The 51348-nt window shown below is 71.4% G+C and carries 51 protein-coding genes and 1 pseudogene (1 of these 52 only partly in view); 28 read left to right on the forward strand and 24 right to left on the reverse strand.

The window, feature by feature from the left end:
* Positions 1 to 1192, reverse strand: the 5' portion of a protein-coding gene (locus VFZ92_RS18080; RefSeq protein ID WP_330877117.1) for an XRE family transcriptional regulator. Its footprint begins 1553 nt before the window's first position; only the first 1192 of its 2745 coding nucleotides appear in the window; the start codon lies at positions 1190 to 1192; the stop codon falls past the left edge of the window.
* A 263-nt stretch (positions 1193 to 1455) separates the two neighbouring features.
* On the opposite strand from VFZ92_RS18080, the gene VFZ92_RS18085 reads away from it, so the two are divergent.
* From VFZ92_RS18085 to VFZ92_RS18095, 3 genes are all read left to right on the forward strand, one after another.
* Complete coding sequence (locus VFZ92_RS18085) at positions 1456 to 2340, forward strand: terpene synthase family protein (protein WP_330877118.1); 885 nt, start codon at positions 1456 to 1458, stop codon at positions 2338 to 2340.
* A gap of 84 nt (positions 2341 to 2424) precedes the next feature.
* Positions 2425 to 3609: an esterase-like activity of phytase family protein gene (locus VFZ92_RS18090; RefSeq protein WP_330877119.1), complete on the forward strand. Its 1185-nt coding sequence runs from the start codon at positions 2425 to 2427 to the stop codon at positions 3607 to 3609.
* 71 nt (positions 3610 to 3680) lie between these two features.
* Positions 3681 to 3911, forward strand: a complete 231-nt coding sequence (locus VFZ92_RS18095; protein ID WP_330877120.1) for a hypothetical protein — start codon at positions 3681 to 3683, stop codon at positions 3909 to 3911.
* Here VFZ92_RS18095 and VFZ92_RS18100 read toward each other — a convergent pair whose 3' ends face one another.
* The 3 genes from VFZ92_RS18100 to VFZ92_RS18110 form a co-directional block, all read right to left on the reverse strand.
* A complete protein-coding gene (locus VFZ92_RS18100) occupies positions 3912 to 4409 on the reverse strand; it encodes a DUF4232 domain-containing protein (RefSeq protein WP_330877121.1) in 498 nt (165 codons plus the stop codon).
* A gap of 145 nt (positions 4410 to 4554) precedes the next feature.
* On the reverse strand, positions 4555 to 5079 hold the full coding sequence (locus tag VFZ92_RS18105) for a hypothetical protein (RefSeq protein WP_330877122.1): 525 nt from the start codon (positions 5077 to 5079) through the stop codon (positions 4555 to 4557).
* Positions 5080 to 5149: 70 nt separating this feature from the next.
* Entirely contained in the window at positions 5150 to 6358 is a 1209-nt protein-coding gene (locus VFZ92_RS18110) for an ROK family transcriptional regulator (protein WP_330877123.1), read from the reverse strand.
* Positions 6359 to 6453: 95 nt separating this feature from the next.
* Between VFZ92_RS18110 and xylA the strand changes: the two genes are divergently transcribed.
* From xylA to VFZ92_RS18130, 4 genes are all read left to right on the forward strand, one after another.
* Positions 6454 to 7623 (forward strand): xylose isomerase, encoded by a 1170-nt coding sequence (gene xylA, locus VFZ92_RS18115; RefSeq protein WP_330877124.1) that lies wholly within the window; start codon positions 6454 to 6456, stop codon positions 7621 to 7623.
* Positions 7623 to 9020, forward strand: a complete 1398-nt coding sequence (xylB, locus tag VFZ92_RS18120) for a xylulokinase (RefSeq protein ID WP_330877125.1) — start codon at positions 7623 to 7625, stop codon at positions 9018 to 9020. The genes xylA and xylB overlap by 1 nt, the downstream gene beginning before the upstream one ends.
* Positions 9021 to 9127: 107 nt before the next feature.
* A complete protein-coding gene (locus VFZ92_RS18125; RefSeq protein ID WP_330877126.1) occupies positions 9128 to 9295 on the forward strand; it encodes a hypothetical protein in 168 nt (55 codons plus the stop codon).
* Between the two features lie 57 nt (positions 9296 to 9352).
* Positions 9353 to 10369: an NAD-dependent epimerase/dehydratase family protein gene (locus VFZ92_RS18130; protein WP_330877127.1), complete on the forward strand. Its 1017-nt coding sequence runs from the start codon at positions 9353 to 9355 to the stop codon at positions 10367 to 10369.
* Here the strand turns inward: VFZ92_RS18130 and VFZ92_RS18135 are convergent.
* Positions 10366 to 10602, reverse strand: a complete 237-nt coding sequence (locus tag VFZ92_RS18135) for a DUF6480 family protein (protein WP_330877128.1) — start codon at positions 10600 to 10602, stop codon at positions 10366 to 10368. The genes VFZ92_RS18130 and VFZ92_RS18135 overlap by 4 nt on opposite strands.
* Positions 10603 to 10700: 98 nt before the next feature.
* On the opposite strand from VFZ92_RS18135, the gene VFZ92_RS18140 reads away from it, so the two are divergent.
* The 5 genes from VFZ92_RS18140 (at position 10701) to VFZ92_RS18160 (ending at position 13422) form a co-directional block, all read left to right on the forward strand.
* On the forward strand, positions 10701 to 11282 hold the full coding sequence (locus VFZ92_RS18140; protein WP_330877129.1) for a nucleotidyltransferase family protein: 582 nt from the start codon (positions 10701 to 10703) through the stop codon (positions 11280 to 11282).
* Complete coding sequence (locus VFZ92_RS18145) at positions 11279 to 11527, forward strand: BON domain-containing protein (protein ID WP_330877130.1); 249 nt, start codon at positions 11279 to 11281, stop codon at positions 11525 to 11527. The genes VFZ92_RS18140 and VFZ92_RS18145 overlap by 4 nt, the downstream gene beginning before the upstream one ends.
* The gene (locus tag VFZ92_RS18150; RefSeq protein WP_330877131.1) at positions 11524 to 12261 is read left to right on the forward strand and encodes a metallophosphoesterase family protein; all 738 of its coding nucleotides are present in this window, start codon (positions 11524 to 11526) and stop codon (positions 12259 to 12261) included. Before VFZ92_RS18145 ends, VFZ92_RS18150 begins: the two co-directional genes overlap by 4 nt.
* A 9-nt stretch (positions 12262 to 12270) precedes the next feature.
* Entirely contained in the window at positions 12271 to 12843 is a 573-nt protein-coding gene (locus VFZ92_RS18155; protein WP_330877132.1) for a hypothetical protein, read from the forward strand.
* A gap of 78 nt (positions 12844 to 12921) precedes the next feature.
* A complete protein-coding gene (locus VFZ92_RS18160; protein ID WP_330877133.1) occupies positions 12922 to 13422 on the forward strand; it encodes a DUF6328 family protein in 501 nt (166 codons plus the stop codon).
* A 15-nt stretch (positions 13423 to 13437) separates the two neighbouring features.
* On the opposite strand, the gene VFZ92_RS18165 is transcribed toward VFZ92_RS18160, so the two are convergent.
* Positions 13438 to 14622, reverse strand: coding sequence for a zinc-dependent alcohol dehydrogenase (locus tag VFZ92_RS18165; RefSeq protein WP_330877134.1), 1185 nt, complete (start codon positions 14620 to 14622; stop codon positions 13438 to 13440).
* 227 nt (positions 14623 to 14849) lie between these two features.
* Between VFZ92_RS18165 and VFZ92_RS18170 the strand changes: the two genes are divergently transcribed.
* The gene (locus VFZ92_RS18170) at positions 14850 to 15203 is read left to right on the forward strand and encodes an STAS domain-containing protein (protein WP_330877135.1); all 354 of its coding nucleotides are present in this window, start codon (positions 14850 to 14852) and stop codon (positions 15201 to 15203) included.
* Positions 15204 to 15309: 106 nt separating this feature from the next.
* Here VFZ92_RS18170 and VFZ92_RS18175 read toward each other — a convergent pair.
* Positions 15310 to 15675: pseudogene (locus tag VFZ92_RS18175) on the reverse strand (winged helix-turn-helix domain-containing protein); the annotation flags it as partial.
* Between the two features lie 45 nt (positions 15676 to 15720).
* Positions 15721 to 16179 carry a MarR family winged helix-turn-helix transcriptional regulator gene (locus VFZ92_RS18180; protein WP_330877136.1) on the reverse strand — a complete coding sequence of 153 codons (459 nt, stop codon included), beginning with the start codon at positions 16177 to 16179 and terminating at the stop codon, positions 15721 to 15723.
* 122 nt (positions 16180 to 16301) lie between these two features.
* Between VFZ92_RS18180 and VFZ92_RS18185 the strand changes: the two genes are divergently transcribed.
* A complete protein-coding gene (locus tag VFZ92_RS18185) occupies positions 16302 to 17096 on the forward strand; it encodes an SDR family oxidoreductase (protein WP_330877137.1) in 795 nt (264 codons plus the stop codon).
* A 14-nt stretch (positions 17097 to 17110) separates the two neighbouring features.
* Positions 17111 to 17944 (forward strand): aldo/keto reductase, encoded by an 834-nt coding sequence (locus tag VFZ92_RS18190; protein ID WP_330877139.1) that lies wholly within the window; start codon positions 17111 to 17113, stop codon positions 17942 to 17944.
* A gap of 60 nt (positions 17945 to 18004) precedes the next feature.
* Here VFZ92_RS18190 and VFZ92_RS18195 read toward each other — a convergent pair whose 3' ends face one another.
* The 5 genes from VFZ92_RS18195 to VFZ92_RS18215 are packed head-to-tail and all read right to left on the reverse strand — an operon-like array spanning position 18005 to position 21531.
* On the reverse strand, positions 18005 to 18883 hold the full coding sequence (locus VFZ92_RS18195; protein WP_330877140.1) for a bifunctional 5,10-methylenetetrahydrofolate dehydrogenase/5,10-methenyltetrahydrofolate cyclohydrolase: 879 nt from the start codon (positions 18881 to 18883) through the stop codon (positions 18005 to 18007).
* Positions 18880 to 19449: a cyclodeaminase/cyclohydrolase family protein gene (locus VFZ92_RS18200; protein ID WP_330877141.1), complete on the reverse strand. Its 570-nt coding sequence runs from the start codon at positions 19447 to 19449 to the stop codon at positions 18880 to 18882. The genes VFZ92_RS18195 and VFZ92_RS18200 overlap by 4 nt, the downstream gene beginning before the upstream one ends.
* Positions 19449 to 20540: a PLP-dependent aminotransferase family protein gene (locus VFZ92_RS18205; RefSeq protein WP_330877142.1), complete on the reverse strand. Its 1092-nt coding sequence runs from the start codon at positions 20538 to 20540 to the stop codon at positions 19449 to 19451. The genes VFZ92_RS18200 and VFZ92_RS18205 overlap by 1 nt, the downstream gene beginning before the upstream one ends.
* 33 nt (positions 20541 to 20573) lie before the next feature.
* Positions 20574 to 20915, reverse strand: coding sequence for a hypothetical protein (locus tag VFZ92_RS18210; RefSeq protein ID WP_330877143.1), 342 nt, complete (start codon positions 20913 to 20915; stop codon positions 20574 to 20576).
* Positions 20916 to 20946: 31 nt separating this feature from the next.
* A complete protein-coding gene (locus VFZ92_RS18215) occupies positions 20947 to 21531 on the reverse strand; it encodes a sigma-70 family RNA polymerase sigma factor (protein ID WP_330877144.1) in 585 nt (194 codons plus the stop codon).
* Positions 21532 to 21696: 165 nt separating this feature from the next.
* Here VFZ92_RS18215 and VFZ92_RS18220 point away from each other — a divergent pair, with 165 nt between their 5' ends.
* The 4 genes from VFZ92_RS18220 (at position 21697) to VFZ92_RS18235 (ending at position 27493) form a co-directional block, all read left to right on the forward strand.
* The gene (locus tag VFZ92_RS18220) at positions 21697 to 22353 is read left to right on the forward strand and encodes an NADPH-dependent F420 reductase (protein WP_414719932.1); all 657 of its coding nucleotides are present in this window, start codon (positions 21697 to 21699) and stop codon (positions 22351 to 22353) included.
* A gap of 34 nt (positions 22354 to 22387) precedes the next feature.
* Positions 22388 to 23863: a recombinase family protein gene (locus tag VFZ92_RS18225; protein WP_330877145.1), complete on the forward strand. Its 1476-nt coding sequence runs from the start codon at positions 22388 to 22390 to the stop codon at positions 23861 to 23863.
* Between the two features lie 573 nt (positions 23864 to 24436).
* Positions 24437 to 26359 (forward strand): maleylacetate reductase and hydroxyquinol 1,2-dioxygenase domain-containing protein, encoded by a 1923-nt coding sequence (locus tag VFZ92_RS18230; protein WP_330877146.1) that lies wholly within the window; start codon positions 24437 to 24439, stop codon positions 26357 to 26359.
* Positions 26360 to 26506: 147 nt separating this feature from the next.
* Positions 26507 to 27493, forward strand: a complete 987-nt coding sequence (locus tag VFZ92_RS18235; protein ID WP_330877147.1) for a GDSL-type esterase/lipase family protein — start codon at positions 26507 to 26509, stop codon at positions 27491 to 27493.
* Positions 27494 to 27549: 56 nt separating this feature from the next.
* Here VFZ92_RS18235 and VFZ92_RS18240 read toward each other — a convergent pair whose 3' ends face one another.
* The 3 genes from VFZ92_RS18240 to VFZ92_RS18250 all read right to left on the reverse strand — a co-directional run bounded on the left by VFZ92_RS18240 (position 27550) and on the right by VFZ92_RS18250 (position 30777).
* On the reverse strand, positions 27550 to 29415 hold the full coding sequence (locus VFZ92_RS18240) for an ABC transporter ATP-binding protein (RefSeq protein ID WP_414719934.1): 1866 nt from the start codon (positions 29413 to 29415) through the stop codon (positions 27550 to 27552).
* A 119-nt stretch (positions 29416 to 29534) separates the two neighbouring features.
* Complete coding sequence (locus VFZ92_RS18245; RefSeq protein ID WP_106189155.1) at positions 29535 to 29738, reverse strand: cold-shock protein; 204 nt, start codon at positions 29736 to 29738, stop codon at positions 29535 to 29537.
* Between the two features lie 322 nt (positions 29739 to 30060).
* Positions 30061 to 30777: a PP2C family protein-serine/threonine phosphatase gene (locus VFZ92_RS18250; RefSeq protein ID WP_330877148.1), complete on the reverse strand. Its 717-nt coding sequence runs from the start codon at positions 30775 to 30777 to the stop codon at positions 30061 to 30063.
* 177 nt (positions 30778 to 30954) lie between these two features.
* Between VFZ92_RS18250 and VFZ92_RS18255 the strand changes: the two genes are divergently transcribed.
* Positions 30955 to 33453, forward strand: a complete 2499-nt coding sequence (locus VFZ92_RS18255; RefSeq protein WP_330877149.1) for a M14 family zinc carboxypeptidase — start codon at positions 30955 to 30957, stop codon at positions 33451 to 33453.
* 55 nt (positions 33454 to 33508) lie between these two features.
* Here the strand turns inward: VFZ92_RS18255 and VFZ92_RS18260 are convergent, their stop codons facing one another.
* Positions 33509 to 34039 (reverse strand): hypothetical protein, encoded by a 531-nt coding sequence (locus VFZ92_RS18260; RefSeq protein ID WP_330877150.1) that lies wholly within the window; start codon positions 34037 to 34039, stop codon positions 33509 to 33511.
* Between the two features lie 263 nt (positions 34040 to 34302).
* Between VFZ92_RS18260 and VFZ92_RS18265 the strand changes: the two genes are divergently transcribed.
* Both VFZ92_RS18265 and VFZ92_RS18270 read left to right on the forward strand, forming a co-directional pair.
* A complete protein-coding gene (locus tag VFZ92_RS18265; RefSeq protein WP_330877151.1) occupies positions 34303 to 35043 on the forward strand; it encodes a carbonic anhydrase family protein in 741 nt (246 codons plus the stop codon).
* An 88-nt stretch (positions 35044 to 35131) separates the two neighbouring features.
* A complete protein-coding gene (locus tag VFZ92_RS18270; protein WP_330877152.1) occupies positions 35132 to 36073 on the forward strand; it encodes an aminoglycoside phosphotransferase family protein in 942 nt (313 codons plus the stop codon).
* Between the two features lies 1 nt (position 36074).
* Here the strand turns inward: VFZ92_RS18270 and VFZ92_RS18275 are convergent, their stop codons facing one another.
* Positions 36075 to 36581 carry a DinB family protein gene (locus VFZ92_RS18275; protein WP_330877153.1) on the reverse strand — a complete coding sequence of 169 codons (507 nt, stop codon included), beginning with the start codon at positions 36579 to 36581 and terminating at the stop codon, positions 36075 to 36077.
* A gap of 168 nt (positions 36582 to 36749) precedes the next feature.
* On the opposite strand from VFZ92_RS18275, the gene VFZ92_RS18280 reads away from it, so the two are divergent.
* Complete coding sequence (locus tag VFZ92_RS18280; RefSeq protein WP_330877154.1) at positions 36750 to 37211, forward strand: MarR family winged helix-turn-helix transcriptional regulator; 462 nt, start codon at positions 36750 to 36752, stop codon at positions 37209 to 37211.
* A 55-nt stretch (positions 37212 to 37266) separates the two neighbouring features.
* Here the strand turns inward: VFZ92_RS18280 and VFZ92_RS18285 are convergent, their stop codons facing one another.
* The gene (locus VFZ92_RS18285) at positions 37267 to 38016 is read right to left on the reverse strand and encodes a VOC family protein (protein WP_330877155.1); all 750 of its coding nucleotides are present in this window, start codon (positions 38014 to 38016) and stop codon (positions 37267 to 37269) included.
* Positions 38017 to 38119: 103 nt separating this feature from the next.
* The gene (locus tag VFZ92_RS18290) at positions 38120 to 39064 is read right to left on the reverse strand and encodes a ribose-phosphate pyrophosphokinase (protein WP_330877156.1); all 945 of its coding nucleotides are present in this window, start codon (positions 39062 to 39064) and stop codon (positions 38120 to 38122) included.
* A gap of 87 nt (positions 39065 to 39151) precedes the next feature.
* Here VFZ92_RS18290 and VFZ92_RS18295 point away from each other — a divergent pair, with 87 nt between their 5' ends.
* Positions 39152 to 40045 carry a LysR family transcriptional regulator gene (locus VFZ92_RS18295; RefSeq protein ID WP_330877157.1) on the forward strand — a complete coding sequence of 298 codons (894 nt, stop codon included), beginning with the start codon at positions 39152 to 39154 and terminating at the stop codon, positions 40043 to 40045.
* Here the strand turns inward: VFZ92_RS18295 and VFZ92_RS18300 are convergent.
* Positions 40035 to 41255 (reverse strand): MFS transporter, encoded by a 1221-nt coding sequence (locus VFZ92_RS18300; RefSeq protein ID WP_330877158.1) that lies wholly within the window; start codon positions 41253 to 41255, stop codon positions 40035 to 40037. The two genes, VFZ92_RS18295 and VFZ92_RS18300, sit on opposite strands and share 11 nt — an antisense overlap.
* Positions 41256 to 41480: 225 nt before the next feature.
* Between VFZ92_RS18300 and VFZ92_RS18305 the strand changes: the two genes are divergently transcribed.
* Positions 41481 to 41927 (forward strand): MarR family winged helix-turn-helix transcriptional regulator, encoded by a 447-nt coding sequence (locus VFZ92_RS18305; protein WP_330877159.1) that lies wholly within the window; start codon positions 41481 to 41483, stop codon positions 41925 to 41927.
* 655 nt (positions 41928 to 42582) lie between these two features.
* The gene (locus VFZ92_RS18310) at positions 42583 to 43716 is read left to right on the forward strand and encodes a nucleotide pyrophosphatase/phosphodiesterase family protein (RefSeq protein ID WP_330877160.1); all 1134 of its coding nucleotides are present in this window, start codon (positions 42583 to 42585) and stop codon (positions 43714 to 43716) included.
* Here VFZ92_RS18310 and VFZ92_RS18315 read toward each other — a convergent pair.
* Positions 43713 to 44693, reverse strand: a complete 981-nt coding sequence (locus VFZ92_RS18315; protein ID WP_330877161.1) for an asparaginase — start codon at positions 44691 to 44693, stop codon at positions 43713 to 43715. The genes VFZ92_RS18310 and VFZ92_RS18315 overlap by 4 nt on opposite strands.
* Positions 44694 to 45120: 427 nt before the next feature.
* Positions 45121 to 45912 carry a TetR/AcrR family transcriptional regulator gene (locus VFZ92_RS18320; RefSeq protein WP_330877162.1) on the reverse strand — a complete coding sequence of 264 codons (792 nt, stop codon included), beginning with the start codon at positions 45910 to 45912 and terminating at the stop codon, positions 45121 to 45123.
* Between the two features lie 164 nt (positions 45913 to 46076).
* Here VFZ92_RS18320 and VFZ92_RS18325 point away from each other — a divergent pair, with 164 nt between their 5' ends.
* Both VFZ92_RS18325 and VFZ92_RS18330 read left to right on the forward strand, forming a co-directional pair.
* Positions 46077 to 48350, forward strand: coding sequence for an excinuclease ABC subunit UvrA (locus VFZ92_RS18325; RefSeq protein ID WP_330877163.1), 2274 nt, complete (start codon positions 46077 to 46079; stop codon positions 48348 to 48350).
* A 16-nt stretch (positions 48351 to 48366) separates the two neighbouring features.
* Positions 48367 to 49224 (forward strand): siderophore-interacting protein, encoded by an 858-nt coding sequence (locus VFZ92_RS18330; protein WP_330877164.1) that lies wholly within the window; start codon positions 48367 to 48369, stop codon positions 49222 to 49224.
* 313 nt (positions 49225 to 49537) lie between these two features.
* Here VFZ92_RS18330 and VFZ92_RS18335 read toward each other — a convergent pair whose 3' ends face one another.
* Positions 49538 to 50143, reverse strand: a complete 606-nt coding sequence (locus VFZ92_RS18335) for a YigZ family protein (protein WP_330877165.1) — start codon at positions 50141 to 50143, stop codon at positions 49538 to 49540.
* Between the last annotated feature and the right edge of the window lie 1205 nt (positions 50144 to 51348).

Below are 51348 nucleotides of genomic sequence, written 5' to 3' on the forward strand. Positions count from 1 at the left end.
GCGCCAGGCGGTCCAGCACGACCTGCGTGTCCACGTCGTCGGTGTCCAGCTCGCCGCGGGCGAGCCTGCGCTTGGTGTCCTCGGTGCGGTCGCCCAGCGCGGTGAGCCGCAGGAAGACCTGCCGCGCGAGCGCCCGCTGGTCGGTCTCCAGCGCCGTGTACGTCCGTTCGGCGGTCTGCGCGAGCGCGTGCTGGATGCCGCCCGCGGCCTCGTACCCGGCCAGGGTGAGGGTGGTCCCGCGTCTTCGCCGCCACGTCTCCAGCAGCGCGTGCGACACCAGCGGCAGCACGCCGGGCTGACCGGTCGCGTCCGCCACCAGGCGCGTGACCAGCGCCGTCTCGACCGTGCAGCCGACCTTGGCGGCGGGCCGCATGATCGCCTGGCGCAGCTCCTCCGCCGACATCGGCCCCAGCAGCAGCTGCGCGTCCCGCAGCGCCTCCACCAGCCCGGTGTGCTGGGCGCAGTGCCCGTAGAAGTCGGCGCGGACGCCGATCACGACCTGGCAGCGCGTCCGCGACGCGTCCAGCAGGGCCTCGATGAACGCGGTGCGCGCCGCCGTGTCCTGGCAGAGGGTGAAGACCTCCTCGAACTGGTCGACCACCAGCACCAGCGCGTCCACCTCGGCGCCGATGACCCGGTCCAGCACGTCCGGGCTCAGGTCCAGCTCGGCCGGGGTGACCACGACGGAGGAGGTGCACTCCAGCGCGCCCTCGGCGATCCGCGGCACCAGCCCGGCCCGCAGCAGCGACGACTTGCCCGCGCCCGACGCGCCGAACACGCCCACCAGCCGCCGGTCGGACATCCGGTCGACCAGGTCGTCCAGGAACCGCTCGCGGCCGAAGAAGCGGTCCGCGTCCTCGGGCTGGAACGCCGCCAGTCCCGCGTAGGGCGGGGTGCCGCCGTCGGACGGCGGGGTCTCCGACGGCGCGACCTCGGCCGCGACCTCGCGCCACCGGCTCTCCCACACCCCTGGGTCGCCGTCGCACGCCTGCACGTAGGCCAGGGTCACGGCCAGGCTCGGCAGCTTCCGCCCGCCCGCGGCGTCCGAGAGCGTCGTGGCCGAGTAGTGCGCGCGGGTCCCCAGCTGGCGGTAGGTGCGCCCGCCCGCCTGGTCCCGGAGGGTCCGCAGGTCGGCCGCGAACCTCAGCAGAGGAGTGTCACCGTCGTCGAGCGGGCGTTCCCCACGCGGCACCCTGCCACCTCCTCGTCCCGCCCCGATTGTCCTGAGCTGCTCCTGGGACGTCCAGTGGGCTCGTCCCGGCCACGCGGGGCTAGGGGCCTCTAGGGGTTGTCCGTGGTTGTGAAACGTCGTTATTTTTCCGGTGTGGCCGGTCGCTGTCGCCCGGCCCTGGAGAACAGCTAACGGAGGTGGGTTGAGCCATGGGCGTAGGCGCATTCACACTCAGCGGACTCGATGTGCCGGAACCACGTGCGGCGACAACGCCACCGTTCGTGATGTGCGCGTTCGACACCGAGTCGAACGCCGCGGACCACCTGGTGTCCGACCACTCGGTCGGCTGGGCGGTGTCGCTGGGACTGCTCCCACCGCACGGGATGGCCGAGTTGGCCGGGATGGACCTCGGGTACCTCGTGGGCTACGGGTTCCCGAACGCCGACTACGAGCAGCTGCGGCTGGTGGGCGACTGGGCGGTGCTCCAGGCGGTGCTCCAGGACGAGCACCTGGCCGCCGAGGACCTCGACCTCCTGCTCGCCGTCCTGCGCGCCGAACCGGTGCCTCCGGGAGACCCGAGAGCCGACGCGATGGCGGACCTGCGGACCAGGCTGCTGGCGCTGGGCGGGCCGGAGTGGCTGGAGTCGTTCGCGGACGAGGTGGCCCGGATGTTCGACGGGTTCACCCGCGAGGCGCTCGACGACCACCACGGCCGGGTCCCCAGCCCCGAGGCGCACGCCGCCCTGCGGGAGCTGACCGTCGGCCTGCACCCGATGTTCCGGTTCGGCGGACCGGTCGACGGGATCGACCTGCCGCCGAAGGTCCGCGAGCACTCCGCGCTGCGCGAACTCGCCTCCACCGCCTGTCGGATCGTCGGCTACGCGCGCGACCTCTACACCCACCGCGCCGAGATCGCCCGCGGCGGTGTGCACAACCTGGTGCTGGTGACCATGCGGTCCCAGTCGGTCGTGCTGGACCAGGCGGTGGACCGCGCGGTCGAGATCCACGACGACGAGGTCCGCGACTTCGTCCGGAAGGCCGCCGACCTGCCGTCGTTCGGCGGACAGGTCGACGAGCAGGTCCGCGGGTACGTGGGGCTGCTGCGCCGCTGGATCGGCGGCCACCGCAAGTGGGCGGAGTACACCGGCAGGTACCGCGATCCCGGCTGAGCGTTGGCGATCCGTTCACCTCGGCCGCCTACGGTGCGCCCACGCGCGGCCGGAGGAGGGCGCGCCGGAGAGGACGGAACACCCATGCGGAGACCACTCGTGCTCGGGGCGGCCCTGCTCGTGGCGGTGGCGGGCGTCGTCCCCGGCGCCTCCGCGTCCGGTCCGCACGACTTCGGACGCGCCACCCTCACGGGGTTCGCCTCGCTGCCCGCCGAGACGTTCGTGCCGGGCAGCGAACCCTCGGGCGCCGCCCTGGGCGGCACGCCGTCCAACGGGATCGTGCCCCCGTTCGCCGACCAGCCCGTGCAGGGCTTCAGCGGTGTCGTCCGCAACGACGACGGCACGTTCGAGGTGCTGTCGGACAACGGTTACGGCAGCAGGGCCACCAGCGCCGACTTCCTGCTGCGGATCCACCGCATCGCGCCGGACTTCGCCTCCGGCGGCGTCGACGTGCTCGGCGGCGTGACGCTGACCGACCCGCGCGGGCTCGTGCCGTTCCCGCTGACCCGGCCCGACCGGGTGCTCACCGGCGCCGACTTCGACGTCGAGTCGATCACGCGGGTCGCGGACGGCGGTTACTGGCTCGGCGACGAGTTCGGCCCGTACCTGCTGCACGTCGACCGCGCGGGCAGGCTGCTGGCCGCGCCCGTGCCGCTGCCCGGCGTGTTCGCGCCGGAGAACCCCGCCGGACCACCGAACCTGGGTGGCAGCAAGGGTTTCGAGGGCTTGGCGCAGTCGCCCGACGGCAGGTTCCTGTACCCGCTGCTGGAGGGGACGGTCACCGGCGACGTGCCGGGGACGCTGCGGCTCAGCGAGTTCGACCTCGCCCGCGGCGCCTACACCGGGCAGGGCCACCGCTACCGGCTCGGCTCGCCCGACCTCGCCATCGGCGACCTGGTCGCGGTGGACCGCGACCGCTTCCTGGTCCTGGAACGCGACGGAGCCCAGGGCGCGGACGCGCTGGTGAAGCGGATCTACCTGGCCGACCGGCGCGACCGCGACCGCGACGGCTACCTGGACAAGACCCTCGTCGCCGACCTGCTGGACATCGCCAACCCGCGTCGGGTCGGCGGGTTCGGCGAGACGTTCCGGTTCCCGTTCACCACCATCGAGGACGTGGTGGTCCTGGACGACAGCACGCTGGGGGTGTTGAACGACAACAACTTCCCGTTCTCGTCGGGGCGCACGCCGGGCGAGGCCGACGACAACGAGTTCATCACCATCAGGCTCGCCGAGCGGCTGCACGCCGACCCGCGCGTCCTGCGCTGACGAGGGAGCGCCTCTCCCACGACGGGAGGGCGCTTCCCCGACCCGGTCATGCCCCACCGCCCTCCTCGGGGGTGAGCGCCACGGCCAGGTCGGCGGACGCGCAGGCCGCGGGCCCGGCGGCGGACGCGGCGGTGGAGCCCGCGGGTGCGGTGGTGGCCGTGGACGGGCCGGGCGACCGGGCCGAGACCGAGGCCGGGGCGCTCGACGGCGTCCCCCCGCCCTGGCTCGTGCAGGCGCTGAGCAGGGCGGCCGAGACCGCCAGGGTGATCTCGCCGGTGGTGCTCACGACGGGCCTCCCGTGATCAGTTCTCGCCGATGACCGGGCTCAGCCGGACCTCGGCCCCGCTGACGGGCACCGACGGCCACGGCGACTTCTCGGACACGTCCTCGGCGGACGACGGCAGCGAGAACGCGACGGCCGACACCGGGTTGGCCTGCTCCCCGGTGCGCTCGACCAGGTAGGAGACGGCCGAGCCGCCGGGGGTGGTGGTCACCGGGACCGCGGTCGCGCCCGGCTGGGGCGTGGCGGAGACTCCCGGCGCGGTGTCGCCGTCGGAACCGAAGAACACGACGTCCGCGGGCACGCCCGCGAGCGTGCAGCGCGTGGTCTGCCCGGCCGCCGTGCAGCGGATGACGGAGGCGGAGTGCCCCGCCGCGTGCTCGGGGCTCCTGCTGACCGCGACGTCGACGTCAGCCGCGCCGCGCTCCGGGGCGTCGCCGGGCACCGCGCTCGCCACCCCGGCGAGCACGGCGGTGGACGCGACCGCGAGGACGGCACCGGTGCTGATCGACTTGCGCATGGCGCTTCCCCTCTCGTTGGTCCACGTCCCCCGTGCACCGGGGAACGTGTTCTCCGGGGATGTGCCCGAGCGCTACCTCCCCCACACCTTTCTCGAACATCGTCACAACCGGCCGACTCCGGGCCGGAAAAGCGGTCGGAAATGCTCAGCGCGCCCGCACGCCGTCGAGCAGCCGCCGGACGGCCTGCCCGCCGCCGCCGCGGACCTGCACGACGAGCACCACGCTCCTGTCCGCCGCGTCGGTCAGGACGGACTCGTCGACGCCGCGGCCGGGGCAGCGGTCCCACCGCCGCACCACCCCCGACCAGTGCGGTGACCCGACCCGCGACTCCGCCGCCGCGCCGCACCCCGCGTGCTCGCCGGACCAGCTCCGCGCGTCCGGGGCGTCGACGCGCCCGATGAACAGCCCCGGACCGTCCCCCGCGAGGTCGTGGAGGCGGCCCAGGTCCGGCGCCGCTTCCAGCGCGGGCCGCCGCACGCCGTCCGCGCCGGGCGTCCAGCCGCCCGTCCTGACCTGCCTGGCCCACGTGGCGGGCACGGTGGCGCTCACGCCGTCGGGAGCGGCGACGGTGGTCTCCGAGCCGCCGGGGCCGTCCGCGCTCACCGCGGCGAGCACGAGCGCCACGGGAACGGCCGCGGCGGCCACCGCCCGCGCCCGGCGTTCGCCCACGGCGTGCCGCAGCGCCGCGCAGAACGCGTCCGCCGCGTGCGCGCCCAGCTCGACCCCGGCTGAGCCGGTCCTACGCCAGCACGGCGGTGACGTAGGGATCGGGGTCGGCCAGGATCGCGCGGACGGCCGAGCCCGCCGCCCCGTGCACCGCGGCCTCCGAGCCCAGCGTGGACGCGATCACCTCGATCGGCGACCACTCCGAGCTGACCACCCGCTGCGTCAGCTCCGCCCGCAGCGGATCGCACAGCCACGGCGCGAGGCGGGCGTACGTGCCGCCCAGCACCACGGTCGGCAGGTCCAGCAGGTTGACCACGCCGGACAGCGCGACGCCGAGCGACTTCGCCGCGGACCGGGTGGCGGCCAGAGCCTTCCGGTCGCGGTTCGCGAGGCGCTCCAGCAGGTCGGTGACCAGCTCCTCCGGCTCGCGGTCGTCGAGCACGCCCGCCTGGCGCAGGATCTCCTCCTGGCCTGCCACGCGCTCCAGGCAGCCTCGCGAGCCGCACGGGCACGCGGGGCCGCGCGGGTCGACCATGATGTGGCCGATCTCCCCGCCGAACCCGAACACGCCCTCGAACAGGCCGCCGTCGACCACGATGCCCGCGCCGATGCCGATCTCGCCGGACACGTGCACGAAGTCGCGCGGTCCCGTGCCCTGCCACAGCTCGGCGAGCGCGGCGAAGTTCGCCTCGTTGCCGACGATCACCGGGATCTCGTCGAGCCCGGCCCGCCTGCTCAGCTCGCCGCGCACGTCGACCTCCCGCCAGCCCAGGTTCGGCGCGACCCGCAGGATGCCGGTGGCGGACTCGACCAGACCGGGCACGGCGACGCCCATGCCGCCGACCCGCACGCCCATCCGCTCGGCCTCGGCCAGCGCGGTCCTGACCGCCTTGGCGACGCGGGACAGCACGCGGGCGGGGGAGGGGGTGCGGTTGTCCGCCGAGTGGAGCCAGCGCGCGCGGACCTCGCCGGTCAGGTCGATCAGGCACGTGGCGAGGTAGTCGACGCCGATCTCCACGCCGAGGCCGTGCGGGCCGTCGGGCGCGAGGTAGAGGGCGGTGCCCCGCCTGCCGGGGCCGGGGCGGACGGCCGCCGCGCCCTCCACGACGAGGTTCGCGCCGATCATCCGGTCCACCAGGCTGGAGACGGTGGCCTTCGTGAGGCCCGTCCGCGCGGCGATCTCGGCGCGCGAGTGGCCGGACGGATCCGCGATGGCGTTGAGGACCAGGGCGCTGTTGTGCCTGCGAACGGTGTGCTGTCCGGCCGGCTGCGGTGAGGACACCGGGGGATGGTAGCCGTTCCACCACCGGGTGAAGGCGTTGACCTGCCGACGAACGCGCTATAAGTTTAGGCATCAAACTTATAGGAGGAGGACCCGTGGCAACGAAGCCCACTCGCGAGGACCGGTTCAGCTTCGGGCTGTGGACGGTCGGCTGGCGAGCACAGGACCCGTTCGGCGAGGCGACCCGCCCGGCGCTCGACCCGGTGCACGCGGTGCACAAGCTGTCCGAGCTGGGCGCGTGGGGCATCACCTTCCACGACGACGACCTCATCGCGTTCGGCACCGAGAGCGGCGAGCGCGACAAGCGGATCTCGTTGTTCAAGGACGCGCTCGACGAGACCGGCCTGACCGTGCCGATGGTGACCACGAACCTGTTCACCCACCCGGTGTTCAAGGACGGCGGCTTCACCAGCAACGACCGCGGCGTGCGCCGGTACGCGCTGCGCAAGGTGCTGCGCAACCTCGACCTGGCCGCCGAGCTGGGCGCGAAGACGTTCGTCCTCTGGGGCGGCCGCGAGGGCTCCGAGACCGACGCCGCGAAGGACGTCCGGTTCGCGCTCGACCGGTACCGCGAGGCGCTCGACACCCTCGCGCAGTACTCGATCGACAAGGGCTACGGCATCCGCTTCGCGCTGGAGCCCAAGCCGAACGAGCCCCGCGGCGACATCCTGCTGCCCACGATCGGCCACGCGCTGGCGTTCATCTCCACGCTGGAGCACCACGAGCTGGTCGGCGTGAACCCCGAGGTCGGCCACGAGCAGATGGCGGGCCTGAACTTCGTCCACGGCATCTCGCAGGCGCTGTGGCAGAAGAAGCTGTTCCACATCGACCTCAACGGCCAGCGCGGTCCGCGCTTCGACCAGGACCTGATCTTCGGCCACGGCGACGTGCTGTCCGCGTTCTTCCTCGTCGACCTGCTGGAGAACGGCGGCTACGACGGCCCCCGGCACTTCGACTACAAGCCGCTGCGCACCGAGGACTCCGACGGCGTGTGGTCCAGCGCCGCCGCGAACATGCGCACCTACCTGCTGCTCAAGGAGCGCGCCGCGGCCTTCCGCGCCGACCCCGAGGTGCAGGAGGCGCTGGCCGCCGCGAAGGTCGCCGAGCTGGGCGAGTCGACCCTCGCCGCCGGGGAGACGACCGAGGCGTTCCTGGCCGACCGGTCCGCGTTCGAGGACTACGACGTGGACGCGGCCGGTGCGCAGGGCTACGGTTTCGTCCACCTGTCGCAGTTGGCGCTCGAACACCTCCTGGGAGCTCGCTGATGGTGCTGGTCGCCGGGATCGACTCGTCCACCCAGTCCTGCAAGGTCGTCGTCCGCGACGCCGAGACGGGTGCCCTCGTCCGCGAGGGCAGGGCTTCACACCCCTCGGGCACCGAGGTCGACCCGGCGGCCTGGTGGGCCGCGCTGGGGCGGGCCGTCGACGCCGCGGGCGGTCTGGACGACGTCGCGGGTGTGTCGGTGGCCGCCCAGCAGCACGGCATGGTGTGCCTGGACGCCGACGGGAACGTGGTCCGTCCGGCACTGCTGTGGAACGACACCCGGTCGGCCGCCGCCGCGGCGGCGCTGACCGAGGAGCTGGGCGGGCCGGAGAAGTGGGCGCAGGCGGTCGGCAGCGTGCCGGTCGCGGCGCTCACCGTGACGAAGCTGCGCTGGCTGGCCGAGCACGAGCCGGAGAACGCGGCCCGCGTGGCCGCGGTGTGCCTGCCGCACGACTGGCTGACGTGGCGGCTCGCGGGCGCTCCCGGCCTGGACGCGCTGGTCACCGACCGGAGCGACGCCAGCGGCACCGGCTACTGGTCGCCGTCCACCGGGGAGTACCGGCTCGACCTGCTCGACCTCGCCCTGGGCCACCGCCCGCTGCTGCCCCGCGTGCTCGGTCCCGCCGACCACGCCGGGACCACGGCGGCGGGCGCCGTGCTCGGGGTGGGTGCGGGCGACAACGCGGGCGCCGCGCTGGGCGTGCAGGTCGGGCCGGGTGACGTCATCGTCTCCATCGGCACGTCCGGCACGGCCTTCGCCCGGTCACCGCACCCGTCGGCGGACGTGTCCGGTCTGGTCAACGGGTTCGCCGACGCGGAGGGGACGTTCCTGCCGCTGGTGTGCACGCTGAACGCCTCCAGGGTCCTGGACGCCACGGCGCGGGTGCTCGGTGTCGACCTCGCCGAGCTGTCCGGGCTGGCGCTGTCGGTGCCGTCGGCCGACGGGCTGGTCCTGGTGCCCTACCTCGAAGGGGAGCGGACGCCGAACAAGCCCGACTCGACCGGGGCGCTGCACGGGCTCCGGTTGGACACGGCCACCCCCGCGCACTTCGCGCGGGCGGCCGTGGAGGGGATGCTGTGCAGCCTGGCCGACGCCGTCGACGCGCTCACCGCGGTGGGCACGCCGATGAGCAGGGTGCTGCTGATCGGCGGCGGCGCCCAGTCACCCGCGGTGCGGGAGACCGCGCCCGCCGTGTTCGGCTGCCCGGTGCTCGTGCCCGAGCCCGGCGAGTACGTGGCCGACGGAGCGGCCCGGCAGGCCGCGTGGGCGGTCAGCGGGGAGCCGGCCCCTCCGCACTGGGGGGAGTCGCTGCGCACCACCGGCTTCGAGGCCCCCGCCACGCCCGGCGTCCGGGCCGCGTACGCGGCTGCCAGGGAATTGACGGTGTCGCGCGGTTGACGGTGGGTACCCCCTCGACATGAACCGCCGCACCGGAACGCCCCCGCCCCGACCTCCCGTCGGTGCGGGGGCGTTCCGCGTGAGCGGACGAGTGGAGATGGGGAACCGTGGAAACCAAGCGAACGAGCCCGGCGCCGACGGACGAGGCGCGCTTCGGCGGGTACGGCATGTGGGCACCGATGATCCCGATCAGCAGACACCCCGACGAGTGGGTGTGCTGGGTCGGCGATCCCGATGACGGCCTGGAGCCGGTCATCGTGCGCAGTGTGGACTGAGGGGGACCGGGTGCGCGACGGGCTGGGCGACCGGTCACCCGCGGATCCGGTACCCGCATGAGGGTCGTCGTCACCGGGGCGACCGGCAACGTCGGCACCGCGCTGCTGCGGAGGCTCGACCCCGGCGTCGAGGTCGTGGCGGTCGCGCGGCGGCTGCCCGCCGCGGGGCCGCCCTACGACCGGGCGGAGTGGAAGCGGATCGACATCGGGGTGCCCGGTGCCGAGGAACCGCTGGCCGAGGCGGTGCGCGGCGCGGACGCTGTGGTCCACCTGGCCTGGCTGATCCAGCCGAGCCGCGACGAGGCGACCACCCACCGCGTCAACGTGCTGGGCAGCGAACGGGTGTTCGCCGCCGCGGTGAGGGCCGGTGTGCGGCACCTCGTGCACATGTCGTCCGTCGGCGCGTACACGAGGGCGGACAAGGACCGCCGGGTCGACGAGCTGTGGCCCGTCGGCGGCATCCCGTCCTCCTGCTACAGCAGGCAGAAGTCGGCCGTGGAGCGGCTGCTCGACGGCGTCGAGCGGGACCACCCCGACCTGGTCGTCTCCCGGCCGCGCCCGAGCCTGATCCTCCAGCCCGACGCCGCCAGCGAGGTCAAGCGGTACTTCCTCGGGCCCCTGGTGCCGACCGCCCTGCTGCGCCTGGCGGCGGCGCGCGGGCTGCCGGTGCTGCCGCTGCCGCGCGGGCTGGTGCTCCAGTTCACCCACGCCGACGACGTCGCCGACGCCGTGGCGCGCGTGCTGGACACCCGGCTGCCGGGAGCGGTGAACATCGCCTCGGAGCCGGTGATCGGACCGCGCGACCTCGCGGCCCTGGTGGGGGCCAGGCACGTGCCGGTGCCCGAGACCGCCCTGCGGGCCGTGGCCGCCGCGACGTGGAGGCTGCACGCCCAGCCCACGTCACCCGGCTGGATCGACCTGGCGCTGGGCGCGCCGATCCTGTCCGCCGAGCGCGCCCGTGCCGAACTGGGGTGGACACCCGCCTCCGACGCCCGCGAGGTCGTCCGGCAGCTCGTCGAGGGCATGGCGCGGCGGGACGGCGTGCGGCGGAGCCCGCCGCTCCACCCCGGTTAGAACAGGGTCGACCAGTTCATCACCTGGGCGACCACGAAGCCCATGACCATCAGGGTCATCACCGCGATGATCACCAGCACCACCGGCCCGATGGCGCGGGACGGGATGGGCGGGTCCTTCGGCCCCGCGGGTGTCTGCGCCGAGTCGGGGGGCGTGTCGCCGGGCCGGACGCCACCTCCGCGTTCCAGGTCTGGTGTGCGGTACGGGTCCGGGTCCGGTGGGGTCGCTGTCATGGGAGCGGGGTACCCCGTTCGGCCCAACCGGAACCGGAACCGGACCGAACGGGCACTTCGCCGGTTTAGCCGATCGGGGGGCTCGGGTAAACAGGACCATGAGCGGAGTCCAGGACGAACTGCTGCGCACCCTTGTGAAGGTGGCGAACGCGTTGCGCGCCGCCGACATCCGCTTCGCGTTGACCGGCGGGTGCGCCGTGTACGCGCGCGGCGGTCCCGCCACCGAGCACGACGTCGACCTCCTGGTGAAGGAGGAGGACGCGGCCAAGGCCAGGTCCGCCCTAGTGGCGGCGGGCTGCCGGGCCGCGGACGCGCCGGAGAACTGGCTGCTGAAGGTCTACGACGGCGATTCGCTGGTGGACCTGCTGCACCGTCCCAACGAGATCCCCGTGACCGACGACATGCTCGACCACGCCGAGGAGCTGGCCGTCAGCTCCGTCTCGCTGCCCGTGATGCCCGCGACCGAGGTGATGATCAGCAAGCTGCTCGTGCTGGACGGTCACCGCTGCGACTTCAGCGAGCTGCTGCCGTTCGCGCGAGCGCTGCGGGAGCAGATCGACTGGCGGAAGGTGCGCGAGTCCACGGCGGACTCGCCCTACGCCGAGGCCTTCCTCGTCCTGGTCGAACGACTCGACCTGGTGGCTCCCCAGCTCACCAGCGTCCGGAGGAGTGCGTCATGACCTCAGAGCCCTACCTGTCCGCTCGGCTGCGGCGCGCCATCGCCGAAGACCCGAGGACGACCGAACTCGGCGTGCGGGTGACCGTGCGCGGCGACCACGTGCTGCTGTCCGGCGACGTGGCGTGCGAGGAGCGCCGCGCCGGGCTCGAAGCCGTCGTGCACGAGATCGCGCCGGATCTCCAGGTGGTGGACGACGTCCGCGTCGTCAGCGTCGCCGAACCCGAGGGAAGCGAGGAGCTGCGATGATCCGGATCGCCGCGGTCGGCGACGTGCACCTGGGAGCCGATGCCCGAGGCCGGATGCGCCCCGCGCTGGAGAAGGTGGGGGAGCACGCCGACGTGCTGCTGCTGGCCGGTGACCTCACCCGGCACGGCACGCTCGACGAGGCGCGGGTCGTCGCGGAGGAGTTCGCCGACCTGCCGGTGCCCGTCGTCGCCGTGCTCGGCAACCACGACCACCACGACGACAAGCCCGTCGAGGTGGCGAAGGTGTTGACCGACAGCGGGTTGCACGTCCTCGAAGGCGACGCGGTGGTGTTCCGCGTCGGTGACGAGCGGATCGGCGTGGCGGGCGTGAAGGGCTTCGGCGGCGGTTTCGCGGGCAAGTGCGGCAGCAACTTCGGCGAGCGCGAGATGAAGGCGTTCGTCGGCCACACGATCGGGATCGCGGACACCCTGCGGGCGGCGCTGCACTCGATCGATGCGGACGTCAAGGTCGCGCTCACCCACTACTCGCCGGTGCCGGACACCCTGCGCGGCGAGCCACCGGAGATCTACCCGTTCCTCGGGTCGTACCTGCTGGCCGAGGCGATCGACGCCACCGGGACCGACCTGGCGATCCACGGCCACGCGCACTTCGGCACCGAGCACGGCATGACGCCGGGCGGGGTGCGCGTCCGCAACGTGGCCCAGCCCATCATCCGCGCCGCCTACACCGTGTACAGCGTCGAACCGATGGTTAGGTCGGCCGTGGCTGGGTAACAAGAGGTCATGAGCGATGCCGACGTGACCCGATCGGCGGGTCCCTCCGCCATGTGGGCAGGCCCCAGGGACGCGCCCGCCGTCGTCGTGCTCGACCCCGCCGGAGTGGGCAGGCACGGCGACCTGCCCGCCACGTGGCTGCCCCTGAGCGAGCACCTCCAGGTGTTGTGGTGCAGGCTGCCCGCGGCGGACGGGCCGTGGCGCGAGGTGTCCGACGTGCTGGAGGAGTTCGAGGGGCGCGGCGTCCCCGTGCACGTGCTGACCAGCGGCCCCGCCGCGGCCAGCGCGCTGTACCTGGCCGACCGCCACCGCGACCTCGTGCGGTCGGTGCTGCTCGTGGACCCCGAGGAGGGGCCGGACCGCACGACCGGCCAGGCCGCCGACGTCCGCGTCATCGTCCGGCGCCCGCTGCCGCTCGGCCACCCCGACGTGGTCGTGGAGGTCGTGCGGGTGCTGCTGGAACTGGACGACGGCGAGCACACCGCTCCCCGGACGCCCGCCATGTCGTCGTTGCTCGGCGACGCCGCCACCGCCCTGCGCGAGTCGGTCGTGAACCTGCTGGACCGGGTGCGCCGGGCCTGACACCCGCTCTGGCCGCGCGCCGTGGAATTAGGCTGTTCGGACCGTTTGTCCGGTTGGTCCACGGGTAAGAAGACGGGTATGAGCGAGGCCGAGGAATCCGACCAGGAACGGTTGAGGCGCAACCTCAACGAACTGCTCCAGGAGTTGCGCGTCGTCCAGGCGGGGGTGCAGATCCTCTTCGGCTTCCTGCTGTCGATCGTGTTCACCGACCGCTACCGCGAGGTGGACCAGTACATCCGGATCACCCACCTGGTCGCGATCCTCTTCGCCGCCACGTCGGTCGCCCTGCTCACCGCTCCCGCCGCCTGGCACCGCGCGCTGTTCCGCCGCGGCAGGCGCGAGGACGTCATCGAGATCACCCACCGCTTCACCATGATCGGCCTCGGGACCCTGGCCGCCGCGATGACCGCCACCGTGCTGCTGCTCGGTGAGGTCATCGTCGGCGGCTGGATCGCGATCGTCTTCGGCGTGGTGGCGGGCCTCGGGTTCGCCACGCTGTGGTTCCTCCTGCCGTGGCGCGAACGCCACCGCGACGACCTCGACGCCCCCGGCCACCCGGAGTCCCCGCTCACCGTCTGAGCGGGGACGCCCCGGTCACGGCTGGAGCAGGATCTTGATCGCGTTGTCCTGCTTCTTCTGGAAGATCTCGTAGGCGTGCGGCGCCTCGGACAGCGGCACCCTGTGCGTCGCGAAGTCCTCGGTGCCCAGCGGGTCGTCGTCGGTGAGCAGCGGCAGGATGTCGTCCACCCAGCGCCTCACGTTGGCCTGGCCCATCCTCAGCTGGATCTGCTTGTCGAACATCGTCAGCATCGGCAGCGGGTCGGCCATGCCACCGTAGACACCGGCGAGCGAGATCGTGCCGCCGCGCCGGACCACGTCGATGGCCAGGTGCAGCGCGCCCATCCGGTCGACGCCCGCGGTCCGCATCAGCTTCTCGGCGAACGCGTCCGGCAGCAGACCCGTGACGTGCTGGGTCAGCTTCGCCACCGGGGCGCCGTGCGCCTCCATGCCGACGGCGTCGATCACGCAGTCCGGACCGCGTCCGCCGGTGACGTCGCGGATGTGGTCGGCGAGCTTGCTCCCGTGCCTGCTGAGGTCGAACACCTCGACGCCGCGGGCCTTGGCGCGGGCGAGCCGCTCCGGCACCAGGTCGACACCGATGACCTTGGCGGCACCGCGGTGCTGGGCGATCCGGCACGCCATGTCGCCGATGGGCCCGAGCCCGAGCACGGCGACGGTGCCGCCCTCGGTGACCCCCGCGTACTCGACGGCCTGCCACGCGGTGGGCAGCACGTCGGACAGGTAGACGAACCGGTCGTCCGGCGGCCCGTGCGGCACCTTGATCGGCAGCGTGTTCCCGAACGGCACCCGCAGGAACTCCGCCTGCCCGCCGGGCATCGAGCCGTAGAGCTTGGTGTAGCCGAACAGCGTCGCGCCCATGCCCTGCTCGCGGACCTGCGTGGTCTCGCACTGCGAGTGCAGGCCCTGTCCGCACATGAAGCAGGTGCCGCACGAGACGTTGAACGGCACGACCACCCGGTCGCCCGCGCTCAGCGCCGTGACCTCCGCGCCGACCTCCTCGACCACCCCCATGGGCTCGTGCCCGAGGATGTCGCCCTCGGTCAGGAAGGGGCCCAACACCTCGTACAGGTGCAGGTCCGAGCCGCAGATGCCGCTGGAGGTGATCCGCACGACCACGTCGGTCGGATCCTTCAGGACCGGATCGGGCACGGTGTCCACGCGCACGTCGCGCCTGCCGTGCCAGGTGACTGCCTTCATGTCGTCGTCCTCCCGAGGAGCCTTGAGGTCTCCCGCAGCGTTCCCGCGAGCGGCGGTGGCAAACCTCCGGCGGCCACGTCGTCCGGACCCGGTGCGGTAGCTCGCGAAGAGCAGGAGCCGGTTGCCTCGATCAGGTGAAAGGCTTGCTGTGCTTGGAATCTGGGCTACCTTGGGGGAGGAGATCCGATCCAGGTCGGGGACCGGGTCGTCGACTCGAGGAGCATCCGGTGCCCACGGACGTGCGAGGCGTGCTGACGGTGGAACGGTGGCGGTTGGCGGGAGCGAACGTCATCGCCGCGCGAGGTGATCTCGACCCTGGGTCCGTGCGCAGGCTCCGCTGGAGCATCGACAGCGTCGCGCCGGGCTCGGGTCCGCTCATCCTGGACCTGTCCGGCGTCGGCGTCCTCGGCCCGGTCGGGGTGGCCGCCCTGCTGGAGACCGCGCGTCGGGCGCGGGCGTTCCGGATCGATTTCCGCCTCGTCTGCTCGGCCGAGGTCGACCAGGTGCTCGACCAGGTCGGTGTGCGGGACGAGTTCGCGGTGTTCGACTCGCGGACGGCCGCGCTGGCCCACGCCGAGTAGGTCCCCACACCCCCGGCTCGACCCGCACCCGGTGCTCCTGGCCGACCCGGTAGCCGACACCGCGCACCGTGCCGATGACGGCCGACGCGTCGCCGAGCGTGCGCCGGATCCGGCGCACGTGCACGTCCACGGTCCTGGTGCCGACCGCGGTGGACGCGCCCCGCACCTGGTCCATCAGCGCCGTCCTGCGGTGCACCCGCCGCGGCTGCCCGCACAGGTGCAGCGGCAGGTCGAACTCCAGCCGGGTCGACCGCACCGGAACACCCCGGTGGAGCACCCGCCGGGAGTCCAGGAGGACGCGCAGCGCCGGGCCGGTGCTCCGGTGCGACGGCACCTCGACGTCCACGGCAGCCTGCCCGAACGCGGTCCCGAGCGCGTCGGCCACCCGCTGGGCCACCGCGGAGGCCCGCGCGGCCGTGACGCGGATCACGAACGTGACCTCGGCGGCGTCGGGTTGGCCCGGATCTCCCACACGGGTGATCCGGCCCTCTTCGTCACGGCGCGTCAACGCCTTCCACTAGCTGGACGTGCTTGACGGGCTGAGCTTCGCCAGAGCGGACACGAGCGGTGACAGCTCCGGGAGCTGCCCGGCGTCCGCCAGCGCCTCGCCGAGGGCGGTGTCGTGCGTCGGCCGCGCGGCGTCGAGCAGCGCGACGCCCGCCTCGGTCAGCTCGGTGTAGATGCCGCGCCGGTCGGTGGGGCACAGGTACCGCGAGAGCAGACCGCGGTCCTCCAACCGGGTGACGAGCCGCGTGGTCGCGGACTGGCTCAGCACCACGGCCTGGGAGACCTGCGACATCCGCAGGTGGAAGTCGTCCTGTCGCGCGAGGACGTCCAGCACGGTGTACTCGCTGACGGAGAGCTGGTGCCCGCGTTGCAGCGCGCGTTCGAGCCTGTCCTCGATGCGCGCGTGCAGTGCGGCGAGCGTCCGCCAGCCCTGAGCGCGGGCCTCGGTGGCGTCCTCTGCCAGTGACACGGTTCACCTCTCCCCGGTTGCGCCCCGGACGGACCAGGGGCAGTATCAAGCGTGTGCAACAATCGGCGTCTGCAAGTATTGCGCACGCTGACTACAGCTTACCGCTGACAAGAAAGGGCACCGTGAACATCGACCTCACCGGCCGCACCGCGCTGGTCACCGGCTCCACGGCCGGTATCGGCTACGCGACGGCCAAGTCCCTCGCTCTCGCGGGCGCCGCGGTGGTCGTCAACGGCCGCGACCAGCAGCGGGTCGACGACGCCGTCGACAAGCTCCGCGAGGAGACCGGCTCCACGACCACCACGGGCGTCGCCCTCGACCTCGCGACCGCCGAGGGCGCGGCCGACCTCGTCGCCGGGCTCCACGACGTGGACGTGCTGGTCAACAACCTCGGCATCTTCGGCGCCAAGCCCGTGTTCGAGATCCCGGACGAGGAGTGGACCCGCTACTTCGAGGTCAACGTCCTGTCCGGCGTGCGGCTGGCCAGGCACTACGCGCCGGGCATGGCCAAGCGCGGCTGGGGCCGGGTGATCTTCGTCAGCAGCGAGTCGGCGATCCAGATCCCGACCGAGATGGTCCACTACGGCATGACCAAGACCGCGCAGATCGCGGTCTCCCGCGGCATGGCCCAGGAACTGGCCGGTACCGGCGTCACGGTGAACACCGTGCTCCCCGGTTCGACCCTGACCGAGGGCGTGCGCGAGTTCATCGCCGACCGCGTCGGCGCCGACGTCCCGTTCGAGGAGGCCGAGCGCCGGTTCATGGAGGTCGAGCGCCCCACCTCGCTGCTCAAGCGCCTGATCCGCCCCGAGGAGATCGGCAACCTCATCACCTACGTCGCCTCCGACCTGTCCTCCGCCACGACCGGCGCCGCGCTGCGCGCCGACGGCGGCATCGCCAACACCCTCATCCCGTGAAAGGACCCGACCCCATGACCTCGGTACCCACCGTCACCCTGAACAACGGCGTCACCATGCCGCAGATCGGCTTCGGCGTCTTCCAGGTGCCGAACGCCGAGACCACCGCCGCCGTGGCGGAAGCGCTCCGGGCCGGCTACCGCAGCATCGACACCGCCACCGTCTACGGCAACGAGGAGGGCGTCGGCCGGGCCATTGCCGAGGCGGGCGTCCCGCGCGAGGACCTGTTCATCACCACCAAGCTGTGGAACTCCGCGCAGGGCTACGACTCCACGCTGCGCGCGTTCGACGAGAGCCTGTCCAGGCTGAAGCTCGACTACCTCGACCTGTACCTGATCCACTGGCCCACCCCGGCCCGCGGCCTGTACACCGAGACGTGGAAGGCGTTCGCGAAGCTGGCGGCCGACGGCCGCGTCCGCGCGGCGGGCGTGTCGAACTTCCAGCCGAACCACCTGGCGGAGATCGTCGACGCCACCGGTCTCGTGCCCGCCGTGAACCAGGTCGAGCTGCACCCGCGCCTGACGCAGGAGCCGCTGCGGGCCTTCCACGCCCAGCACGGCATCGTCACCGAGGCGTGGTCCCCGCTCGGCCAGGGCAAGGGCCTGCTGGACGACCCGGCCATCGGCGCCGTCGCGGCCAAGTACGACCGCTCGCCCGCCCAGGTCGTGCTGCGCTGGCACCTCCAGCTCGGCAACGTGGTCATCCCCAAGTCGGTGACCCCGTCGCGCATCGCGGAGAACATCGACGTCCTCGACTTCACCCTGGACGCCGCCGACGTCGACGCCCTGTCCGCGCTCAACGCCGACAGCCGCGTCGGGCCCGACCCCGACACCAACAACGAGGCCTGAGCCGGAGAACGCGGAAGGGCCCCCGGCCGGTCGCCGAGGGCCCTTCCGCACCGGTCCTGACTACCGGCGCCAGCTCGGCTGCCGACGCCTGCCGGGCACCGCCTGGACGGTCTCGGCGGCCTCGACGGTGTGCCGCAGCAGCAGGGCCGTGGTCACCGGGCCGACACCGCCGGGCACGGGCGTGAGCGACCCGGCCTTCTCGGCCACGGCCGGGTCCACGTCCCCGACCAGTCCGCCGTCGGCGGTGGCGTTCGTGCCCACGTCGACCACGACCGCGCCCTCGGCGACGTGCTCGGCCTTGATCAGGCCCGGCTTGCCGACGGCCGCGACCACGACGTCGGCCGTGGTGGTGACCGCGGCCAGGTCGGCGGTCCGCGAGTGGCACACCGTCACGGTGGCGTTCCGGTCGAGCAGCAGGTGCGCGACCGGCTTGCCGACGACGACCGACCGGCCGACCACGACGACGTGCTTGCCGTCGAGGGGCACCTCGTGGTGGTCGAGCAGCGCGACCACGGCCGCCGCGGTGGCGGGCGCGAACGCGGGCAGGCCCGCGGCGAGCCTGCCGAGCGACGTCGGGTTCGAGCCGTCCACGTCCTTGCGGACGGCGATGGTGCCCGCGAGGTCCGCGACCGACAGCCCGGCGGGCAGCGGTGTCTGGAGGATGACGCCGTGCACGGCGCCGTCCACGCTCAGGGCGGTCAGCGCCTCGGCGACGTCGGGTCCGGTGGCGGTGGACCCGAGGTCGACGACGTCGCAGGTGATGCCGACCTTGGCGGCGGCCTTCGCGATCGACCGGACGTACCAGGCGCTGGCCTCGTCGTCGGTCGCCGTCACCACGGCCAGTCGTGGGGGAGTGCCGTCGGCGGCCAGCTTGGCCGCCCGCTCGGTCACGTCCTCGCGGATCGTCGCGGCGAACTCCTTGCCGGACAGCGTGATCACTTGCGGATCTCCTCGCGAACGCTTGCGGTCACCTGGTCGGCCCGTGCGACCAGTGCGTCTACATCGGACACCACGGCGGCGCCGTTGATCTCCACGTTGACCCGCGCCGTGGTCGCCGCGGCACGGGCGGCGTCCGCCGCCGCGGCCACGTCGGTGATCACGTTGCGGTTGCCCACCGGCAGCAGCACCTCGGCCAGCGCGACCAGCCGCTCGGCGACGGCGATGGTCCGCGTGGGCGGGACCGCCGCCCCCGCAAGCGCTTCCGCGATGGCGGCGGACCGCTCCGGACCCTTCGGCAGCCGGTAGGCGTCGGTCACGGCGGTGAACGCCCGCGCGTCGTCGTCCGCCAGCTGGAGCGCCTCGACCCGCAGGACGTCCACTTCGGACAGCACCGCGCCGATGGTCTCGGCGTGCTCCGCGTGCTTCGGCCCGTCGCTGTAGCGGGCGACCATGCCCAGCAGCGCCGCGGACTGCGCGGCGTGCAGGGCGGCGGTCGCCCCGCCACCCGGCGCGGACACCCGCGCCGCCAACCGCTCCAGGAACTCGCCTACGGTCTGGTCACGCATCACGCGTCGAGCGAGCGCACAGCCGCCGCGAGGCGGGTGACGCCCTCGTCGATCTCGCTCGCGGACAGCCCGGAGAACGCCAGGCGCACCGAGTCGTCGCCGCCGTCGAGCAGGAAGTCCGCGCCCTTGACGAACGCGACGCCGTGCTCGGCCGCCTTGACCGCGAGCGCGTCGATGGACACGCCGGGCAGCCGCACCCACATGAAGTACCCGCCCTGCGGGGCGGTGTACTCGGCCGTCGGCAGCTCCCGCGCCAGCGCCGTGACCAGCGCGTCCTTGCGCTCCCGCAGCGCCGCGCGGACCGTGTCGATCGACTTGTCGAGGCGACCCGACCGGCAGAACTGGTTCACGATCGACTGCGCGACCATGTTCGGCGAGATGTACGTCGTGGTCGCGAGCTTGGTGATGCCCTCGATGACCGACACCGGTCCGACGAGGTAGCCGACCCGGATGCCGGGGCACACCGTCTTGGAGAACGAGGACGCGTAGACGACCTTGTCGGCCTTGTCCTGCGACAGCATCGTGGGCATCTGCTCGCCCTCGAAGCGGATCGAGTAGTACGGGTCGTCCTCGAACAGGACGAAGTCGTACTTCGCGGCCAGCTCCAGCAGGCGGGCCCGCTTGGGGGCGCTCAGCGTGTACCCGGCCGGGTTCTGGAAGTTCGGGATGATGTGCGCGAGCTTCGGCCGCACGCCGCTCTCCAGCAGCGCCTCGACCGCGTCGACGTCGATGCCGTCGGAGTGCAGCGCGACCGGGTGGACCTCGGCGCCGCGCTGGCGGAGGTTGAGGAGGGTGCGGTCGTAGGTCGGCGCCTCGACGATGACGGCGTCACCGGGGGAGACGAGCTGCTCGAACAGGAACGCGTCCGCCTGCATCGAGCCGTTGGTGACCAGCACCTGCTCGACCGGGACGCCGTGCTGCTCGGCGATCCACTTCCGCAGCGGCACGTAGCCCACGGCGGTGCCGTACGCGGTCGTGCCCGCGGCGTCGTTGGCGAAGGCGAGCTGGGTCGCCTCGACCAGACCTTCGGTGTCGATGATGTCCAACGAGGGGGCGCCGCGCGTGAAGCCGATCGCTGCCTGGGAAGCCATGGCGCGAAGCCTACCTCCGCCGACTTTCCCGCTTCAGAGGCTCCACTGGTGGGCCGGGTCGACGTCGTCCGACCTCGTCAGCACCGAGCGCGCGGCGGTCAACCCCGCCCCGCCCTCCGCGGTGAGCCCGTTGCCGGAGCGGCCGAACGCCGCGCCGAGGTGGACGCGAGCCGCCGCGACCCCGCCGCCGGGCTCCCGATCGGCCAGGTCGGCGGGCTCGCGCCGAACAGCGGCGACGCGGACGCGGTGAAGGCGACCATCGCCCGGTCGGTCACCGAAGCACGGGTCGGGCGCGCCGCCCGCGTCCAGCACCCGGCGCGGCGCGGACTCGACCGCGGAGCGCGGCACCACCACCGCGTTCTCGTCGCTCACCACGCGTGAACGCGGGGGAACCGCTGGTCACGGCCTAGTGTTCCGAGTCGCCCACGACCTTGCGCAACTGCGTCAGCGCCCGGTGCTGCGCCACCCGAATGGCACCGGCGGTCGACCCGATCGCCTCGGCCGCCTCGTCCGCGGACAGGCCGAGGACCACTCGCAGTACCAGGATCTCCCGCTGGCGCTCCGGAAGCGTCCTCAACAATCCACCCATTCGAGTGGACAGATCGTCGAGCACCGCCCGCTCCTCCGGCCCCGCGGCCGTCTCCTGCACGTCGGGCAGATCCGACATCGGCTCGGTGCGGTTCTTCGCCGACGTGCGGTGGGCGTCGGCGACCTTGTGCGCGGCGATGCCGAACACGAACGCCAGGAACGGCCTGCCCTGGTCGCGGAACGTGGGCAGCGAGGTCAGCACGGCCAGGCAGATGTCCTGCGCCACGTCGTCCGCCGACCCGAACGTGCGCTCGGTGCGCCCGACCCGCGCGCGGCAGTAGCGCACCACCACCGGCCGGACCGACTCCAGGAGCAGCCGCGTCGCCTCGGAGTCGCCGCGGACGGCCCGTCGCACGACCTCGGGGTCGGGACCGGGGTCGCAGTGCTCGGATGAGTGCGCCACCGTCCGGACCACCCCCGCTCCTCGGATCCGCCGAAGATCTTCCACCGGTTGCCGCAAGGTGCCGCCGCAGTCTTGCGGACCCGGTGGAATGATCCGCGCGGCCACGCGCGTTGACCCGTCCGGAAGGCGAACCGCACACCACGGATTCCACACCGAGGAGCACACGTGAAGATCGGCATCATCGGAGCGGGCAACATCGGCGGAGCGCTCACGCGCAGGCTGACCGCTCTCGGCCACGACGTGTCGGTGGCCAACTCGCGGGGCCCGGAGACGCTGGCGGACCTGGCCGCCGAGACCGGTGCCACGCCAGTGCCGTTGACCGAGGCCGCGCGCGGGGCCGAGGTCGTGATCGTGACCATCCCGCAGGGGAAGGTCCCGTCGCTGCCGAAGGGCCTGCTGGACGAGGCCGCTGAGGGCGTCGCCGTGATCGACACCGGCAACTACTACCCGCAGCGCGACGGCCGCATCGAGGAGATCGAGAACGGCGTGACCGAGAGCCGGTGGGTCGCGAACCAGCTCGGCCACCCGGTGGTCAAGGTCTTCAACGGCATCCAGGCCCTGCACCTGAGGGACAAGGGAGTGCCCGCGGGCACGCCGGGCCGCATCGCCCTGCCGGTCGCGGGGGACGACCCGGCCGCCAAGGCGACGGTGCTCCGGCTCGTCGAGGAACTGGGCTTCCACGCCCACGACGCGGGCTCCATCGACGAGTCCTGGCGGCAGCAGCCCGGCTCGCCCAGCTACGGTGCGGACGCGTCACCGGAGAAGCTGCCCGAGTTGCTCGCCCAGGCGAGCCCCGACCGAACGCCGGAGTTCACCGCCTGATAAGCGCCACTAGTGGGGAGTACTCTCCCGTGCCGTGACCACGGCACGGGAGTACCTCCGCGTTTCGAAGGACAAGTCAGGCCACCAGCGTTCCAACGAGGAGCAGCACGCCGATCACGAGGCCTTGGCTGACGCACGAGGGTGGTCGCTCGGCAAGCCGTACCAAGACGTCGTGTCCGCTTCTCGTTACTCGGCCAAGGTTCGTGGTGGGTTCGCTGAGTTGATCGCCGACCTGCATAGCGGCGAGTTCGCGGCGAGTGTGTTGCTCCTCTGGGAATCATCAAGAGGATCGCGGCAGGTTGGTGAATGGGTGGAGTTGATCGGGTTGTGCGAGAAGGCATCGGTGATGATCCATGTCACTGCGCATGATCGCACCTACGACCCTTCGAATCCTCGCGACCGCCGAACGATCCTCGAAGACGCGGTCGACTCGGAGTACGAAGCCGCGAAGACTTCGACCCGAGGTAGGCGTACAGCCGCGCAAGCCGCGTTGAACGGTCAGCCGTGGGCCCGCATCCCCTTTGGCTACCGGCGAACCCGCGACCCCAACACGGGCCGTGTGGATCAGCAGGAGATAAATCCCGAGGAAGCCGAAGTCGTACGTGAACTGTTTGCCCGGATCATTGCCGGTCACTCGTTTCGCGGTATTGCCACGGACTTCGCGGAGCGCGGCATCACGCGTCGAAGTGGGAAAGCCTTCACCGGCCGCGATCTAGGGGTGATGGTGTCCCGCGTGCTGTACATGGGGCAGCGCTCCCACAAGCCACGCGCAGGTGGGCCACTGACGATCTCCGTCGCTGCATGGCCTGGAATCATCAGTGAGGCTGATTTCCTAACTGTGCAGAGGATCATCTCAGCTCCGGAACGAGTGTCGACGCGAGCTGGGCGAGGAACGCACCTGTTGTCGATGATCGCTCGTTGCGACGTGTGCGACGCGAAGCTGGCCGCGCGTACTCGACACGGCGAGATGGCCTACACCTGCCACGCCGCAGGGCACGTCGGAGGGTTCAAGTCCGACTTGGACGTCTATGCCGAAGAGGTCATCATTTCCTACCTTTCGTCGGAGGCTGCTCACTCGGCCATCAACGCGGGCATGGCGGACGAGAAGAAGCTTGCCGAAGTGCGTGATGGTGTCGCGCGTGCGCGTCGTGACTTTGACGAACTCGCCGATCAGGTGAGCGCGGGCACCCTGTCGGCGGTATTCGCCGCGCGGGCAGAGCCCGGCATCCTTGCCCGGCTCCGGGCGGCTGAGCAGCGTGAGAAGGCGCTCAAGACCCCTGCGGCACTCCAGGGGGAGACCGGGCCTCGCGAGTGGGTGCAGGCGCGCTGGGACGTCGCTCCGATGGCGGCAAGGCGGACGCTGGCGCAGACGCTGTTCAGCCCTGACCTGATCGGCACTCTGCGGCTGATGAGGAGTCCGACGCCGGGTAAGCGAGTGCCCGTCATGGACCGCGTCGTGTGGGTGCGCCTGGTGGACGGCAAGGAGGTCCGAGTCCCCAGGGGTCGGTGACAATCGGATCACACGCTCGGACGGCCAAGTTCGCAACCAGTCAGCTTGGTTGGGAAACTTTTCGTTACCTGCCAACGGTTTCCGGTTCGAACAGGTCCGGAACGGTTCAGGCCTCTTCGCTCTCGGAGCTTGCACACGGTTCGGAAGTCTTTGTGTAGCAGGGTATATCGACACGGAACGCTACTGCGGGCGGCCTGCTGCATCCAGATCGGCTCTGGCCGGAATGCCGCACGTGCAACGACCGTTGGCGGCAGGTTGAGGGAATCCCCTTGCGCACCAAGCAATCCGCGGATTGTGCGCGGTGATGAGCCTGGTCAACGCCCCTGCGGCCGTGATGGTGATCATCGGACTCGGTACCGCGTACGCGGTCGGGCGCACCCTGATCGACTGGCACCGACGCTGACTCGGTGCCTCCCGGTCATGGCGCGGTGGGAGGCCACCTGCTCATGATGGGTGCCGCGAAGGCTGAGCGGCTACTGTCCGGATACTCTTGCTCGGCAACGAAAGCTTGAGGTCGGACCTGTAACCGCAGGTCAAGCTCACGTCGTCCCCACTAGTGGAGTTCACCGTCTGATGAAGCCCTTCGTCCACGAAGTCCGCTCGACCCGGATCGTCTTCGGCTCCGGCACCGTCTCGCAGGTGCGCGCCGAGGTGGAACGGGTGGGCGGCAACCGCGTGCTCCTGCTGGCGAGCGAGCGGCTGGACGACGTCGCTCGACGGGTCGGGGAGTCCCTCGGCCCGTCGCTCGCGGCCCGGTTCGACGGCGCCGCGATGCACACCCCGGTGGAGGTGACCGAGCGCGCGCTGGAGGTGCTGCGCTCCCACAGCGCGGACTGCGTGGTCGCGATCGGCGGCGGTTCCACCACCGGCCTGTCCAAGGCGCTGGCCGCGCGCACCAACGTGCCGCAGGTGATCGTGCCGACGACGTACTCGGGCTCCGAGGTGACCGCCGTGCTCGGCGAGACCAGGGAGGGCCGCAAGACCACGAGGTCGGCCCCGGAGATCCGCCCGGAGACCGTGGTCTACGACGTCGACCTCACCCTCGGCCTCCCGGTGCCGCTGTCGGTCACCAGCGCGGTCAACGCGCTCGCCCACGCCGTCGAGGCGCTGTACTCGCCGCAGGCCGAGCCCGTCACCGACGCCATCGCGCTGGACGCGATCACCCGCCTGTCCCGCGGCCTCCGGGCGCTGTCCGCCGACCCGTCCGACGTGGACACGCGCGCCGACCTGCTGACCGGCGCGTGGCTCGCGGGCACGTGCCTCGGCTCGGTCGGCATGGGCCTGCACCACAAGCTGTGCCACACCCTCGGCGGCTCGTTCGGCCTGCCGCACGCCCAGACGCACACCGTGGTCCTGCCGCACGCCATGGCGTACAACGCCCCCGCCGTGCCCGAGGTGATGGAGCGGATCGCGGGGGCGCTCGGGGTCCCGGACGCGCCCGCGGGCGTGTTCGACCTGATCGCCGAGGTCGGCGGGCCCACCTCGTTGCGCGCCCTGGACTTCCCGCTGGAGGACGTGCCGCTCGCCGTCGAGCTGGCCACCGCGCGGGCGTACCCGAACCCGCGCGAGGTGACGTCGCCGGGCGTCGCCGGGCTGCTGTCGGACGCGTGGCACGGCAGACGTCCCGCGAGCCGCGTCCCCGACCTGGGGTGGCTGACCGCCGAGGTCGTCGCGAGCTTCGACGCGACCCCGGACCCGCGCACCCGCGCGCTGCTCGCGGACCTGGTGCGGCGCCTGCACTCCTACGCCACCGAGAACGACCTGACGCAGACCGAGTGGCGGCGCGCGATCGACTTCCTCACCCGCACAGGGCAGATCAGCAGCGCCGTGCGGCAGGAGTTCGTGCTGCTGTCCGACACCCTCGGGCTGTCCAGCGTGGTCGACGCGCTGACGAACTCCCGCACGCCCGGCTCGACGCCGTCCGCGGTGCTGGGACCGTTCTACGTGGACGGTCCGCCCGCCGCGCCCTCCGGCGCCGACCTGGCCTCGGGGGCAGCGGGAATCCCGCTGTGGGCGGACATCCACGTCACCGACCCGGACGGGATGCCGGTCGAGGACGCGGTCGTCGACGTCTGGCAGGCCGACGACGACGGCTTCTACGACATCCAGCTGCCCGACCTGGACGGCCCGGTGCTGCGGGCGAGGTTCACCACGGACGAGGCGGGCCGCTTCACCTTCTGGTCGATCCTGCCGTCGGCGTACCCGATCCCGGACGACGGCCCGGTGGGGGAGATGCTCGCCGCGACCGGCCGCCACCAGTACCGCGCCCCGCACCTGCACTTCATGATCAGCGCGCCGGGCCACGAGCGGCTGGTCACCCAGCTGTTCGTGGCGGGCGGCGACCACCTTGACTCCGACGCGGTCTTCGGCGTCAAGGAGGAGTTGGTCGTGGACTTCCGCCCCGCCACCGGTGCGACGCCGGACGGCAGACCGGTCGAGGGGCCGTGGCGCCGCCTGGACTTCACGTTCCGCCTGGCCCGGACGACGGGTTCGTGAAACCGAACCAACAACGTTTGCAGCCCATCCGGCGCATTGTCGTTCCGTAACACCGAGTTTACGGTGATTTTGCGTCGACCGGCGCGAAATGGCCATGATCTTCCAGGAGTTGCCATGCGCGTCGGTGCGCTCTTAGCCTCACTGCTCATGATCGGGGCGGCGGCGCAGCCCGTGTCCGCCGCGCCCGCGGACCCCCGTCCCACCGCCATCGTGTCGCTCGGCGACAGCGCGATCTCCGGCGAGGGCGCGGGGTCCTACGAGCCCGGCACCGAGGGCGAGAACGGCAACTGGTGCCACCGCTCCACCAGGGCGCTGGTCCACCAGACGGCCGTGGCGGACCGCACCTTCAACCTCGCCTGCTCCGGCGCGGACTCGGCCAACGTCTCGCTGGCCGACACCGTCCACTACACGGAGGGCTCGCAGGCCAGGCGCCTGATCGACATCGCCCGGCAGAACCGCGTGACGACCGTCGTGCTCCAGGTCGGCGCCAACGACGACCCGCAGTTCGCCGACACGATCGTCAGCTGCATCGCGGCGTGGCTGAACCCGTTCGGCAGCCCGTGCCGCTCGGCGCTCCAGACCCAGTGGCCCGCGCGGCTCGCGGCGATGGCGCCCAAGGTGGAGAACGCCATCGCCGACGTCCGCTCGGCCATGTCGCAGGCGGGCTACGCGGCGGGCTCGTACAGCTTCGTCCTCACCTCGTACGCGTCGCCGCTCACCGAGAAGATGGACAAGGTCCTGCACGGCCCGCACGGCTGCCCGGTGCGCCTGGCCGACGCCGAGTACGGCCGGACCGTGGCCGTGCCCCAGTTCTCCGACGCGCTGCGCGGCGTGGCGACCAGGACCGGCACGAAGTTCCTGGACTTCGCCCGCGCCACCGAGAACCGCGAGGCGTGCAGCAACAAGAGCGGCAGCTCGACCGGCGAGTGGCAGCGCCGCATCACCGTGGACCCGGAGGCCCTGGTGCACGGCGGCCTGGACGCGATCGGCATCCACCTGGCGCAGCAGTCCTTCCACCCGAACGCGGCGGCCCACGCGCAGCTGGGCCGGTGCGTGACGGAGTTCGTGCAGTCCGGCACCCAGGCCGCCCGCTGCCTGGTGGGCGCGGACGGCAACCTGCACGCGGTGCAGTAGCGACCGGCGACCTCCGGCCCGGTCCCCACCTCGGGGACCGGGCCGGACGTGCGCGCTCAGGCGGCGACCTCCTGGCTGAACTGCGTCCGGTGCAGCTCCTCGTACCGGCCGCCCGCGGCGAGCAGCGACGCGTGCGTCCCCCGCTCCACCACGCGCCCGTCCTCCACGACCAGGATCAGGTCGGCGGCCCGCACGGTCGACAGCCGGTGCGCGATCACCACGGACGTCCGCCCGGCCAGCGCTTCCCCCAGCGCCTCCTGCACGGCGGCCTCCGACGTCGAGTCCAGGTGCGCCGTGGCCTCGTCCAGCACCACCACCCGCGGCCGGGCCAGCAGCAGCCGCGCGATCGTCAACCGCTGCCGCTCCCCGCCGGACAGCCGGTACCCGCGTTCGCCGACCACGGTGTCCAGCCCGTCCGGCAGCGACGCGATCAACGACGACAGCCGGGCCCGCTCCAGCACGTCCCACAGCTCCTCCTCGGACGCGGACTCCCGCGCCAGCAGCAGGTTGGACCGGATCGACTCGTGGAACAGGTGCCCGTCCTGGGTCACCATCCCCAGCGCGGCCCGCACGGACGAGGCGGTCAGGTCCCGGACGTCCACGTCCCCCAGCCGCACGCTGCCGGAGTCCACGTCGTACAGCCGGGCCGCCAGCTGCGCGATCGTCGACTTGCCCGCGCCGGAGGACCCCACCAGGGCCACCATCTGCCCCGGCTCGACCCGGAACGACACGTCGTGCAGCACGTCCACGCCGCCGCGGGTGTCGAGCGCGGCCACCTCCTCCAGCGACGCCAGCGACACCCTGTCCGCCGACGGGTAGGCGAAGGTGACCCCGGAGAACTCCAGGCCGACCGGGCCGTCGGGCACGGGCACGGCACCGGGCTTCTCCGCGATCAGCGGCTCCAGGTCCAGCACCTCGAACACCCGCTCGAACGACACCAGCGCGGTCATGACCTCGACCCGCGCGCTGGCCAGCGCCGTCAGCGGCGTGTACAGCCTGGTGATCAGCAGCGCCAGCGCCACCACCGCGCCGGGCTCCAGCGAGCCGCGCAGCGCGAAGAACCCGCCCAGCCCGTACACCAGGGCGAGGGCCAGCGAGGACACGATGGTCAGCGCGGTCAGGAACACCCACTGCACCATCGCCGACCGCACGCCGATGTCCCGCACCCGCCGAGCGCGGGCCGCGAACTCCGCGGACTCCCCGGCGGGGTTGCCGAACAGCTTCACCAGCGTCGCACCCGGCGCCGAGAACCTCTCGGTCATCTGGGTGCTCATGGCGGCGTCGTGGTTCGCGGCCTCCCGCTCCAGCGCGGCGAGCTTGCCGCCCATCCGCCGGGCGGGGAGCACGAAGACGGGCAGCAGCACCAGCGCCAGCAGCGTGATCTGCCACGAGATGCCGATCATCACGACCAGCGTCAGCAGCAGCGTCACCAGGTTGCTGACCACGCCGGACAGCGTGTCGCTGAACGCCCGCTGCGCCCCGATGACGTCGTTGTTGAGCCTGCTCACCAGCGCGCCGGTCCGCGTGCGGGTGAAGAAGGCGACGGGCATCCGCTGCACGTGGTCGAAGACGGCGGTGCGCAGGTCGAGGATCAGGCCTTCACCGATGCTGGAGGACAGCCACCGGGACAGCACCCCGACGCCCGCCTCCACCACGGCGATCACGGCGATCAGCCCGGCGAGGCCGACCACGACGTTCAGGGGCCCGCCGTCGTTGATGGCGGTGACGATCCGGCCCGCGATCACGGGTGTCGCGACGGTGAGGACCGCGGCGACGACGCTCAGCGCCAGGAACCGGGCCAGCCGGGAGCGGTGCGGTGCGGCGAACCGGGCTATGCGCCCCAGGGTCGCCTTGGAGAACGGTCGCTTGTCCTGCTGGGCGTTCATGACGTGGTGCAGCGACATCCACGCGGTGACATCCATGCTCATGCGGCCGACGGTAGGACCTCGACTTAAGGTGAGGTCAACCGGAAAAAAGGCCCTGCAACGCGGTGTGGGCCCGCACTCCCCATGGAGTACGAGCCCACAACTTCACGAACAGATCAGACGGTGCGGACCTGCTGGGCCTGCGGGCCCTTCTGGCCCTGGCCGATCTCGAACTCCACGCGCTGACCCTCGTCGAGGGACTTGAAACCGCTGCCCGTGATCTCCGAGTAGTGGACGAAGACGTCAGGACCGCCACCGTCCTGCTCGATGAAGCCGAAGCCCTTTTCGCCGTTGAACCACTTAACAGTGCCCTGCGCCATGCGACTAACTCCTTGTAAGCCTGAGTCAGGTCCTCACGACGAGGAACCCTGATCTCTCCCGGTATCTTGCCACGTCCGGGCCGGTTTTGCGCCGTCGTACTCGCAGAAGCGGGCTAAATCACGTTGTTCGGCCTGGTCAGAGCCATATTTTTCAGTGCGGCTCCCGCGTTTTTCGGGCCCTTCGGCCCTCATTTTCCCGCCTGGGCCACCTGTTCGAGTGAACTGGACGCCCGAAGTGGCCGGGGGGAAAATCGCACACTACCTGTGATGTGAATCACATATTTTCTCGTTTCGTCAGGAAATCAAGTCGAAAATTCGCGTCTCACGTCACGTCGACCACCAGGGCGGTGGCGTTGTCCGTGCCGCCCGCGCGCAGGGCGGCCCCCACCAGCAGCGCCGAGGCCGCCGCCGGGTCGCCCGCGCCCGCGAGGACGAGCCGCAGGTCCTCGTGCGCGAGGCGCCCGTGGACGCCGTCCGTGGTGAGGACCAGCCTTCCCGCGCCGCGGGGCGCGTGCGCCAGCCCGATCGACGAGGGGTCGCTCATCCGCACCGAGTTGGTCACCACGTGCTCCATCCGCGGCGTCGGCGTCCGCCCGCGGGCGCGGAAGTGCTCGGCCACCGTCTGGTCGGTCGTCAGCCGCGTCAGCGCCGTCCCGTCCCAGAAGTAGGCCCGCGCGTCACCCGCCCAGGCCACCGTGAAGCCGCCGCCGAGCCGGGGAGCCGCCGTCACGAGCACGGCGTCACCCGCCAGGTGGCGCTCGTCGTCGGGCAGCCACGCCTCCAGCACCGCGCGCGCCGCCGCCACGGCCCGACCCGCGCCGAGCCGGGCCGCCTCGCGCGCCGCCGCCCCGGCCGCGAGCCGGGCGGCCCTCCCCGCGCCCTCGGAGTCGCCGATGCCGTCCGCCACGGCGAAGGCCAGGCCGCCCGAGGAGGGGTCGCGGCAGGTCGCCGCGGCGTCCGCGTTGTGCCCGCGCGGCCCCCGCTCGCTGCACGTCCCGCTGGTCAACCGGACCGGCCGCGGCACCTGTTCCACCAGCATGGCGTCCTCCTCGTCGTTCGCTCTGACCCCAGGAAGCCAGACAAACCGAAGAAACAAGCCAGAACCACCTGTCAAGACGCTGAGAAACCTCCTACTTACAGGGGTTTCTGCCGCTGCGACCGGTCGCTACCGTGTCGCTTCCCCGGCACGCTGCCGGCCTACTGAGGGGTGGATCGGATGAGGTCAAGACGGAAGCAAGCGGCAAGAGCGGTGATCGCGGTGGGCGTCGGCTCCGCCGTCGTGTTCGGGCTCAACGCGCCGGTCTCGGCCGCCGCGGAGAACGTCCTCCGCGCCGACCGCGCGGTCGCCCGTTCCTGCTTCGCCGGAGTGCTCCCCGCCCGCACCGCGGGGGTGGACCGCCGGGAGGTGACCTCCACAGTGGACGGACTCGTCCAGGCGCGGTTGGCCGCCGGGAACGGCGGCACCGGCGACTGGGACGTGGCCGTGTTCGACAAGGCGAACGGAAAGCTGGTGGCGGCGTCGACCGCGCTCGCCTCCCGCGAGCTGGCCGAGAGCTTCGTGACCAAGGGGCAGCAGCTCGTCGTCCAGGGCTGCCGGTACGCCGGTGACACCCGCTCGGTCGTGCTGGGCGTCGACTTCCTCGCGCTCACGCCGCAGGGCACGCCCACCCCCGGCGTGACCGCCGAGACGGCCCCGGAGCGCGCCGAGCTGGTCCGCGTGGCCACCGCCGACCAGCAGGACAAGAACAAGCTGCTCGGCCTCGGCCTCGACGTGACGGAGAAGGCGGACGCCACGGGCGTCGACGTCGTCCTCGCGGGCGAGGCCGACCGCGAGGTGCTGCGCGGGAGCGGGTTCCGCTTCGAGGTGCTGAACCCCGACCTGTCCGCCACCTCCCGCGAGAACGCCCGCGAGGACGCCGAGTTCGCCGCGACCACCGAGCGCACCGGGCTGCCCTCGGGCCGCACGGGCTACCGGCACCTGTGGGACTACAACTTCGAGATGAAGGAGTTGGCGCGCGAGAACCCGAAGCTGGTGCGCGCCTTCACCCTCCCGCACGCCACGGTCGAGGGCCTGGACGTCGTCGGCGTCGAGGTGGCGACCAACGTCGCCAACACCGCCGACGGCAAGCCGGTCAACCTGCTGATGGCGCTGCACCACGCCCGCGAGTGGCCGTCGGGCGAGCACGCGATGGAGTGGATCTACGAGCTGGTCGACGGGTACTCCCGCGACCGGGAGGTGCGAGGCCTCGTCGAGCGCACCCGCAACATCATCATCCCGGTGGTCAACGCCGACGGCTTCACCATCTCCCGCGAGGCCGAGCCGAAGGGCGACTTCAGCCGGTTCGACTACGAGATGAAGCGCAAGAACTGCCAGGCGGACGACTCCCCGGAGCAGTTCCGCACGGGCGTCTGCAAGGCGAACCCGGCGGGCGCGCAGCGCGGCACCGACCCGAACCGCAACTACGCGGGCTTCTGGGGCGGCGCGGGCGCGTCGACCTCCTGGTCGGGCGAGACGTTCCGCGGCTCCAGCCCGTTCTCCGAGCCGGAGACGCGCAACATCCGCGACCTGGTGTCCAGCCGCCAGGTCACCAACCTGATGACCCTGCACACCTACTCCAACCTGGTGCTGCGCGTGCCCGGCGTGTTCGGCACCCGGCCGCCGCTGGACGAGCCGCTGAACAAGGCGCTCGGCGACCTCATGGCCTCGCGCAACGGCTACACCAGCCAGCCGTCGTGGGCGCTGTACGACACCAGCGGCACCACCGAGGACTGGTCGTACTGGGCGACCGGCGGCTACGGCTACACGATGGAGATCGGTCTCGACGGCTTCCACCCGCAGTACTCCACGGGTGTCGTCGCCGAGTACCTCGGCCAGGCCCCGGCGCAGGGCGCGGGCAAGGGCGGCAACCGCGCCGCCTTCCTCGACATGCTGAGGAACGCGGCCACCCCCGAGGCCCACTCGACGCTGGTCGGCACCGCGCCGCGCGGCTACGAGCTGGCGCTGCGCAAGTCGTTCCAGACGCCCACGTCGCCCGTCCGCCAGCCGGACGGCACGACCAAGCCCGCGATCTACGTGCAGGACACGCTCAACTCCACGCTCGACGCGACGGGCGGCAGGTTCTCCTGGGCCGTCAACCCGTCGACCCGCCCGTACGTCGCGGGCCGCTACGGCCGCGACCCGCAGGCCCCGGTGCAGCAGGACATCCAGCTCGCCAACCCGGAGGGCGTGCCCGCCGAGAACACCCGGTACCCGGCCGACCCGACCGCGGACCGCATCCCCTTCACGGTCAAGGGGATGCCCGAGGTCGACAACGGCAAGGTCTCCATCACCGTCAACTGGGGCTCCCCGGCCACCGACTGGGACCTCTTCATCGTCGACGCCGACGGCGAGACCGTCACCTCGTCCGCCGCGGGCGGCACGAACAGCGAGACCGCGGTCCTGTTCGACCCGCCCGCCGGTGAGTACACGGCCGTGGTCGTCAACTACAGCCAGGCGAACCCGGCGACGCCGGACGACTGGACGGGTGGACTGGTCGAGTTCGCCCCGCCGGTCCCCGCCACGTACGGCCCGAAGGAGTCGTACACGCTCACGTGCAAGGACCGCCGGGGCCGCATCGTCGGCCTGACCGACGTGTTCGTGGACCGCGGCCAGACCGTCGACGTCGGCGCCGTGTGCACCGACTCGGCCCGCGCCACCAAGCAGCGCAAGCGCTAGCCGGAGCGCGGGGCCTCCCGGACGTCCGGGAGGCCCCGCGCCGCCGACCGGGGGCTCAGCAGGTGGGTGGTAGCCAGCCGGGCTCGCCGACGACGTCCTCGGGGGACGCCGTCATGGTGTTCGGCCGCTCCGGCGTTCCGACGCCGAAGCTGAACCCGACCAGCCCGCCGGGGCACACCCGCAGCGCGCTCGGACCGCCGTCGGTGCCGCTGCCGCGCCAGGCGAGCGGGTCGAGGGCGACCCGCCACACCTTCCAGTGCGCCTCGCCGCCGACGTGCCCGTCGCACGCCTCCGCGGCGGGGAGGCCGTCGACGCGGCACACGTAGTCCCGGTCGCCGTAGGACCCGGTCCCCGCGCCCGCGCGCACGGCGAACCCCGCCCGCTCCAGCGCGGCCCGAGCGGTCCCCGGATCGCCGGAGGCGCACCGGACCGCGGTTCCGGAGCCGCCCGCGCCCGTGGTGTCGACCGCGACCGTGACCCCCGAGGGCGACGGGCACGGTCCCGCCGTCCAGGTCCCGTCCGCGGGCACGACGGCGGACAGCAGTGCGGACGTCACGGCGGCGAGGCGGCTGAGGGGCGTGAGCACGGGCCGCACACTACGTCCGGTGACCACATCGCGCTCCTCGACCACCGAGAGCGCTCGGAGTAGCGCAGATCACTGGTCCCCCGCCGGAAGTTCGTTGTGGTTCAACAACCTTTGGGACTTATGTCCGGTTAAAGGGTCTTGTCGGCGTGATCACGCGGTTCCAGGATGGGCGAACACGGTCGGATATCACCCGTGCGGGTGATCAAGCCGACTGTCCGAAGAGGACCGACCAGGCCCTCTCGGCAGCCGAAAGGTTCGTTCGCGTGGCACGCAGAGGCCTCATCGCCGTCATCGCCCCCCTCACGCTCGCCGTCACGTTCGTGACCGCCGGGGGTGGCACCGCCCAGTCGCAGGTGCCCAACCAGAGCCCGGTCAACATCACGATCGGCTCGATCAGGATCGACCCCGCGCAGCCGAGGCTGATCACCTCCTACGGCCACTCCGACGTGGAACTGGAGTACGTCCGCAAGGACGCGGCCAGCGCGACCGGGTGCACGACCCGGCACCACGAGGAGACGGAGGAGGCGAACGTCGTGCCCGGCGCCGCCCACGTCACCGTGGCCGGGGTCCGCTACGAGCTGGAGCAGTTCCACTTCCACACGCCGTCCGAGCACCGCTTCCAGGGCCGTTCCGACCCGATGGAGATGCACTTCGTGCACCGCAGCGCGGCGGGCGCGCTGCTGGTGGTCGGCGTTCCGCTGCGCGCGGGCGCACCGTCCACCGTGGACAGGGTGCTGGCGAGGCTCGCGCCCGAGTGCGGCGAGAACGTCGAGGTCGGCGACGTGGACCTGAACTCGCTCCTGCCGCGCAACCACACCACGTTCCGCTACAACGGGTCGCTGACCACCGCGCCGTTCACCGAGGGCGTGCAGTGGTTCCTGACCAGCGAGCTGACCGTGTCCCAGGCGACCATCAACCGGTTCCAGGGCCTGTTCACCAGCGGCAACGCCCGCGCCACCCAGCCGCTCAACGGCCGGACCGTGACCGAGGTCCCGCAGTTCTAGCAGGTCGGCGGGGCCGTCCGAGGAAGCGGACGGCCCCGCCGGGTAAATGGGGGGCGTCGGATCTGGGGCCGATGGCAGGATGGGCGGTATGCCTGGAATCTCGACGCCCGAAGAGCTCGCCTCCCGCACGTCCCGCGCCCTCGCCGCGGCGGTCGGGGCGGGCCGCGCCCTCGGCCTGGAGGTGACCGAGCCGAAGGTCCTGCACGACGTGTTCTCCGTCGTCGTGCACCTCGCGCCCTCGCCGGTGGTCGTCCGCGTGCCCACCGTCCTGGTGCCGTCGTTCCGGGCCGACCTCGTCGCCCAGCACCGCCGCCAGAGCGACGAACTGGCCGTCGTCGGCTGGCTGGCCGACCGCGGGTTCCCGGTGATCCCGCCGAGCCCGCTCGTGCCGCGCGAACCCGTCCAGCGCGACGGCTTCTCCATGACGTTCTGGCAGCTGGTCGACATCAGGCAGGACGTCGAGCCGGACTACGCGCACAACGCCGCCGCGACGGCCGAGCTGCACGCGGCGCTGAGCGACTACCCCGGCGAGCTGCCGTTCATGTCGTCGTTCGACCACACGGTCACCGAGAACCTCGACTTCCTCGCGTCGCGCCCCGACCTGATCGACGCCGCCGACCTCGACCGGGCCCGGCGCGAGTGGGCGGCCCTGGAGCCGGTCGTCGGCTCCCGCGAGGGCTTCGCGAAGGCCTTCCCCGACGTGGCGGTGCAGACCGTGCACGGCGACTCGCCGCCCGCGAACCTGGTCTCCACCGTCCACGGCGACCTGCACGCGGACTTCGAGCTGGTCACCAGCGGACCGGTCGAACGCGACCTCGTGATGATCGGTCCGGACGGCGAGGCCGCCTACGACCGCGCCGCCGCCGCGCTGGGCCTCCCGCCCCTGAACCGCGAGGTGCTCGCCGTGATGGGCGCCGCCGGGTTCGTCCAGGTGGTCGCCTGCCTCGCGCTGGTGCCGCAGCTCCCCCTGCTCGCCGAGGGCCTCAAGCCCGCGCTCGAGGCCTGGCGCGCCACCCCGCCCGCGTTCTAGCTCAGCCCATCGACTTCTGGCCGTCGATCGACTCGCGCAGGATGTCGGCGTGGCCCGCGTGCTGCGAGGTCTCCGCGATCAGGTGCAGCAGGACGCGGCGCGCCGACCAGGACTTGCCCGCCTCGAACCACGGCGCCACCGGCAGCGGGTGCGCCACGTCGAGGTCGGGCAGCGTCGCGACCAGCTCGTCGGTCGTGCGCGCGACCTCCTCGTAGGCGTCCAGCAGCCCGGCCAGGGTCTCGCCCGGCATCATCCGGTGCTGCTCCTCCCACGGGATCGCGCCGTCCTCCATCAGCGTCGCGCCGCCGACGATGAACCGCGACCAGGACGCCTCGGTCGCGGCGACGTGCTTGATCAGCCCGCCGAGGGACAGCGCGCTCACGGTCGGGTGCGAGCCCGCCTGCTCGTCGGTCAGCCCCCGCGTCGTGCCGCGCAGGAAGAACCGGTGCTTGGCCAGCGTCTCCAGCAGGTCCGCTCGTTCGCCGGTGGTGGTGAGGGTGCCGGTCATCGTGTCCGCCTTCTTTCCTCTGAGCTGATGAGAACGAGCCTAGAAGGCATCGCGGACACCTCCTGTCCTCGATCGCGGGCGGATCCGCGGAGTTCCGCGGCGACCGTGCCGGGTGAGCCGACAACTAGACTTGACGGTCAAGAACCGGGACCACCGAGGAGACCACGCATGGGCGCGCGCACCGACCGGACGACCGCAGAGCCCGATCTCGGCGTCCTGGCCGGCAGGTTGCTGTTCGCGTTCCAGCGGGAGATGTTCACGACGTTCGCGGAGAAGGGCTTCCCCGACCTCCACCCCCGCCACGGCTCCGTCCTCGCCTACCTCGACAAGGACGGCGTGCGCGCCACCGACCTGTCCCGACTGTCGGGCGTGCACAAGCAGGTGATCGGCACCGTCGTGGACGAGCTCGAACGCCTCGGCTACGTCGAGCGCAGGCCCGACCCGGTGGACCGCCGCGCCAAGCTGATCTGCCCCACCGAACGCGGCCTCGACCAGATGCGCGTGGCCGACACGTTCGTGGCCGCCCTGGAACGCCGCCACGCCCGCCGCATGGGTCCGGAGGCCTACGCGCAGTTCAAGAGCATGTTCACCGACGTCGTGGAGCACCAGCGCCGCCGCGTCGAGCCGTAGCCGGGCACGCCGGAGCCGCGCCCACCGTGAGGAGGACGCGGCTGAGGCGGGACCGTCAGTTCGAGATCACCGCGAAGACCGTGCCCTGGTCGTCGCTGACCAGCGCGGACCGCCCGTAGGGGCTGTCCGAGGGCGGCAGGATCACGTGGCCGCCGAGTTCCGCGACCTTCGCCACGGCCGCGTCCGCGTCGGCGACCGAGAAGTACGTGACCCACGAGGAGGGCGCTTCGGCGAACGCCCCGCCGATCCCCGCGACGGCCTCGCCGCCGAGCGACGCGGCCGAGTACTGGAAGTCACCGGAGCTGAGGTCGTCGTAGGCGTAGCCGAACACCTGGGCGTAGAACTTCTTGTTGCCCTCGAAGTCGTGGCTCGTGTTCTCGCTCCACGCGATCGCGCCGGGCTCGTTCACGAGCTGCGCGCCGGTGTGCTCGCCCGCCTGCCACAGGCCGAACACGGCGCCCTGCGGGTCGAGGGCGATGGCCATGCGGCCCTGGCCGAGGACGTCCGAGGGCTGCACGAGGATCTTGCCGCCTGCCGACTCGACCTTCGCCGCGGTGGCGTCGACGTCGTCGGTGGCCAGGTAGGTGGTCCACGACGGCGGCTGCGACGTGTCCTGCTGGACGCCGAGGCCCGCGACCTTGCGGCCACCGAGCTTCGCGGACCAGTAACCCATCTCGGCGGGTTCGAGCTGCTCGGCTTCCCAGCCGAACAGACCCGAGTAGAACGCTGTGGCCTTGTCGACGTCGGCGCCGAGGTCGGCCCAGGCAGGTGTGCCCGCGGGCCATGCCGTGTCGCGAGTGACCATTTCTAGCCTCCGGGGAGTAGCGGAGTGGGGGCTCCGAAGCTAGCGGCGGGTCCCGCGCGTTGTCGTCCGGTGGAGCCGGAAGCAGGGGTGGTGGCGCGGAAAGTTAGGGGGCCTCGAACAGGGTGCTGACCGACTCCCCGTTGTGGATCCGGCGCATCGCCTCGGCGAGCGGGCGGGCGACGGACAGCACCTTCAGCTTGGGCACGTGCTTCTCCTTCGCGATCGGCACCGTGTTCGTGCAGACGATCTCCAGCACGTCCGGCGCCGCGCCGAGCCGCTCCAGCGCGCCGTCGGAGAACAGCCCGTGCGTGCACGCGATCCGCATCGTGCCGCTCTCCCGCTCCCGCAACCGCTCCAGCAGCTCCACGACGGTGCTGCCCTTGGCGATCTCGTCGTCCAGGACGATCACGTCCTTGCCCCGCACCTGGCCGATCACCGCGCTGATGTGCACCTTGTCGTCGGCGAACCGCTGCTTCGCGCCGGCCGCGACGGGCACGCCGAGGATGCGCGCGAAGTGCGCCGCCTCCTTGGCGTTGCCGAGGTCGGGGGAGACCACGACGGTGTTGCTCAGGTCGTACTGCTTGAAGTGCGCGGCCAGTTCGCGCAGCGCGTGCAGGTGGTCGACGGGGATGCTGAAGAAGCCGTGCACCTGCGGCGAGTGCAGGGTCATCGCGAGCACGCGGCTCGCGCCCGCCGTGACCAGCAGGTCCGCGACCAGGCGGGCGCCGATGGAGATGCGCGGCGCGTCCTTCTTGTCGGACCGGGCGTAGGCGTAGTGGGGCATGACGACGGTGGTGCGGGCCGCGGACGCGCCGCGGGCGGCGTCGAGCATCAGCAGCAGCTCGACGAGGTTCTCCTGGACGGGCGGCACGAGCGGCTGGATGAGGAACACGTCCCGTTCCCGGCAGTTCGCCTGGAGCTGGACCTCGATGCAATCGTTGGCGAACCGCTGGACCCTGGTGGGAAGCAGGGGCGTGCCGAGGTGGGTGCAGATCTCGGCCGCGAGCTCGGGATGGGCAGTGCCGGTGAAAACCGCGATGTCACGCACCCTTCGAGCCTAATCGCGCCGACGGCTCCGATCGGGTGTTCCCGCGCCGCTTCGGCGGGTGATGTTCGTCGGTGTGATACTCCGCCGATGGAGTTGCGCCACCTCGAGTACTTCGTCGCGGTCGCCGAGGAGCTGAGCTTCACCCGCGCGTCGCACAGGCTGCGGGTCGTGCAGTCCGGGGTGTCGACGGTGATCCGCGCGCTGGAGCGCGAGCTGGGCGCGCCGCTGTTCGACCGGTCCACCAGGGAGGTGGCGCTGACCGACGCGGGCAGGGCGCTGCTGCGCGAGGCGCGGACCACCCTGGACGCGGCGCAGGCCGCCCGCGACGCCGTGCAGGAGGTGGTGGCGGGCGTCCGGGGCACGATCAACCTCGGCACCATGACCGGTCTGACGCTGGTCGACCTGCCCGGTCTGCTCGGCCGCTACCACGTGGAGCACCCCGGGGTGACGATCCGGCTGCGCGCCGCCACCAGCGGCACGAGCGGCCTCGTGACGTCGCTTGTGGACGGTGAGCTGGACGTGGCGTTCCTGGCGCTCAACGACTCCCCGCCCGCCGGTGTGACGGCGCGGGGACTCGTCGTCACGTCCGTGGTCCTGCTGGTGCGCGACGACCACCCGCTGGCGGGCCGCGCGAGCGTGCGCCTGACCGACCTCGCGAACCAGGAGTTCGTCGACACACCGCCGGGGTGGGGCAACCGCGTCCTGGTCGACCGGGCGTTCGCCGCGGCGCGGGTCGAACGGCGGGTCACCGTCGAGGTGGCGCACCTGAACGCCGTGCCGGACTACGTCCACGCCGGACTGGGCATCGCGCTGGTGCCGGACTTCGACCTGGTGCTCGCCGACGACGTGCACCAGGTCGCCGTGTCCGGAGTGGACCTGCGCTGGACGCTGTCCCTCGCGACCTCCTCGACCCGGCGGCCGAGCGCCGCCCTGCGCGCGCTGCTGGCCATGGTGGACCAGTACGTGCGGCCTAGCCCCTGAGCAGCCTGCGTCCCGCCGTCGCCGACACCACCAGCACGGCCGCCGAGAACCCGAGCACCGCGTACGGCGCGGCGACGTACTGGGCGGCGATGCCGAGCAGCAGCACGGGCACCGCCAGCCCGAGGTAACCGGCGAGGAACAGCCCCGCCAGCGCCTCCCCGCGCGAGGTGGGCGAGCTGAGCGCCGCGACCGTCGAGACCGCCCCCTTGAACAGCACGCCCATGCCCGCGCCCGCCGCCGCCCCGCCCACCAGGAACAGCGGCAGGCTCGACGCGAACAGCGCCGCGGTCACGACGGCGAGCCCTGCGCTCATCGTGGTGGTGCCGACGGCGAGCTGGTGGCGCGTGCCCTTGCGGCGGAACAGGATCTGCGTCGACGCCGCCGAACCGAACACCAGGAACGCCACCGCGCCCGCCAGCGCGCGCGACGGCATGTGCAGCGTGTTCGCGACGAAAGCCGGGGCCAGCGAGGTGAACAGGCCCAGGGTGGCGAACGAGGCCCCCGCCGCGGCGCCCGCGGCGAAGTAGTGCGCCCTGGCCAGTTCCGGCACCGACACCCGCTGCGGGTGGTACGACCGCGACTCGACCGCGACCGTCTCCGGCACGAACGCGACGACGGCCGCGCTCACCACCAGCAGCACCAGGAACACCGCGTACGACGTCGTCAGCGGCCCCGTGACGTACTGCGCCAGGACACCGGAGACCAACGTGCCGAACCCGAGCCCGCCGAGGTTCGCCGCCGTGGCGACGAGTTCCGCCCTGCCCAGCCCCGCGTGCGGCCGGTCGTCAGCGTGCAGCTCGGACAGGTAGGCCGTGGCGGTCGCCGTGATCATGCCGACCCCGACACCGGTCACCAGCCGCGCCGCGAACAGTTCTGCCACCGTCGTCGCGACCAGGAACACCACCGCCGCCCCCGCCAGCAGCAGCAACGCGGGCACGAGCACCGTCCGCCGCCCGACCCAGTCGCTGACGTGACCGGCCAGGAACAGGCTCAGCACCACACCCACCGCGTACGCGGCGAACAGCACCGTCACGACGAACGACGAGAAGTGGTCGCGCTGCTGGTAGAGCACGTAGAGCGGCGTGGGCACCGTGGAGAACGCCATCGCGACCAGGAACGAGGACGCGACAACCCAGAACCCGTGGCCCGCACCGAGCAGCGGTCGGTGCGGTGCCGTGGGGCGGGTGAGCACCGTGGCCGAGTCGGTCATGACGTGCGCCTCCTGTCGAGCGTCGGTCGGTCTCCGTCGAGCGTGCGCCGCCCCTCTGATCACGTCCAACGACATCTGATGCTGCCATTCATCTCAATCCGGGATAAATGCATGTCAGATGCCCTGCAATCGCACGACGTATGGGCGCGATCACAGCCTCTCCCTGCCCTCCGGGCGGCGTCGGAAACAAACTGACCGATCGGTCCACTGGGATATGGTTGGACCGTGGTGAACGACGACCCGCTGGACAATCCCCTGCTCACGACCTTCGGACATCTGATCGAGGTGTCGGGCAGGCTCCAGCGTTCGCTCGGTCAGGTGCTCGACGAGCGGTCCGAGTTGCCGATCGGGTGGTTCGAGGTGCTGCTCCGCCTGTCCCGCTCCGAGGACGGTCAACTCGCGATGGGCGTGCTGGCGGACCAGATCGTCCTGACGACCGGCGGCGTGACCCGCTTGGTGGACCGCATGGAGAAGGCGGGCTACGTGGAACGCCGCCCGTGCCCCGACGACAGGCGGGTCCTGTACGCGGGCATCACCGACGCGGGCTCGGCCAAGCTCCACGAGGCCGCAGGCGTACACGTGGAAGGCCTGCGCCAGGCGTTCGACGTCTTCTCCGCCAAGGAGTTGACCGCGTTCGACCGCCTCCTGGCCAAACTGAGGACCGCCACCTAACCCACAGTGCTGCCCCACTGGACGTTGGTAGCTGGTCAACACCCAGGACAGCTGACGACTCAGGAAGCAGACACCCGCCGTCTCGCCGCCCTTCCCTTCAAGTAACCCCGCACGAGGAACCCTCAGGGGAAGAGTGCCTCGCAAAGGACGCTTCGACGCACAAGAGCTGGTCTGATGGCCAGACGAGAACGACTGACACCGAGTGGATCGTCCCTGTTCATCTGACCAAGCCAGCCCCTGCCACCCTGGCCAGCCCCTGCCACCCTGGCCAGCCCCGCCACTCAACCTCACCTCCACCCGCTTCCACTCCTGCCCACCGCAACCCTGGGTGCTACGGCCCGTGGCTACCCCGCTGCCACAACCCGTGACCCCATCACTGCCGCTGTGCCGTTGCCAGTGGCCTCCCGGCTACCGCTGTGCCGTCACTCATAACCCCATGGCTACCGCTGCGCCGTCGCCCGTGACCCCATGACCATCCCCTGTGTGGTCGCCGTAGCCGCACCGCCACCCCAGTCCCGCCACCCCAGTCCCGCCACCCGTCTCCCGTCTCCCGTCTCCCGTCTCCCGTCTCCCAAGGCTCACGGCTACCGGGTGTGCCCCCGCCACCCCAATCCCCGCTGGTGCCCGACCGATCGCGCGCCTAGGGTCGCCGAACATGGAGATCCCCAGGTACGGATCGGGTGCGCTCTCTGACGTGGTGCCCTCGCTGCTGGCAGGCCTGGACGTGCCCGGCACGGTCGACGTGCTCGGCGTGCCCGGTGCTCGACGCGTCTGCCTGCTGCTCATCGACGGACTCGGCTGGGAACTGCTCCGCGCCCACGCCGACGCGGCCCCGTTCCTGTCCTCACTGCCGGGGAAACCGATCACCGCCGGATTCCCGTCCAGCACGGCCACGAGCATCGCCGCACTGGGCACCGGCCTCCCCACCGGCGAACACGGCATCGTCGGCTACAGCTTCGAAACAGGCTCCGTGCTGCTCAACTCGTTGGGCTGGAACCACCACGGCACCTCCGACCACGCGGACCTCCGACGCACCGCCGTGCCCGAGGAAGTCCAACCGCACCCGACCACGTTCGACCGCGCGGCAGCGGCGGGCGTGACCGTCCGCGCCGTCGCGCCATACCAGCAGGAAGGCAGCGGCCTGTCCCGCGCGGTCCTGCGCGGAGCCCTGTTCCACGGCGTCTACGCACTGGGCGACCTGGCGAGCGCCGCCCTGGACGCGCTCGGCTCCGCCGACCGGGTCTTCTGCTACGCCTACCACGCCGACCTGGACGCGCTGGGCCACCTCTACGGCCCGGACAGCGAACCGTGGCGGTTCCAGTTGTCCTACATCGACCACGTCGCCGCCTCGATCGCCGCACGCCTCCCCACCGACGCCGTGCTGACCGTCGTGGCCGACCACGGCATGGTCGAACTCAGCGAGGACAACCGGATCGACTTCGACACCGAACCGACCCTCCAGGCAGGCGTCCGCCTCCTGGGCGGCGAGCCACGAGTCCGCCACGTCTACACCGAACCCGGCGCCACCGACGACGTCCTCGCCGCGTGGCGAGAGGTGCTCGGTGACCGCGCCTGGCTGCTGCGTCGCGACGAAGCCATCGCTCTAGGCCTGTTCGGCCCCTCGGTAGCGGTCCACGCGTACACCCGAATCGGCAACCTGGTCGTGGCCGCACGCGACACCACCGCGATCGTCCGAACCTCTGTCGAATCCAGGCTCTCCTCCTTCATCGGCCAGCACGGCTCACTGACCTCCGCGGAGCAGTTGGTCCCTCTCCTCTTCGCCTCCTAACGACCTGCCTCCCTGAACGCCTCTCGAATCGCGGCATCATCGGCTCCCGCACCGAGGAGTTGGCGCAACAGCAACCGCGCCTTCAACGGATCCAGGAACCCGGCCGACACCAGCCCGCGCTCCCGCAGGTCCTTCTCCGACCCGCTGAACCCGTAGGTGTGCTCCAACACCGATCCGGCACCCGTTCGCGAAGCGAGCACCACCGGTATCCGCGCCACCAGTCGCACCAACGGCTCCACCCAGCTCACCGGCACGTGCCCGGCACCGAACGCCGCCACCACAACCCCGTCAACCCGCTCCTCCACTCCCTCCAACAGCACCCCTTCATCACCGAGCATCGCCGTCACCACCGCCACCGTCGCCGACCTGGCCTCGGCGAACGGCACCGGCGCCCGCCGCTCGACCCGTTGCAGCATTCGCGCGGCACCTTCGACGACGTACCCCAGCGGCCCACCGTTGGGCGACCGGAACGTGCCGGGACTCGAACTGTGCGTCTTCCGCACCCGCCGCGCCGCGTGGATCTCGTCGGCGAACACCACCAGACACCCCTGTCCCCGCGCCTCCTCACCAGCCGCCACCTGGATGGCCGCCAACAGGTTCGCCGGCCCATCCGCTCCGGCCAACGTCGGATTCCGCATCGCTCCGGTCACCACGATCGGCATGTCCCCGTCGTAGGCGAGATCCAGCAGGTACGACGTCTCCTCGATCGTGTCCGTCCCCTGCGTCACCACGACTCCGTCGACATCCACCCCCCGAATCGCCTCGTACAGCGCCGCGACGTCCTCGAACGTCACCGAAGCCCCGGGTACCTGCCGAAAATCCACCACCTCCAACGACACGTCGACGTCACCCAGTCCAGGCACCGCCGCCAACAGTTGCTCAGGCGACAACGCGGGCACCGCCCCGCCACCACGAGACGCCACCATGGCGATCGTGCCGCCCAACCCGAACACCGCCACACGCTTGCCAACCGCCACCGCGAGTCCTCTCCACGCCCGATGATCAGGTCATGGTTACCTGATTCCTGCTCATCAGGCACGGCGGGTCGTCGAGCGGCGAGTTGTGCGGCAACCGTGCAGGCAAGCCGCGATCACCGGATCATCTGGATTGCCGGACCTCCTCGTCGTGCCGGACCGTGCCGTGCCGTGCCGTGCCGTGCCGTGCCGGACCGGACCGGACCGTGCCGTGCCGTGCCGGGCTTGCTTGGTGCCCTGGGCTTCGCCGGCCGGATCGAGTCGTGCTGGAGCTGGAGCTGGCGTGATTGTCTGCTGAGAGGCAGGTCGTACCAGTTCCGCGTTATCTCAGCCCCGTGGGTGTGCCGACCAAGACCGGTGTGTCCGACCCCCGCTTGGGCCAAGGCGGATCGACCCGGCCAACGGTCGCTCCGTCCAGGCTCCGCACCGCTCACCCGGCCTTCGCCTTCTCGATCGTCGCCTCGATCCCGTCCAGGATCACCTCCAATCCCGTCGCGAACGACTCGGCCATCGCCGACTCCAGGTACGGCTTCTTCGGGTCGTCCGGCGGCGCGGGCTTGTCCTGCTCCATCTTGATCGCCATCGGGAACCGGGCCGCGAAGTCCGGCGCCACCTCCACCAGCAGCGGTGACCGCGAATGCCACCAGTCCTCGTCGGACACCCCCGTTTCCTCGGCCGCGGACCGCGCCTCCGCCTCGGTTCGCGCCGCGCCGCGGACGAAGTGCAGCACCACGCCCAGAATCCCCCGCAGCACAGGCGGTCTCAGGCCCGTCTCGTGCAGGATCCCCGACGCTGTCTCGAGCGTGGCGAACTCGTTGGGCCCCAGCACCGGTCTGGCCTGGGACACCTGAAGCGTCCACGGATGGCGCAGGTGGAACTCCAGGTGGTCCTCTGCCCACGACGTGACGGACCCGCGCCACCCCCGCTCCGACCTGTAGCCCGTGGGCAGTTCGCCCAGCACCTTGTCGTACATCAGGTCGACCAGGTCGCCCTTCGTGGGGACGTACGTGTAGAGGGCCATGGCCGTCCGCCCGAGCCGTTCGCCGACCGCTCTCATCGACAGCCCGGACATGCCGTCGACGTCCGCCACGCCGATGGCCGTGTCGATGATCAGGTCGACGCTCAGTCCCGGCTTGGGCCCCGGCCGCTGGCTCGACACCCTGTTGCCCCACATCACGTCCATGGACCAACGGGGATCGCCCTGCCCGGCGTAGACGACCATTTGCATCTCCTTACGCCATAAAGTATCGTCGCGATCACCTTACAGCATAAAGAGACTCTGGGGGAGTACGTGGAGTGTCGCCCGATAGACGTAAGCAAGCATCACGGCAGGTCCGAGGGCATCCTTGGCCGCATGTGCACCGCCATGTCGCTCAGGAGCGCCCGATGACCGCCGGGCAGCGGTCCGCCGCGGACAGCCACGACGTGATCGAGGTCCGAGGTGCCAGGGAGAACAACCTGGCCGACGTCTCGCTCGACATCCCCAAGCGCCGACTGACGGTGTTCACCGGTGTGTCCGGGTCGGGCAAGTCCTCGCTCGTGTTCGGCACGATCGCCGCCGAGTCGCAGCGCCTGATCAACGAGACGTACACGGCGTTCATCCAGTCGTTCATGCCGAGCCAGGGCAGGCCGGACGTGGACGCGCTGCGCAACCTCAGCGCCGCGATCATCGTCGACCAGGAGCGGATGGGGTCGAACTCCCGTTCCACGGTCGGCACGGCGACCGACGCCCAGACGATGCTCCGGATCGTCTTCAGCCGCCTCGGTGAACCGCACGTCGGCACGTCGTCGGTGTTCGGCTTCAACAACCCCGAGGGCATGTGCCTGGTGTGCGAGGGTCTCGGTCGCGTGTCGGCGATCGACGTCGACCAGATCGTGAACCGCGAGCTGTCCCTCAACGAGGGCGCGATCACCGTCCCGGGTTTCACCACGGACGCCTGGTACGTGCAGACCTACGTCCACTCCGGCTTCTTCGACCCCGACACCAAGCTGAAGGACTTCACCCCGGCGGAGTGGGACGACCTCCTGCACAAGCCGACCACCAAGGTGAAGATCGGCACGACCAACGTCACCTACGAGGGTCTCGTGGTGAAGGTGCAGCGGCTGTACCTCTCGAAGGACCGCGAGTCGATGCAGCCGCACATCCGGGCCTTCGTCGACCGGGCCGTCACCTTCGACCGCTGCGCCGCCTGCGAGGGCACGAGGCTCAACCCGGCCGCGCTGTCGTCGAAGATCGGTGGGCGCAACATCGCCGAATGCGCGTCCATGCAGATCAGCGACCTGGCCGAGTTCGTCAGCAAGATCGACGACCCGTCCGTGGGGCCGTTGCTGGCGACTCTGCGCGGCACCCTCGACTCCCTGGTCGAGATCGGGCTCGGCTACCTGAGCCTGGACCGCGAGTCGGCGACGCTCTCCGGCGGTGAGGCTCAGCGGGTGAAGATGGTGCGGCACCTGGGTTCCAGCCTGACCGACGTCACGTACGTCTTCGACGAGCCGACGGTCGGCCTGCACCCGCACGACATCCAGCGGATGAACAACCTGCTGCTCCTCCTGCGCGACAAGGGCAACACCGTGCTCGTCGTCGAGCACAAGCCCGAGGTCATCGAGATCGCCGACCACGTCGTCGACCTCGGTCCCGGCGCGGGCCCGTCCGGCGGTCGGATCTGCTTCACGGGCGACGTGGCATCGCTGCGCACGTCCGGCACGTTGACCGGCAGACACCTGGACCACCGCGCCCAGCTCCGGGAGAAGGTGCGGGAACCGCGCGGCTACCTGGAGATCAGGGGCGCCGCCACGCACAACCTGAAGAACGTCGACGTCAACATCCCGCTCGGCGTTCTGACCGTGGTCACCGGTGTGGCGGGGTCCGGCAAGAGTTCGCTGATCCACGGCTCCCTGCCGCGCCGTGACGGGGTGGCCGTCGTGGACCAGTCGCCGATCCGCGGTTCCCGCCGGAGCAACCCGGCGACCTACACCGGCCTTCTGGACCCGATCCGGACCGCTTTCGCCAAGGCCAACGGTGTGAAGGCCGCCCTGTTCAGCGCGAACTCCGAGGGTGCCTGCCCCCACTGCAAGGGCATCGGCTTGGTCTACACCGACCTGGCGATGATGGCGGGTGTCGCGTCGGTGTGCGAGCAGTGCGAGGGCAAGCGCTTCACTCCCAAGGTGCTCATGTACACGTTGCGTGGCAAGAACATCAGCGAAGTACTGGCCATGCCCGTCACCGAAGCCCGCGACTTCTTCACCTCCGGCCAGGCCAGAGCCATCCTCGATCGCCTGTCGGACGTGGGCCTCGGCTACCTGGGTCTCGGCCAACCGCTCACCACCCTGTCCGGTGGCGAACGGCAACGCGTCAAACTCGCCATCCAGATGGCCGAGAAGGCCACGACCTACGTGCTGGACGAGCCGACGAGCGGCCTCCACCTGGCCGACGTCGACCAACTCCTGGCACTGCTGGACCGCCTGGTGGACGACGGCAACACGGTCATCTGCATCGAACACCACCAGGCCGTCATGGCCCACGCCGACTGGATCATCGACCTCGGCCCCGGCGCGGGCCAGGACGGTGGGCAGATCGTCTTCACCGGCACCCCCAACGAACTGGTGGAGTCCGGCGACTCCCTGACCGCCCGCCACCTCCGCACCTACGTCGGGGCCTGACCCGAGAAGGAATCCCGTGCACCAGCAACCGATCCGTGAGATAGAGGTCGTCGCCACCCGACGCATCACGCCGCGCATGGCGCGAATCACCTTCGGCGGTGACGAGCTGGCCGACTACACGTCGGTGGAACTCGACCAGCAGGTCAAGCTCTACTTCCCCAGACCAGGGCAGCCACGTCCGGTCCTGCCTTCGCCCGATACCGACTTCATGAGCTGGTACCAGGCGTACAGCGCCATTCCGGAGTCGGAAAGACCGTGGATGCGCAGCTACACGATCCGTGCCCACCACGCGGAGAGCGCCACGATCGACATCGACTTCGTCCTGCACGAGCACGCTGGTCCGGCAACCCGGTGGGCTGAAACCGCACAGCCGGGTGCTGTTCTCAGCATGTTCGGCCCATCCGCCGCGTTCGCGAGACCCACCTCGCTCGCCACGTCCATCGCGGGAGCCGACTGGCTCCTGCTGGTCGGGGACGCGACCGCCCTACCCGCGATCGGGTCGATCCTCGACGGTGTTGCCGCGAACACCCCCGCGGTGGTCTACCTCGAAGTAGCGGACGAGGGCGAACACCAAGCCTTGTCCGGTAGCGCCGCCGTGCACTGGCTGCATCGTGACACCAGCACGGCACCTCCTGGTGCTTTGCTGGTGGAGGCCCTCACGTCCGCGACCCTGCCACCGGGTGCGCCCTTCGCGTGGTTGGCAGGTGAGGCTGGGGCGGTCCGGACGCTCCGGCGTCACCTGATCAGCGATCGAGGGCTGCCGAAGGCGTCGATCGACTTCACCGGTCACTGGCGTCAGTCCCTGTCCCAGGACGACGCGCCCACCAAGGAGGACATCGAGGAGGCCAATGAACGTCTAGCCGCTGCTCAGTAGTACTGGGCTTCTCCGAAGGTCGGTGAGCGGACGTCCGGGTTCGGCACGTGGCCAGGCAGGATCGTTGGATCCGCGGGCCTGGGTGGCCGACTGCTGATGAGGGCGTGCTCACCTGGCTGAACCTTCTGGTGCACCGGAAGGTGGTCGGGTGAGACGGCATGCCGAGGTGTGCGGGTGGAGTGCGGTCGAGTGGGTGCCACGGTTGGAGGGTGAAGGGCTGGCTGGACACAGGACGTGGTGATCGGTGAACGCTGTGGGTGTGGTGCGCTGGCCATCGGGCGATGTCGGAATGCCTGTGCGGCAACGGACGTGGCTAGACGTCCAGGTCGATCGGTGGGCCTGGTTCGGCGGTGGCGGCGCCTGCGGTGTGGGATGCCAGCCAATCGTGGAACGCTGTCGCGCCTGCCTCGGGGACTTGCACCGTGATCGTGGCGCGCCGGTCGTAGGCGACGCCTGCGACTCGATGGCCCGCGGCGTGCAGGGCGTTCTCCAGTCTGCCCGCGTCGGCGTGGTCGACGGCGATGGTGAACGTGGCGAACCTGGCGCGTTCGAGGGTGCCGATCGCGTCCACCGTTTCCGACACCGCTCGGCCGTAGGCGCGTACCAGGCCGCCCGCGCCGAGTTTGATGCCGCCGAAGTACCTGGTGACCACGGCGACCGTGTCGGTGAGGTCGCGTCGGACGAGGACTTCCAGCATCGGCACGCCCGCCGTACCGGCTGGTTCGCCGTCGTCGCTGGAACGCTGTGTTCCGTCCACGCGGAACGCGGAGCAGTTGTGGTTGGCGGACCAGTGTTCCTTGCGCACACCCGCGATGAACGCCGCCGCCTCGGCTTCATCGCCGACTCGGCCGACGCTGCACAGGAAGCGCGATCGTTGGATCTCGATCTCGTGGACGCCGTCACGCGCGATCACCCGCATCGCACCAGTATCGACCACTGCTGCTCCTGGGTAGTGCAAGCGGTGTGAAGCCGGGTCCTCAGGTGGGTGATGGTGGTCGTGTCGGCATGGGCGTGGCGGCCGGGTTCCGTGGCACCGCGTCCGGATCGGGTGTAGGTCATGCCGGGCCGCGAAGGTAGGCGGTCGAGACGCTGGGAGGTGGACAAGTCGGGAGATCGGGAGGGTGGAAAGTCGTCCGCAGCGGACCGCAAGGATCTCCTCGCGGTTCGCGGTTCGCGGTTCGCGGTTCGCGGTTCGCGGTTCGCGGTTCGCGGTTCGCGGTTCGCGGCTCGCGGCTGGCGGCTGGCGGCTGGGCCACGACTGTCGTGCGTCAGCGCGGGGACCGAGCTGTGGTGATGCCAGCAAAGTCACGGCGGCAAGTACGGCGGCGGTGGTCTCGGCGGGACCGTAGGTCGAGTGGCGCAGCCAGCCGAAGTAGACGAAGTCGATAGCGCCCAGCACCAGCAGGGCGAACGCGAGCACCAACCGGAAGAGCAGGCGCGGCCAGTGGTTCGCTGTCATGTCGGACGAGCCTGATCGCCGGGATCGATCACGGGATCGGCCGAAAGGCAGAGGCGTTCGAGCCTGCGGAGGGCGCTGAAGTCTGTTGTGGACTGCCAGCGCCGTGGCCTTGGTAGAGCGCACTTGCCACGCACAACGCCTGTCCGCGCGGCGGTGAGAGAGGGGCCGATGGTCCGGAGGGGCCGATCGTGAGGAGGGCTGGTAGTGGAGATAGGCCGGTAGTGGGGAAGGGGCAGCGGTAGGGAAGGGCTGGTGGTGGGGTGGCGGGTTGGAGGTGAGGGGGACCGACAGTGAAGGAAGGGCCGGTGGTGGGAAGAGTTGGCGGTAGCGGAGGGCCTGCGGTCGGGATGGGCTGGGGACTTGGGATGGGCGTGGGGGATGAGGGATGGGCCGGTGAAGAGGTGGGCCGGTGGAGAGATGAGTCGGTGAGAGGTGGTCCGGTGAAGGAGTGGTCCGGTGGCGGGATGAGCCGGTGAAGGGGTGGTCCGGTGGCGGGATGGGTCGGTAGTGGAAATGAGCCTGTAGTGGAGACGGGTTGGTGGTGAGGGAGAACTGGCCTTGAGAGAGGACGGTCATGGGTGAAAGCTGGTGGTGGGGAGGGATCGCCGGAGAGGGAGGGGCGTGGCGAGGGAAGGAGATGGAGGGGGAAGGAGACGGTGGTGGGG

The organism is Umezawaea sp. (assembly GCF_036375055.1).
Taxonomy (GTDB): Bacteria; Actinomycetota; Actinomycetes; order Mycobacteriales; family Pseudonocardiaceae; genus Umezawaea.

Excerpts from the sequence above, each read along its gene's own strand:
- VFZ92_RS18085 (WP_330877118.1), top strand. The coding sequence starts at position 1,456 with ATGTGCGCGTTCGACACCGAGTCGAACGCCGCGGACCACCTGGTGTCC.
- VFZ92_RS18090 (WP_330877119.1), top strand. The coding sequence starts at position 2,425 with ATGCGGAGACCACTCGTGCTCGGGGCGGCCCTGCTCGTGGCGGTGGCG.
- VFZ92_RS18100 (WP_330877121.1), bottom strand. The coding sequence starts at position 4,409 with ATGCGCAAGTCGATCAGCACCGGTGCCGTCCTCGCGGTCGCGTCCACC.
- xylB (WP_330877125.1), top strand. The coding sequence starts at position 7,623 with ATGGTGCTGGTCGCCGGGATCGACTCGTCCACCCAGTCCTGCAAGGTC.
- VFZ92_RS18130 (WP_330877127.1), top strand. The coding sequence starts at position 9,353 with ATGAGGGTCGTCGTCACCGGGGCGACCGGCAACGTCGGCACCGCGCTG.
- VFZ92_RS18135 (WP_330877128.1), bottom strand. The coding sequence starts at position 10,602 with ATGACAGCGACCCCACCGGACCCGGACCCGTACCGCACACCAGACCTG.
- VFZ92_RS18140 (WP_330877129.1), top strand. The coding sequence starts at position 10,701 with ATGAGCGGAGTCCAGGACGAACTGCTGCGCACCCTTGTGAAGGTGGCG.
- VFZ92_RS18145 (WP_330877130.1), top strand. The coding sequence starts at position 11,279 with ATGACCTCAGAGCCCTACCTGTCCGCTCGGCTGCGGCGCGCCATCGCC.
- VFZ92_RS18150 (WP_330877131.1), top strand. The coding sequence starts at position 11,524 with ATGATCCGGATCGCCGCGGTCGGCGACGTGCACCTGGGAGCCGATGCC.
- VFZ92_RS18155 (WP_330877132.1), top strand. The coding sequence starts at position 12,271 with ATGAGCGATGCCGACGTGACCCGATCGGCGGGTCCCTCCGCCATGTGG.
- VFZ92_RS18160 (WP_330877133.1), top strand. The coding sequence starts at position 12,922 with ATGAGCGAGGCCGAGGAATCCGACCAGGAACGGTTGAGGCGCAACCTC.
- VFZ92_RS18165 (WP_330877134.1), bottom strand. The coding sequence starts at position 14,622 with ATGAAGGCAGTCACCTGGCACGGCAGGCGCGACGTGCGCGTGGACACC.
- VFZ92_RS18190 (WP_330877139.1), top strand. The coding sequence starts at position 17,111 with ATGACCTCGGTACCCACCGTCACCCTGAACAACGGCGTCACCATGCCG.
- VFZ92_RS18200 (WP_330877141.1), bottom strand. The coding sequence starts at position 19,449 with ATGCGTGACCAGACCGTAGGCGAGTTCCTGGAGCGGTTGGCGGCGCGG.
- VFZ92_RS18205 (WP_330877142.1), bottom strand. The coding sequence starts at position 20,540 with ATGGCTTCCCAGGCAGCGATCGGCTTCACGCGCGGCGCCCCCTCGTTG.
- VFZ92_RS18230 (WP_330877146.1), top strand. The coding sequence starts at position 24,437 with ATGAAGCCCTTCGTCCACGAAGTCCGCTCGACCCGGATCGTCTTCGGC.
- VFZ92_RS18235 (WP_330877147.1), top strand. The coding sequence starts at position 26,507 with ATGATCGGGGCGGCGGCGCAGCCCGTGTCCGCCGCGCCCGCGGACCCC.
- VFZ92_RS18240 (WP_414719934.1), bottom strand. The coding sequence starts at position 29,415 with ATGGATGTCACCGCGTGGATGTCGCTGCACCACGTCATGAACGCCCAG.
- VFZ92_RS18245 (WP_106189155.1), bottom strand. The coding sequence starts at position 29,738 with ATGGCGCAGGGCACTGTTAAGTGGTTCAACGGCGAAAAGGGCTTCGGC.
- VFZ92_RS18250 (WP_330877148.1), bottom strand. The coding sequence starts at position 30,777 with ATGCTGGTGGAACAGGTGCCGCGGCCGGTCCGGTTGACCAGCGGGACG.
- VFZ92_RS18255 (WP_330877149.1), top strand. The coding sequence starts at position 30,955 with ATGAGGTCAAGACGGAAGCAAGCGGCAAGAGCGGTGATCGCGGTGGGC.
- VFZ92_RS18270 (WP_330877152.1), top strand. The coding sequence starts at position 35,132 with ATGCCTGGAATCTCGACGCCCGAAGAGCTCGCCTCCCGCACGTCCCGC.
- VFZ92_RS18275 (WP_330877153.1), bottom strand. The coding sequence starts at position 36,581 with ATGACCGGCACCCTCACCACCACCGGCGAACGAGCGGACCTGCTGGAG.
- VFZ92_RS18280 (WP_330877154.1), top strand. The coding sequence starts at position 36,750 with ATGGGCGCGCGCACCGACCGGACGACCGCAGAGCCCGATCTCGGCGTC.
- VFZ92_RS18285 (WP_330877155.1), bottom strand. The coding sequence starts at position 38,016 with ATGGTCACTCGCGACACGGCATGGCCCGCGGGCACACCTGCCTGGGCC.
- VFZ92_RS18295 (WP_330877157.1), top strand. The coding sequence starts at position 39,152 with ATGGAGTTGCGCCACCTCGAGTACTTCGTCGCGGTCGCCGAGGAGCTG.
- VFZ92_RS18300 (WP_330877158.1), bottom strand. The coding sequence starts at position 41,255 with ATGACCGACTCGGCCACGGTGCTCACCCGCCCCACGGCACCGCACCGA.
- VFZ92_RS18310 (WP_330877160.1), top strand. The coding sequence starts at position 42,583 with ATGGAGATCCCCAGGTACGGATCGGGTGCGCTCTCTGACGTGGTGCCC.
- VFZ92_RS18320 (WP_330877162.1), bottom strand. The coding sequence starts at position 45,912 with ATGGTCGTCTACGCCGGGCAGGGCGATCCCCGTTGGTCCATGGACGTG.
- VFZ92_RS18325 (WP_330877163.1), top strand. The coding sequence starts at position 46,077 with ATGACCGCCGGGCAGCGGTCCGCCGCGGACAGCCACGACGTGATCGAG.
- VFZ92_RS18335 (WP_330877165.1), bottom strand. The coding sequence starts at position 50,143 with ATGCGGGTGATCGCGCGTGACGGCGTCCACGAGATCGAGATCCAACGA.